Source organism: Anabaena sp. AL93 (genome assembly GCF_001672085.1).
Taxonomy (GTDB): Bacteria; Cyanobacteriota; Cyanobacteriia; order Cyanobacteriales; family Nostocaceae; genus Dolichospermum; species Dolichospermum heterosporum.
Genome location: NZ_LJOU01000004.1, coordinates 1 through 57,671 on the forward strand (window position 1 = coordinate 1; position 57,671 = coordinate 57,671).

55 protein-coding genes, 2 pseudogenes and 1 CRISPR repeat array (1 of these 58 running past the window's edge) are annotated in these 57,671 nt (G+C 37.7%); of the genes and pseudogenes, 35 read left to right on the plus strand and 22 right to left on the minus strand.

Features of this window, described 5'->3' with window-relative positions; genetic code table 11:
* On the plus strand, positions 1-209 hold a 209-nt coding region (locus AN486_RS01770), incomplete at its 5' end, for an HNH endonuclease (RefSeq protein WP_367142413.1).
* A 100-nt stretch (positions 210-309) separates the two neighbouring features.
* Here the strand turns inward: AN486_RS01770 and AN486_RS01775 are convergent.
* The 4 genes from AN486_RS01775 to AN486_RS01790 form a co-directional block, all read right to left on the minus strand.
* Complete coding sequence (locus tag AN486_RS01775; protein WP_290598905.1) at positions 310-1,332, minus strand: hypothetical protein; 1,023 nt, start codon at positions 1,330-1,332, stop codon at positions 310-312.
* Between the two features lie 204 nt (positions 1,333-1,536).
* Positions 1,537-2,031 (minus strand): hypothetical protein, encoded by a 495-nt coding sequence (locus tag AN486_RS01780; protein WP_290598907.1) that lies wholly within the window; start codon positions 2,029-2,031, stop codon positions 1,537-1,539.
* A complete protein-coding gene (locus tag AN486_RS01785; RefSeq protein ID WP_290598909.1) occupies positions 2,024-2,383 on the minus strand; it encodes a hypothetical protein in 360 nt (119 codons plus the stop codon). Before AN486_RS01785 ends, AN486_RS01780 begins: the two co-directional genes overlap by 8 nt.
* Positions 2,384-2,389: 6 nt before the next feature.
* Positions 2,390-2,881: a hypothetical protein gene (locus AN486_RS01790; RefSeq protein ID WP_290598910.1), complete on the minus strand. Its 492-nt coding sequence runs from the start codon at positions 2,879-2,881 to the stop codon at positions 2,390-2,392.
* A gap of 2 nt (positions 2,882-2,883) precedes the next feature.
* Here AN486_RS01790 and AN486_RS01795 point away from each other — a divergent pair, with 2 nt between their 5' ends.
* On the plus strand, positions 2,884-3,084 hold the full coding sequence (locus tag AN486_RS01795) for a hypothetical protein (protein ID WP_290598912.1): 201 nt from the start codon (positions 2,884-2,886) through the stop codon (positions 3,082-3,084).
* 232 nt (positions 3,085-3,316) lie between these two features.
* Here the strand turns inward: AN486_RS01795 and AN486_RS01800 are convergent, their stop codons facing one another.
* Entirely contained in the window at positions 3,317-3,517 is a 201-nt protein-coding gene (locus tag AN486_RS01800; protein ID WP_290598914.1) for a hypothetical protein, read from the minus strand.
* On the opposite strand from AN486_RS01800, the gene AN486_RS01805 reads away from it, so the two are divergent.
* The 8 genes from AN486_RS01805 to AN486_RS01840 all read left to right on the plus strand — a co-directional run bounded on the left by AN486_RS01805 (position 3,504) and on the right by AN486_RS01840 (position 7,054).
* A complete protein-coding gene (locus tag AN486_RS01805; protein WP_290598916.1) occupies positions 3,504-3,860 on the plus strand; it encodes a hypothetical protein in 357 nt (118 codons plus the stop codon). The genes AN486_RS01800 and AN486_RS01805 overlap by 14 nt on opposite strands.
* Positions 3,861-3,947: 87 nt before the next feature.
* Positions 3,948-4,250 (plus strand): hypothetical protein, encoded by a 303-nt coding sequence (locus AN486_RS01810; RefSeq protein WP_053539823.1) that lies wholly within the window; start codon positions 3,948-3,950, stop codon positions 4,248-4,250.
* 101 nt (positions 4,251-4,351) lie between these two features.
* Positions 4,352-4,882: a hypothetical protein gene (locus AN486_RS01815; RefSeq protein ID WP_290598920.1), complete on the plus strand. Its 531-nt coding sequence runs from the start codon at positions 4,352-4,354 to the stop codon at positions 4,880-4,882.
* Between the two features lie 103 nt (positions 4,883-4,985).
* Positions 4,986-5,429, plus strand: coding sequence for a hypothetical protein (locus AN486_RS01820; protein ID WP_168636666.1), 444 nt, complete (start codon positions 4,986-4,988; stop codon positions 5,427-5,429).
* A gap of 82 nt (positions 5,430-5,511) precedes the next feature.
* On the plus strand, positions 5,512-5,799 hold the full coding sequence (locus AN486_RS01825) for a hypothetical protein (protein WP_053539820.1): 288 nt from the start codon (positions 5,512-5,514) through the stop codon (positions 5,797-5,799).
* 105 nt (positions 5,800-5,904) lie between these two features.
* The gene (locus tag AN486_RS01830; RefSeq protein ID WP_053539819.1) at positions 5,905-6,129 is read left to right on the plus strand and encodes a hypothetical protein; all 225 of its coding nucleotides are present in this window, start codon (positions 5,905-5,907) and stop codon (positions 6,127-6,129) included.
* 41 nt (positions 6,130-6,170) lie between these two features.
* The gene (locus AN486_RS01835; RefSeq protein ID WP_053539818.1) at positions 6,171-6,626 is read left to right on the plus strand and encodes a hypothetical protein; all 456 of its coding nucleotides are present in this window, start codon (positions 6,171-6,173) and stop codon (positions 6,624-6,626) included.
* A gap of 107 nt (positions 6,627-6,733) precedes the next feature.
* Complete coding sequence (locus AN486_RS01840; protein WP_053539817.1) at positions 6,734-7,054, plus strand: nucleotidyltransferase family protein; 321 nt, start codon at positions 6,734-6,736, stop codon at positions 7,052-7,054.
* A gap of 104 nt (positions 7,055-7,158) precedes the next feature.
* On the opposite strand, the gene AN486_RS01845 is transcribed toward AN486_RS01840, so the two are convergent.
* Positions 7,159-7,872, minus strand: coding sequence for a hypothetical protein (locus tag AN486_RS01845; protein ID WP_053539816.1), 714 nt, complete (start codon positions 7,870-7,872; stop codon positions 7,159-7,161).
* A 156-nt stretch (positions 7,873-8,028) separates the two neighbouring features.
* On the opposite strand from AN486_RS01845, the pseudogene AN486_RS01850 reads away from it, so the two are divergent.
* The 4 genes and pseudogenes from AN486_RS01850 to AN486_RS01865 all read left to right on the plus strand — a co-directional run.
* Positions 8,029-8,520, plus strand: a pseudogene (locus AN486_RS01850) (RNA-guided endonuclease InsQ/TnpB family protein); the annotation flags it as partial.
* A 599-nt stretch (positions 8,521-9,119) separates the two neighbouring features.
* Positions 9,120-9,869, plus strand: coding sequence for a ParA family protein (locus AN486_RS01855; protein ID WP_015081613.1), 750 nt, complete (start codon positions 9,120-9,122; stop codon positions 9,867-9,869).
* Positions 9,869-10,780 (plus strand): ParB/RepB/Spo0J family partition protein, encoded by a 912-nt coding sequence (locus tag AN486_RS01860; RefSeq protein ID WP_290598929.1) that lies wholly within the window; start codon positions 9,869-9,871, stop codon positions 10,778-10,780. Before AN486_RS01855 ends, AN486_RS01860 begins: the two co-directional genes overlap by 1 nt.
* Before the next feature lie 33 nt (positions 10,781-10,813).
* Positions 10,814-11,314, plus strand: coding sequence for a hypothetical protein (locus AN486_RS01865; RefSeq protein ID WP_290598931.1), 501 nt, complete (start codon positions 10,814-10,816; stop codon positions 11,312-11,314).
* Between the two features lie 86 nt (positions 11,315-11,400).
* Here AN486_RS01865 and AN486_RS01870 read toward each other — a convergent pair whose 3' ends face one another.
* A complete protein-coding gene (locus tag AN486_RS01870) occupies positions 11,401-12,354 on the minus strand; it encodes a nucleotidyl transferase AbiEii/AbiGii toxin family protein (RefSeq protein ID WP_290598933.1) in 954 nt (317 codons plus the stop codon).
* A gap of 259 nt (positions 12,355-12,613) precedes the next feature.
* Between AN486_RS01870 and AN486_RS01875 the strand changes: the two genes are divergently transcribed.
* The 3 genes from AN486_RS01875 (at position 12,614) to AN486_RS01885 (ending at position 14,580) form a co-directional block, all read left to right on the plus strand.
* Positions 12,614-12,820 (plus strand): HNH endonuclease, encoded by a 207-nt coding sequence (locus tag AN486_RS01875; RefSeq protein ID WP_199924269.1) that lies wholly within the window; start codon positions 12,614-12,616, stop codon positions 12,818-12,820.
* Between the two features lie 416 nt (positions 12,821-13,236).
* Complete coding sequence (locus AN486_RS01880) at positions 13,237-14,199, plus strand: site-specific integrase (RefSeq protein ID WP_053539804.1); 963 nt, start codon at positions 13,237-13,239, stop codon at positions 14,197-14,199.
* 39 nt (positions 14,200-14,238) lie between these two features.
* Positions 14,239-14,580 (plus strand): hypothetical protein, encoded by a 342-nt coding sequence (locus AN486_RS01885; protein WP_039204260.1) that lies wholly within the window; start codon positions 14,239-14,241, stop codon positions 14,578-14,580.
* 9 nt (positions 14,581-14,589) lie between these two features.
* Here AN486_RS01885 and AN486_RS01890 read toward each other — a convergent pair whose 3' ends face one another.
* Positions 14,590-15,162 carry a hypothetical protein gene (locus AN486_RS01890; RefSeq protein WP_053539803.1) on the minus strand — a complete coding sequence of 191 codons (573 nt, stop codon included), beginning with the start codon at positions 15,160-15,162 and terminating at the stop codon, positions 14,590-14,592.
* Between the two features lie 500 nt (positions 15,163-15,662).
* Here AN486_RS01890 and AN486_RS01895 point away from each other — a divergent pair, with 500 nt between their 5' ends.
* Positions 15,663-16,505 carry a DNA/RNA non-specific endonuclease gene (locus tag AN486_RS01895; RefSeq protein ID WP_053539802.1) on the plus strand — a complete coding sequence of 281 codons (843 nt, stop codon included), beginning with the start codon at positions 15,663-15,665 and terminating at the stop codon, positions 16,503-16,505.
* On the opposite strand, the gene AN486_RS01900 is transcribed toward AN486_RS01895, so the two are convergent.
* On the minus strand, positions 16,502-16,888 hold the full coding sequence (locus AN486_RS01900) for a nuclease A inhibitor family protein (protein ID WP_053541310.1): 387 nt from the start codon (positions 16,886-16,888) through the stop codon (positions 16,502-16,504). The genes AN486_RS01895 and AN486_RS01900 overlap by 4 nt on opposite strands.
* Before the next feature lie 112 nt (positions 16,889-17,000).
* Positions 17,001-17,954 (minus strand): DUF4351 domain-containing protein, encoded by a 954-nt coding sequence (locus AN486_RS01905; RefSeq protein ID WP_290598939.1) that lies wholly within the window; start codon positions 17,952-17,954, stop codon positions 17,001-17,003.
* A 180-nt stretch (positions 17,955-18,134) separates the two neighbouring features.
* Between AN486_RS01905 and AN486_RS01910 the strand changes: the two genes are divergently transcribed.
* Both AN486_RS01910 and AN486_RS01915 read left to right on the plus strand, forming a co-directional pair.
* Positions 18,135-18,323 carry a hypothetical protein gene (locus AN486_RS01910; RefSeq protein WP_290598941.1) on the plus strand — a complete coding sequence of 63 codons (189 nt, stop codon included), beginning with the start codon at positions 18,135-18,137 and terminating at the stop codon, positions 18,321-18,323.
* Between the two features lie 96 nt (positions 18,324-18,419).
* Positions 18,420-18,878, plus strand: coding sequence for a DUF6636 domain-containing protein (locus tag AN486_RS01915; protein ID WP_290598943.1), 459 nt, complete (start codon positions 18,420-18,422; stop codon positions 18,876-18,878).
* Positions 18,879-18,881: 3 nt separating this feature from the next.
* On the opposite strand, the gene cas6 (AN486_RS01920) is transcribed toward AN486_RS01915, so the two are convergent.
* The 9 genes from cas6 (AN486_RS01920) to cas3 all read right to left on the minus strand — a co-directional run bounded on the left by cas6 (AN486_RS01920) (position 18,882) and on the right by cas3 (position 29,728).
* Positions 18,882-20,021 (minus strand): CRISPR-associated endoribonuclease Cas6, encoded by a 1,140-nt coding sequence (gene cas6, locus AN486_RS01920; RefSeq protein ID WP_290598945.1) that lies wholly within the window; start codon positions 20,019-20,021, stop codon positions 18,882-18,884.
* Positions 20,022-20,064: 43 nt separating this feature from the next.
* A CRISPR array of direct repeats spans positions 20,065-21,347; the repeat unit is 37 nt; unit sequence GTTTCAGTCCCCTTGCGGGGATTAGATATGCGGAAAC.
* A gap of 210 nt (positions 21,348-21,557) precedes the next feature.
* Positions 21,558-21,770 (minus strand): CRISPR-associated endonuclease Cas2, encoded by a 213-nt coding sequence (cas2, locus tag AN486_RS01925; protein WP_290599016.1) that lies wholly within the window; start codon positions 21,768-21,770, stop codon positions 21,558-21,560.
* Positions 21,751-21,873, minus strand: coding sequence for a hypothetical protein (locus tag AN486_RS01930; protein WP_290598947.1), 123 nt, complete (start codon positions 21,871-21,873; stop codon positions 21,751-21,753). The genes cas2 and AN486_RS01930 overlap by 20 nt, the downstream gene beginning before the upstream one ends.
* Positions 21,870-22,034, minus strand: a complete 165-nt coding sequence (locus tag AN486_RS01935; protein ID WP_199924268.1) for an alpha/beta hydrolase — start codon at positions 22,032-22,034, stop codon at positions 21,870-21,872. Before AN486_RS01935 ends, AN486_RS01930 begins: the two co-directional genes overlap by 4 nt.
* 16 nt (positions 22,035-22,050) lie before the next feature.
* A complete protein-coding gene (cas6, locus tag AN486_RS01940) occupies positions 22,051-22,851 on the minus strand; it encodes a CRISPR-associated endoribonuclease Cas6 (protein ID WP_290598949.1) in 801 nt (266 codons plus the stop codon).
* Complete coding sequence (cas5d, locus tag AN486_RS01945) at positions 22,823-23,545, minus strand: type I-D CRISPR-associated protein Cas5/Csc1 (protein ID WP_290598951.1); 723 nt, start codon at positions 23,543-23,545, stop codon at positions 22,823-22,825. The genes cas6 (AN486_RS01940) and cas5d overlap by 29 nt, the downstream gene beginning before the upstream one ends.
* Positions 23,546-23,632: 87 nt before the next feature.
* Complete coding sequence (gene cas7d, locus AN486_RS01950; RefSeq protein ID WP_053539794.1) at positions 23,633-24,652, minus strand: type I-D CRISPR-associated protein Cas7/Csc2; 1,020 nt, start codon at positions 24,650-24,652, stop codon at positions 23,633-23,635.
* Between the two features lie 12 nt (positions 24,653-24,664).
* On the minus strand, positions 24,665-27,604 hold the full coding sequence (gene cas10d, locus AN486_RS01955; protein WP_053539793.1) for a type I-D CRISPR-associated protein Cas10d/Csc3: 2,940 nt from the start codon (positions 27,602-27,604) through the stop codon (positions 24,665-24,667).
* Between the two features lie 3 nt (positions 27,605-27,607).
* Positions 27,608-29,728, minus strand: a complete 2,121-nt coding sequence (cas3, locus tag AN486_RS01960) for a type I-D CRISPR-associated helicase Cas3' (protein ID WP_053539792.1) — start codon at positions 29,726-29,728, stop codon at positions 27,608-27,610.
* A gap of 50 nt (positions 29,729-29,778) precedes the next feature.
* Between cas3 and AN486_RS01965 the strand changes: the two genes are divergently transcribed.
* Positions 29,779-30,726 (plus strand): WYL domain-containing protein, encoded by a 948-nt coding sequence (locus AN486_RS01965; protein ID WP_053539791.1) that lies wholly within the window; start codon positions 29,779-29,781, stop codon positions 30,724-30,726.
* A gap of 133 nt (positions 30,727-30,859) precedes the next feature.
* Here AN486_RS01965 and AN486_RS01970 read toward each other — a convergent pair.
* Positions 30,860-31,204: pseudogene (locus tag AN486_RS01970) on the minus strand (Tn3 family transposase); the annotation flags it as partial.
* A gap of 271 nt (positions 31,205-31,475) precedes the next feature.
* Between AN486_RS01970 and AN486_RS01975 the strand changes: the two are divergent.
* From AN486_RS01975 to AN486_RS02010, 8 genes are all read left to right on the plus strand, one after another.
* Positions 31,476-32,618: a hypothetical protein gene (locus AN486_RS01975; RefSeq protein ID WP_290598955.1), complete on the plus strand. Its 1,143-nt coding sequence runs from the start codon at positions 31,476-31,478 to the stop codon at positions 32,616-32,618.
* 9 nt (positions 32,619-32,627) lie between these two features.
* Positions 32,628-33,986, plus strand: coding sequence for a DUF1822 family protein (locus AN486_RS01980; RefSeq protein WP_290598957.1), 1,359 nt, complete (start codon positions 32,628-32,630; stop codon positions 33,984-33,986).
* A 216-nt stretch (positions 33,987-34,202) separates the two neighbouring features.
* Complete coding sequence (locus AN486_RS01985) at positions 34,203-37,592, plus strand: CHAT domain-containing protein (protein ID WP_290598959.1); 3,390 nt, start codon at positions 34,203-34,205, stop codon at positions 37,590-37,592.
* A 241-nt stretch (positions 37,593-37,833) separates the two neighbouring features.
* Positions 37,834-40,242 carry a CHASE2 domain-containing protein gene (locus tag AN486_RS01990; protein WP_290598961.1) on the plus strand — a complete coding sequence of 803 codons (2,409 nt, stop codon included), beginning with the start codon at positions 37,834-37,836 and terminating at the stop codon, positions 40,240-40,242.
* Positions 40,235-40,951: a hypothetical protein gene (locus tag AN486_RS01995; RefSeq protein ID WP_290598963.1), complete on the plus strand. Its 717-nt coding sequence runs from the start codon at positions 40,235-40,237 to the stop codon at positions 40,949-40,951. Before AN486_RS01990 ends, AN486_RS01995 begins: the two co-directional genes overlap by 8 nt.
* 527 nt (positions 40,952-41,478) lie before the next feature.
* Positions 41,479-41,982 carry a hypothetical protein gene (locus AN486_RS02000; RefSeq protein WP_290598965.1) on the plus strand — a complete coding sequence of 168 codons (504 nt, stop codon included), beginning with the start codon at positions 41,479-41,481 and terminating at the stop codon, positions 41,980-41,982.
* A 164-nt stretch (positions 41,983-42,146) separates the two neighbouring features.
* The gene (locus tag AN486_RS02005) at positions 42,147-43,613 is read left to right on the plus strand and encodes a CHAT domain-containing protein (protein WP_053539786.1); all 1,467 of its coding nucleotides are present in this window, start codon (positions 42,147-42,149) and stop codon (positions 43,611-43,613) included.
* Positions 43,614-43,649: 36 nt separating this feature from the next.
* Positions 43,650-46,577, plus strand: a complete 2,928-nt coding sequence (locus AN486_RS02010; protein WP_053539785.1) for a tetratricopeptide repeat protein — start codon at positions 43,650-43,652, stop codon at positions 46,575-46,577.
* 97 nt (positions 46,578-46,674) lie between these two features.
* On the opposite strand, the gene AN486_RS02015 is transcribed toward AN486_RS02010, so the two are convergent.
* On the minus strand, positions 46,675-47,247 hold the full coding sequence (locus AN486_RS02015; RefSeq protein ID WP_199924267.1) for a PIN domain-containing protein: 573 nt from the start codon (positions 47,245-47,247) through the stop codon (positions 46,675-46,677).
* Between the two features lie 341 nt (positions 47,248-47,588).
* Complete coding sequence (locus AN486_RS02020; RefSeq protein WP_053539783.1) at positions 47,589-48,062, minus strand: helix-turn-helix domain-containing protein; 474 nt, start codon at positions 48,060-48,062, stop codon at positions 47,589-47,591.
* Positions 48,063-48,349: 287 nt separating this feature from the next.
* Here AN486_RS02020 and AN486_RS02025 point away from each other — a divergent pair, with 287 nt between their 5' ends.
* The 6 genes from AN486_RS02025 to AN486_RS02050 all read left to right on the plus strand — a co-directional run.
* Positions 48,350-50,545 (plus strand): S8 family serine peptidase, encoded by a 2,196-nt coding sequence (locus AN486_RS02025; protein ID WP_290598970.1) that lies wholly within the window; start codon positions 48,350-48,352, stop codon positions 50,543-50,545.
* Between the two features lie 14 nt (positions 50,546-50,559).
* Positions 50,560-51,918, plus strand: a complete 1,359-nt coding sequence (locus AN486_RS02030) for a WD40 repeat domain-containing protein (protein WP_290599018.1) — start codon at positions 50,560-50,562, stop codon at positions 51,916-51,918.
* Positions 51,919-51,970: 52 nt separating this feature from the next.
* Complete coding sequence (locus tag AN486_RS02035) at positions 51,971-53,881, plus strand: serine/threonine-protein kinase (protein WP_290598972.1); 1,911 nt, start codon at positions 51,971-51,973, stop codon at positions 53,879-53,881.
* Between the two features lie 356 nt (positions 53,882-54,237).
* Entirely contained in the window at positions 54,238-54,642 is a 405-nt protein-coding gene (locus AN486_RS02040) for a tetratricopeptide repeat protein (protein ID WP_290598974.1), read from the plus strand.
* Positions 54,599-56,128 (plus strand): CHAT domain-containing protein, encoded by a 1,530-nt coding sequence (locus AN486_RS02045; protein WP_290598976.1) that lies wholly within the window; start codon positions 54,599-54,601, stop codon positions 56,126-56,128. Before AN486_RS02040 ends, AN486_RS02045 begins: the two co-directional genes overlap by 44 nt.
* Before the next feature lie 145 nt (positions 56,129-56,273).
* Positions 56,274-57,671 carry the 5' portion of a caspase family protein gene (locus AN486_RS02050; RefSeq protein ID WP_290598978.1) on the plus strand. The gene runs 879 nt beyond the window's last position, so only the first 1,398 of its 2,277 coding nucleotides appear in the window; its start codon is at positions 56,274-56,276; its stop codon lies beyond the right edge, outside the window.

A 57,671-nucleotide genomic window follows, 5' to 3' on the forward strand; every position in this document is an offset into this window, starting at 1 on the left:
GTAACAGTAAGCTCTATGACAGTCATACCTCTAAAGCCCTCAAACGGCAAAACCATAAATGTGGACATTGTGGATTAAAAATGCTTAGTGATGAAAAGGTACATCTGCATCATGTTGATGGAAACCACGAAAACTGGAAAATAAAGAACCTTTTAGCCATTCACGAAAGCTGCCACGATTATATTCACATGAGCAAAAGCGAAAGCTAAGAACATCGGAAGCTGGGTGCGGTGAAAGTCGCACGCCCAGATTTAACAGAGAGGGGCGCGGGATAATACCCGTCCTCGACTCTACCTAGAACCATTATTTTTAAGGTACAAGCTTTGAAGCCATGATAGTCAAGCTTCTAATTTCTGTATAGGTGGGCATTAACGCCACCTGCAACATAGCAAACCCCAGTCCCAAGGGGACTAATACAAAGGCTGACCAACCTGCTAATACAAATGATTGCACCAGCATAACTAGAACAATCACACTAGGGTCTGGCTCAAATTTAGCGCTTGTCCAGAGGTACATTGCGATCGCTGGTCCTAGACCCAGCAGAACTACAAGGAACAAATAGTCCAGACCAGCCCCTGAAACTTGCAAGGTTGGAGTTTGGTACCAGCGGTCTGGTCTGAGCAATAAGTCTGCTAGAGGAGTTTTAGAGGAACTCCCATCCCTAAACAACAGACCCAGATTCCAGCCTTCTATAGCTACAGAAGTTAGGTTAGCAATTATCATGCGATAAGCACCGGGAGCAATAAGCGCAGACGTGGTGGCACTCAGGGATAAACCTGGTGTTACCCAAGTGAGTAGGAATGTCCAGAGAATGTTGTTTATCCCTGGTGGAGAGTTCAACCCTCTTTCCCTCAAGCTTTTGGTAGGTGGTGGGTCAGAGGCAAGCAAGGAAGGAATAGCCAGCCCTGTTAGGATTGGGATTACACTCACTTGAATTGGTAGGAAGGTTTTGACTAGCCATAGAGCCAGCGTTGCTCCACCTACTGCCATTACAACTAAAACGAGATAACCTATCAGGTTGCCGTTGTCGCTACCGCTCCGATCCTTGTTGAGGAATATCAGTAGAGAGATAATTACTACAGGAAACACCCCGGTTACAAACCCTGGAGGGCTGGGGATTGGTAGGAAGCAGAACAACAGCAAGGTCACTACTCTCACTATCTTGATATTGCCCCCTATTTCCTCAGTCAAGGCAGCCGCACTCTCGCGGTCTCTCACCAATAGTTGGTTGGGGTCTACATCCTCATTAAGGAGATAAACAATGAAGTAGGCGAGAACCATAGCCACCAGCCTGACTTCTGTTTTGCATTGGAGAGCAGAACATAAAGTCATAGCTGCTCCCCCTGCTATATATGGAGTTATCAGAGAATGCCTTGCTAGGTGGGAAACAACCCAGCAGAATAGTATAAAGACAAGAATAAAGTGAATGCTCATAGTAGTTTGTGTAGAAATCCTCTCACTATTCTTTTTTTCTTAGAGAAGATAATATTACCAGCAGACACTCAAAAGGTCAGTATAAACTACTGACCTTTCAAATTAGTCCTTATTCTTCTTCTCACAGTTAACTAAATCAACATTCCCGTAACTATTCCCATACAAGTCAGTTACTTGCATACCACCAATCTTCACTATGCCACTTCGCATAATGACAGCACTCTCAAGGCAACCAGTGTCTCTAGACTTTGATAGCTCTTTGCGGGTTACTTTACCCTCAGAGTTAATGGTGACATTCTTCCAGTAGCTACCAGGCACTAGTGTAGCCCTAACATTCTTAACAACTCCTCTATCTGTGTTTAGGTTAAGGAGGTAGGAGCGATCGCCAGAGCCTACTATTTTGATGTACTTGTAGTACCCTATTCTAGGCTGTTCTATGGGCTTCGGCACCCAATCTTTTGCTAGAGAGGGTATAGGGTTGGGAAACACACCATCTATTGCCTGTAACCATACAATTCCCCAGACAACAAATGAAGACAGATAGAAGAAGAACTCTTTTACTTCTGCTCTGCTCAATGATGGTTTTTCCTCACTCATCGCTCCACCCCACTACAGCAGGTCTGTTAAACCCATCAACTGCCAGGGTCGCTTGACCTTTCTGTCCCTGGCGGGACAACAAGTTGCGGGGGTCTTCTACTCTGAGATTTTCATCATCAGACAAGAAGACAAGCACACAGTTCTCCTTACTATATTTGTAGGAGAACGTGATGTACTCTTTAGCCCCGCAGAAACCTAATACTCTGGTCTTGAGAGTATAAGTTCCTGGGGCTGGCCAGGCAGAATGTTTCACAATAGGATAAACACCACTGCCTTGACCGACACTCACCCAAGCAAGGGCTGGAGTGGCTAGGGCTGCTGCTAACAACCCTATTATCTTTATGGGGTGCATTAAGTTCTATTTGCAAAATATTGTGATTAATGAAATAGAACCTAATGCTAACACGGCAAGTGTAAGTAATATGATGGCTGAATTTAAGTATTTACTTTTTGTGTAACCCAGGGTATCTAAAGCTTCTTCCGATTCTACCCAAGAGTTAATAATAAATGCTTTTACTCTTGCATTTTCTTTGTTGTAGTATTCATCTGTCATTAGCTTTCTTGGTTTTACGGCACTTCCAGTAGGTTTTGATAGTAGTCCAATTGCATTTAAGCTAACTGACAATATGGTCAAGCATATAAATAAACTTTTTATCCATTGTTCACAAATTAACTCAGTTGGTGCATCTAAGCCAAATTTCAGTAATACACCTCCAAAGCCTAAAAACATTCCCATTCGAGAATCTAGATTATCCAGACTTTTTGCTTTTGTTTCTAGCATTCCTTTTGTGTATTCGTAAGCTTGGTTTAAGTTTAGGTTACAATTGCTTTCGTTGTTTTGTGTATTCATATATGTCTCAAAGTGATAATGTAGCTAATTCTCAAAGCGAATCTTTAAATGTGCCTAACCCTCCAGTAGCACCTGAAGTTAAGGCTGAGTCTGTTTTGCCCATTAATCAGACTCCACCAGAATCTTCTATTCAGGGTACTACTCTTAGATTTTCTGAACCAGAGTCTAATATTGCTCAATTTTCTAGAAATTCTGATAATTAATTATTTTCGGGAGGCGATCGCGCTTCACCTACCCGCACAGCACAAAACCAAAACCAGGAGCTTGTGACCCCTTGTTATAGTTTTGTTAAAACAGTGCAAGGATGATTATTAATTCAGCAATTCCCTGGTTTTGATAACTGGGGATTTTTTGTATAAAATATACGAATAGTTAATGGTTTTTATTTCCATGAAAATCAAATTATTCATAATTTTATCAATTGTAATATTTCCATTAGGAATAGCAAATCGCTCCGTAGCGAACTGCTTGCAGCAGCGCAGCGATCGCATTAGAAACCCAGTCAAAAGTAGAAAACACGGTTAATATAGTCCCCTCGTTGGTGTTGCAGTCTTGAGTTACCTGGAGGTTATCGGTAGGGGCGCTATCGCGCAGAGGGGGCGTTGTTTTTCCCGGTATCGTTATGGCTATCAACATTCTTTCCAAAGCTGACAAGAAACTTTCTCAACTCAAAGATGGAATTCGAGTTTTGGCTTGGGAGCAGTACAAGATTGATAATCGTGTTAAAGGTGAGGAAGGTTATAAAATCTTTGAAGCAGAATGGTTAACTCATGACATTCATAAAATGGATCAAGCCAAGTTTGATAAGTTTATTGCAGGTTTAGGTTATACCGTAGATGACTTACTTGCTGAAAGGAATAGATATTATCAGAAACGTAATCGAGCTACTGGTATTGGTAATGAACCAGCTAGTTTTAATAACGAACCTGCCAGTGTTGATTATGTTGAAGGTAATCAACCAGATAACATTCCATACTAATTAGTTTACAGTCCTAGTCTCCTTTGGGGATTAGGGCTTTTTTTAATGTTATCACTTGATGTTTTTGATTATCTAACATGAGGAATTATGGCAATTAACATCCCCAGTAAATTTGGTAGCGGTTTACCTCCTGAACCCAATAAGAAAAAGGGTATTGACTTTGATAAACTTACTGAAAAACTTCGCTTTGAACGTGATAATATTCAACCCTATTTAACTAATCATCAACTTCTATTCTATCATCATAATTGTGATTTATTTGTAGGTAATTACTATCACGGTAAAAATCATTTCCTGAATGTGAACTTCACCAGCGATGAAAGTGAAGAATACCCACCACATCGTAATGATGAATATGATGAAGTTGGTAAGATTTTAGCTAATTTGTAGTTCTTTAGTCCTGGTTCTCTCTGTGGGAATCCGGGCTTTTTTTATTCACATTAATCCTTGGGGGCTATCGCTGAGGGGAGTTGAGTAATTTGGAGAATTTCATGAATCCTAACCCCAGTGATTTGAAATTAGTTAGCAAAGTTAAATCCGAAACTTTAGCTGATTTAAAAAGCTTTTGTAGAGAAAGCGTGAATTTAATGACTAGCGATGTTAGTAGTTACGCTCAAGGCAGATATCGCCTTTGGTTATTTCATGAGTGTGATTTGAGAACTCCTGGAACAATTACTAATGCTTATCATAATGATGATAGACTTGGGAATTTCTGTCAGCGAGTTTATCCCGGAACTAATATCGGCTTGTTAACTTTTGGTGGCAAGATTGGTAATATTCAAAGTACCGGATTGATTATACCACATCGGGATCATAGTTATTCTAGACCAATTGCTAGAACCGTGAATCTTGGTAGTTGTATATTTAATTATGATGGCAAAGATTATCAACTTAATGATGGAGATATTATTGAGTTTAATTGTAAGAAACTTCATGGTGTTACTAAAATCTTGAGTGCAGAAAGATTTAGTATCAATCTTTGGCAGTTGAATCAAGAGAAAGGTTATCATCCAGTAGTTTAATTACAAAAATAAATAACTCCAGTTTAGCAATAGATTGGAGTTAAGTAAATTAATTTGTGGGGACGCTATCGCTGACAGGGGGCGTTGTTTTTTTGTATTCATCATGTTTTATCAAGCCCCTGAAATCCAAGGCAGTATCCGCAATCTCCGTCAATATTATCGTGAATCTATGCGTCAAGACGTATGGGCTTATGAAATATATATTGATGACGTTTTGGTGAAGAGTGAAGATTGTCATTGGTGGTCTAACACCCGTGAAGAAGTTATCACAGAAGTTAAAGAAATCGGCGAACAACTCAAGCAAAAGGAGTTAGTTAAACGAGAATTAGCTACTGTTGGCGATCGCATTTACGTAAAGTGGTGTACAGATATCACCAGAGCAGGTAAAGCTCAAGGTATCACCGGCTATTATGGGATATTTGAAAAGCGGCATCTCTATTGTTGTGCTACTTATCAGAGTTTAGATGCTGCATTAGCGAAATTGGGTGAAATTGAAAGTAGAAATGATGCTGAGAAGGCGTTATTTAATTCTTTCAGAGATGATTAATTTATAGTTATCAACCCCAGTCATTAGATTGGGGTTATTTAATGCTATCGCTTGTTGACTATGATGTTTTTGTAATATCATTATGTCAGAATATACTGAATATCATGAAGCTCATGGAATGCCAGTTTCTGTAACAAAATATGAACCGGAAGATTGGGAGTTAGAGGTTCAGGAATACGAACAACGAGATAGTGAAATGAAGACAAATTTAGCAATAGCTCTCAATAATATGTTATCGGCAAAGTTCCAAGTTGAGAACCTGAATAATCCTACTATATCGTATGAAGTAAGGATTGAATTGATTAGTAGATTTATTAACAACACCATTAAATCTATTCAGGAAGTTCAACAATTAACTGACATTGAATAAACCCATGAGTCTCTAGTTTATCTAGGGACTTTTTTTATTGCTATCGCTAAAGAGGATACCAAACTTGCCCGGTTAGACGAGGATATTCAACGCATTACTGGGGAATTGGCTAATAAACATTCTGAACAGATTGCAGATATTGAATCTCAGATTGCTAATCACCGGGATGCTATTGAAGAATTGGAGAAACAACAGGCTAAATTATTGAGCGATAGCGAAGCGCTGCTGCAAGCAGTTCGCCGCATCATCACACTCAAGAAACAGTACCATGAACACCGGGAATCAACATTGTCTTTAGACCCTGGTTTATCGGTGTTTTTGAATGATTGAATACTATCGTTTTCTAGTGTTGTTGAGTTCAATGCTAAACAATGGAATTAAGAAGATATCGGTTTAATCGCAAAGTAGGTAAAATTTACTTAGAAGTTGGTAATCAACTGAGTGAAATTGGGTCTATTTTGAAGATGATTATATTATGGGCATCTACACCAATATTTGGTAAGCCATTTGCCCATTTACCTGCACAGAATTGGGTGCAAATAACGTTTCTTGATATGCAAGGAAATTGGTGTTATGCACTGTTGAATAGTGGAACTACTGATGCTTTAAATCCTTGGTTACAATACAGAAAACAAGTGGAATCAGAACTGGAATTATGTGGAGTAATCACCACCATTAGTTTTAATTTAGTTGAAGGTGAACATGAATGTTTTGATTATTCATTTTCGGGAGTTCGGGGAAAACCAGGACTCGAAGAACGGATGAAAACACTGATTGATAATAGTGGTCATGTTTTGGTGGATACATCGGTAAATTTATTGACGTGATAGTTGGGAGATAGGGGAAACCTAAACAAACATAAATTGCTTTATTATTTAAATCGAAGGATTAAGAAACAGTTAGTAAAGATTGGTTTTTTTTTAGAGGAATAGACATGATACAGGATAGTGATCGAAAAATTGTTTCAGAGTTTCGCTCTCGACTAGAAGCGATAATTCCCATTTTGGATTTACGGGTATTTGGTTCAAGAGCGAGAGGTGATGCTACAGAAGAATCAGATTTAGATGTGTTTATTAAAATTACTGAATTAGATAGATCATGTCGAGAAAAAATTAGCGATTTGGCGTGGGAAGTAGGTTTTAAATATGATCTAGTTATTTCCACCTTTGTAGTTACAGAAGCACAGGTAGAAAGGGGAGCTATGGGAGCTAGTCCCTTACTGTCTAAGGTGTTACAAGAGGGTATTGCTATATGATAAATCAGCAACTAAAGTTATTAATTGAGTACCGTTTATCCGAAAGGGAAGAAATGTTAAGAGAGGCGAGTATTTTATTAAAAAGGTCAAGAGACAGGTGTGAGTTATTGATTTTTTCTTTCAATTGGTATTAAGGTTTCCAAATTAAACAATCTAACACCTATATCTATGACGAAAATTCCTAGCATTTGGAATATTATAAACATAATAAACCAAGATTTCAAACCACCGGGAATGTTGGTTATCATGGTAGATATTCTCGATAAATCCTCTATTTTATCTTTGTTATTCTCAAATTCTTGCCAGTTTTCATCATCGTTTCGTTGATAAACTTCTAATGCCTTGATTCTGCTCATCAATGAAGAATCATCCCAGAACAGCATTTTTTCTATTTGTTGCATTTTGCTAGAGTTTTCCATGACATGAACTTCTAATCTAATTAATGCCTCAGTTGATTGTCTGTCAATAATGGGATTTTCAGTTAAGGATTTCACAAGAAATTCTAACTCATCAGTAGAGCGTCTTCCAGTTCCTAATTTGATTGTTTCGGGAATGGCCTTGAGTAAAATTCTATTTCTTTCATTTGAAGCTTTAAGTTTTTCTTCTAGCTGTTTTCTATTACTAATATCAATCGCTTGATTGATGATAAAATTATTTTCTCGCTTAGACGAAACTAACAAACAAGTATCATGATCATAATACTCCCAGTTTATCTCTGTACCCACTGGAGCATTTACCAACTTCTGGATTTCTTGTCTTTGTTCATGACATCTACTGCCTACAGACATTCCCTTAAAAGATTCTTTATCTAAGTTCATCAACTCAGCTAGTATGCTCCGGTCTACTTACAATTGGAGTTTGGCTGACAGAATAGCTCAATACAACCAGCAATTTATCCAAGGTGACTATTGTGATATTAGGACTAAAGTAGAAGCTTGTCCATTAACTTGTTTTGTCAGTAAAAATGGAGCAAGTTTCACAAAAAGATTACAGATAAAAGGACTGCTTATCAATGGAGTGTTGCTAATACAATAGTTTCTAGAAAGGTTGATGCTATTGCTTTAGAAGATTTAAATGTCTCCGGTATGTTGAGGCGTTGCAAAGTTAAAACCGATAAAAAAACTGGAAGATTTTTAAAGAATGGGCAATCTAGAAAAAAAGGATTAAACCGTTCTATTTCTGATGCAAGTTGGAGTGATTTGATTTTAAAAATTGAGTATCTCGCTGTAAAGCAAGGAAAAGTTGTAATTAAGATTAATCCTAAATACTCCAGTCAAGAATGCAGAAATTGTGGGCATACTGATAAGTCAAACCGTGATGGTGAGAAATTCATTTGTACTGAATGTGGGTATCACGAACACGCCGATATTGGTGCTGCAAAGACTATTAGAGATAGAGGTTTGGAAACTTGTATTGAGCGAAGTCGAAATATAGTACGTGGGGACTCCGCGAAACTTGCTGTTTAACAGCTAAACGCCCAGAAGATGAGCCAGTGCGGTCTTGGGGTTTCCCCAAGTAGAGCAACTGGCGGTATCAGCACGCACTTTTGTGCAAACGTACTGAGTCTGGGAACCTGTGTGAGCAGGATATTAGGATTGTAAAATCTGGTTCTTCGGTTATTTTTATGGAAAACCTGGTTCAAAATCATTGAAAGCCCTATTGTGTAGGCATTTCATTGAAAATATGGAAATAATTGTTTATAACCCTTGTCCCGTAAGGGTTTTGTTATCATCAATCCTCAATCACCATAAAAGAGACGCAAGAGCCTAAAATCTTAAGAATCCCCGTGTCTTTAGAGCGGGGAGTGTCAAGACAAAAAAATGCAATAATAAAGTAAGGATTTTGCTGATGAATTACCCCTGATTTTCCCTGACTCTCAAGTATAGTCCTTTCAAGGTGACTAACGGAAATACGTCATTTCATTACTATCATCTTGAATCTTCCGCTCATATTTTGGTTTTTTTGAAGGTTGAAACAACCAATCTTCCTTCAAAATTTCACCACCTTGAAAGGGCTACTCTCAAGTATTACCATAAACTGTAGAACCAAGAATTTAAAGAAAATTGTGACTAAAATTATTGCTATTTTCAATCAAGCCGGTGGGGTGATGAAAACCAGTCTGACGATGAATTTGGGTTATCATCTCTCCCTCAAACATAAAGTTTTACTGGTGGATACTGACCCCCAGGCATCCCTGACAACTTTTATGGGACTTGAACCCCATGAACTTGAAGAAATCGTTGCTGACTCACTACTCACACCAGAGACTAAATTACCAATTCACCACAATTTACACGGTATGGATTTAGCCCCGGCTAATATTACCCTCAGTGCGGTAGAATTACAACTCTCTGCGGTTATGGCCAGGGAACTACGACTCAAACAAGCTTTAGAACCCATTTTAAATAACTACGATTTCATTTTGATTGACTGTCCTCCCTCTTTAGGTATCCTCAGTATTCTCGGACTCTGTGCTGCTACTCATGTTTTAGTGCCAGTTCAGACTCATTACAAAGCATTCAAGGGAACGGAGTTATTATTGGATAGCATCAAACAGGTGAAGAAACATATCAATCCGAAATTAGCGATCGCCGGATTTGTGCCAACCTTGTATGTGAATGCCAACCAAGACAAAGTGATTTTGGAGGCTTTGGAACAGCAGTTATCACCACTAGCCAAAGTTTATCCGAAGATACCCCGTGCCACAGCCTTTGCGGATGCAGTAATGAATAGTCAACCATTGGCTGTGTATGACCCCAAACATCCAGCGATCGCAGTTCTGAAAAAGATAGCATTGGGGATGGAGAAACTGTAATGGTCAAGAAACCTTTAGAACTCCCAAAAATGCGTGGTGTGGAAGATTTGTTGAGTATGGATGTGGAATCAGAATCACCAACTGCCACCGTTAATATTGATAAAATTCGTTTACCTGCTCAACAACCCCGACGGTATTTTGACCCTGAGAAACTCAATCAACTGGTGCAGTCAGTTAAAGAACACGGGATTTTACAACCTTTGTTGGTGCGTGCTGTTAATGGTGAATTTGAGTTAGTCGCTGGTGAACGCCGACTCCGGGCGGCCAAAGCAGCGGGGTTAACAGAAGTACCGATTATCACCAAGGAATTATCTGACCTCCAAACCCTGCAAATCGCTTTACTGGAAAACCTGCAACGGGAAGATTTAAACCCAGTTGAAGAAACCGAGGGGATTCTAGAACTACTCAGTATTGAACTTGATGTAAATTCTGGTGAGGTGATATCAATTCTCAATCAAGTTGCCAACGCCAAAAAACGAGGATTAGAACTGACGGAAAACGTTTCCCGTCAACTGGAAATTATGGAATCTGTGTTGTCAGGTGTGGGGAGATTCACTGCTGAAAGTTTTCGGACCAGTCGTTTACCATTATTGAATTTACCCGATGATGTCTTGGAAATCTTGCGGCAGGGTCAACTAGAATACACCAAAGCCAGGGCGATCGCTAAACTCAAAGATGACGGTGAACGTAGGGAACTACTGGATAAAGTTCTTAATGAAAATCTATCTTTAAGTGAGATTAAGCAGTTAGTAAAGGAATTAACCCCAGGGAAAATCACAGCCAAAGAAACATTGAATGCTAAATATTCTGAGATTGGGAAACGGTTGAAGAATGCCCAGGTGTGGGAAGATGCTAAAAAAACCAAAAAGCTAGAGAAATTGTTGAGTGATTTAGAACAATTGTTGGAATAGAAACCCAGAAATAATCAAAACAGGAGATGCACTATGGCGAGAAAGTCTAAGGATTTTAAAGATTTGATGAAACAAAAACAGAGTTCCCAAGATAAGCAGAAAAACCTGGAAGCACTTAGAAAGAAGATGGTAGAGGGGGGATTTGGGGAATTGGCTGCAAATATACCGATAGAACCCAAGGGCGTTCCAAAAATGTCAGAAATTCTCCAACAGTTCGTTGCTCCGTACTTAGATAATGTACACACATCAAAACGACGTAAATCATTATTTAGTTTGGCTGTGATAGCCTGGAATGCGGCGGTGATGCCTGAATCTCAACAAAAAACAACACTTGATACTTTCTTGGAACAACAGTTATCAAATCAGGATGCAGAAACTCAACAGGGGGTTACACAAATGATTGCTGAACTAATTGCTAGAAAACATCAGCATTTTTCTGATAATAAATATTTTATTCTGGACTTTCAAATTACAGAAACAGGACAAAGATATGATATCTCTGTGGCTTCAACTTTGTGGGAAAATCCTCAATGAATTATGACTGTAGCACCTATGTCACACAATTTTCTTAGAAAAGAGTAGATTTGTTTGTGTTTGCCGCGAAGAAAAGCGATTAATTGTCATTCCCAGTCTTGTTGAGATTCGCTAAATGTTCTAGTTGTCTTGTTTAAATTAAAATCAGCCGCCATTAAATCAATACCATCAATAATTTTACTAGGTTCGGCAATTCTCAAAGCCGTAAAACATTTGTCTCGATAATTAGGGTGATTTTGGAAAAAGGATATCGCTTTTTTTAAAGGTTCAATTACAGGATAAGCTGATTCTGCCTTCTCAATAGCTGCTTGAGGAATGGGAGAATTGAGCCTTTGCATCGCCAAATCAATTAAATCTCTCGACTCTACCGAGGAATCATTCCATCTGTCAGAATTAGCTAAAAGTTTTTCTGCAAAACTGTCAATTTGATTTAAGCATGGGACAGGCGACCAACTGAGATAATCTGCCTCTCCCAATTCAATCCGTCCTTCCATAATTATCTCAAATTTAATCAGAGTTTCATCAACTACAATGGCAAATCTTACTCCGTACTGATCAGCTTTAATTTCTCCGGGTAGGTTGAGATTATTTTGAGTATTAAAAAGGGCATTATATTGATTTTCAGCTATTTTTTGTCGTAGTAATCGGTAGCCAGTACCAGTGGAACAGAGAAAATCTATATCTTTGCTTAATCTATATTCCCCATGATTTAAACTAACCAGAGTCCCACCGCCAAAATACGCGCCACACTCTAATAAAAAATTAGCATTTAATTGATTAAGAACAATTAAAATTTTTTGATGAAATTCCCTTTCAAACATTTTTGCTCCTAACCATGAATGATAATATTGAGCTAATTGTTGCACAAATAAGGCTTCCGTATGGATCAAGTTGCCTAAAACTCCCCGGTAGTGCCACCCTCGTTCATATATTCTCAGCATTTCTAAAGGAGTAAGATTTTCTATATCTTCTCTTTGCCAACATAATTTTTCTAGAAACGGTAATTTCTCTGGAGTTTTAATTTGAAGTCTAATTAACATTGGGGTTATACTGGAGTTTAGTATTTTGAATCAGGGAATAGGAAGAAAATTGAAGCAGGAGTCAGGTTTCGCATTGATAAATAATTATTATAATTGTCAATTAAAGCAATATTGTAATTATATCCCATATATCTATTTATCAGAAACATTAATAAAATCCTAATAATAGGAAAGGATAGTAATTTATTGGTACATTTATCAACAAAAATGTTATTATTTAATAATAGTAAAGTGCTGATATTAAGATTCAACAGTTATCATGGGATACCCAAAATACTGGAAAGAACTAGCCAAAACCATCAAGGAAAAAACTAATTGGTGTTGTCAGAAATGTAATCGCCTTTTACCTCCAGATCAACCAAAGGAATCCCGTACATATCTACAAGTACACCACTGGAATCGTGATCCATCAGACAATAGACCCGAAAATCTAGTAGCTTTAGGTAGCAAACCGAGATACCTGTAAAAACCTGCAAGATGGTCTGGAAACTCTTGCTGTGTCTAGGTTTCAGCCTTAGCGTACTATTCTCCCGTTTTGGCAGGGTAGCAACTGAAAACCTTTATTCGTAATACTTTCAGGCTATCTTGCCCCTGGTGACAGCAACGCTAGACCCGGTGAATTTATGGGAAAACCACTGCTAAATTTTCTTGGGAAAAAATCAGGCTGTGGAAAACCGGAATTGAGAACACCGTGCAGAATTTTCTTGGGGGAAATCTTGATAAAGAGCGAACTGCTTGCAGCAGCGCTTCGCTATCGCCTCACCGCAGCCCCCCACAGAAATTACCCCATCAACACCAAATAAATTTTCTTGAGGGAAAAGGGTAAACTACACTATTACTTATCAGAATATAACTAGCTAGAAGGAATCTTCGGATAAGTAAATGAATGAATCCCCGGAAATTGGTGAAATAACTGTTGTCAATTCCCTAGCTTTGACTGCACCCACTCCCCTAACTGAACACCCTGCTGCTGTCTATCTCTCCAATTTGTCCGCCGGTTCTCGTCCGGCCATGGAGCAATCTTTGAATGCGATCGCCAAAATCCTTACCAGCAATGAATGTGATGCGCTGACATTAAATTGGGCTGAACTGCGTTATAAACATACAGCCTTATTACGGTGTATACTGATGGAAAGATATGCACCAGCCACAGCTAATAAAATGCTGAGTGCATTAAGGAGAGTCTTGAAAGAAGCATTACGACTTGAATTAATGGATGCTAGAGATTTCGCTAGGGCGGTAGATATCGCTAATATCAAGCTGTCTAAGGAATTGAAGGGGCGTTTTTTATCTGAAACTGAAATTAATGCCCTGATGCAAACTTGTTTTGATGACCCCACTCCCATTGGTTATAGGGATGCGGCACTGATAGCAATTTTGCGGGGTGCAGGATTGCGGCGGGGGGAATCGGTAAAATTAATGTTGAGTGACTTCCATTCTGGCAGTGTTAAAGTTCGCAGTGGTAAGGGTGGTAAAGACCGCACTGTTTATTTACCAGATGGGGTGTTGCCAATTATCGAAGACTGGTTAGAAATCAGAGGAAGAGAAGCGGGGGCTTTAATCTGTCACATTAATAAAGCCGGGGCAGTGACTTTACGACAACTGACACCTCAAGCGGTATTATTCATTTTAGAAAAACGGGGTGCAGAAGCTGGGGTAACAAACTTTTCTGCCCATGATTTTCGCAGGACTTTTATTTCTGAGTTGTTAGATTCCACTGATATTGTTACCGTCCAGAAATTAGCCGGTCATGCTTCACCGGAGTTAACATCAAGATATGACCGCCGAGGTGAGGAAGTTCAACAACGGGCTGTACAGGCAATTAATGTTCCCAAACGGAAGTGATAATATTTTATTAGTAGTTAGTTTTTAGAAGTAAAAAAAATGGCTAAAGGGTTTGGTGTAAAGCCAGAAAAGCAATTAGGATACATCTTACAGTTAATACCAGAAGTCAAAGCTTATGCTGTGAGATTCAATTATAATGACTTTCATGAAAAAACTGGAGAGGAATTTATTGGCGTAACAAGTATGCTTCATGAGGCTCAAGTCTGGAAGAAAAAGGAGCAAGCTAAACAGTCAATTGAAAAATATTCTGACTTTCTACTGGAAAAGGTAGAAGCTGGTTCACAGGTGCGCGTAGATATTAAACAACTTAAACGTTCCAGTGACGGTAAACTCACTGATGAATTAGTTGAGTCATTATTATTTCTACCAGAGAAAAATTAATATTATCCCTTACTGTTTGACTGGATAATACAACCCATCACTAACCTGAAATTTCCAGCCTAAACTGCTAGGGTCACGATTCCTGGACCAACTGATAAATTCTTGCTCACTCTTGCTTTCCCGTTCCGTAATCAAACTTTGTGGAGTCACCCCCAATCGTTGCGCTAAATTTTCATTAGCAAAAGAAGTTATTTCTACTGGTTGCTGTTGATACTGATATCCTGAATATCTTTGTCTGGAGTTACCACCGCTATATCTACCAGAAGCGATGCCTCCGGCGAGCGAAGCTATCGCTTTTTCAATTTTCTCCAACTGTTTACCAAGGACTTCTAATTTAGTGGCCACCTGTTGATCTTGCTGACAAAGGTGCGTTTCCAGTTCCCCCAGCTTCTCCTCCACCTGCTGTAATTCGCTGGTTGCTTCCAGTTTTACACTGCTATCGAACTGCGCTATCAGTTCCTGTAATCCTTGCAATAACGCCGTTGTGTGACCGTCGCGGTGGATTTTTGCTAGTTGCCGTACTACCGGAATTAGTACAGTCGGCACGCGAATCATTTCACTGGGTAGGGTCTTGTTATTCATGGCGATATCAGTTTTGATATCAATTGTAAACCAAATTTTCCTCTAAGAATTTCCGACTCCCCGGTGTCGGTTCGCAGACAAAGTGAAAATTGTCGCGGACTATGTAAAAATTTGTCGCAGACTAATTGAGAATGACCTTATGTTACCCTTATCCTCTCGTTCTACACGGCGATGCTCCAAAGGAGCCGCCGTAGGCATCGCTACTTACAGAATTATTGCTCCAAAACCTATACTGTAATGAGTTGCGAACTTTTATCCTCATTTGGCGGAAAATTTCAATTAGTCCGCGATTTTGGTAGGAATTTTTCATCTACTCCGCGACAGATTTTCACTTTGTCTGCGACAAGGTAAGTTAGAACCCTGATTATTCCGTTGAAATTTTTTCAATTAGTCTGCGAACCGACACCGGCAGATACCAAAAGATTGCACAAGCAGATTGCCATTGTTGACCTAATTGCTTTACAGTTTGTTTAAGTGTTTCAATAATAACCGAGTAATTTATGATCAAGTTTATAAAAGTCCTAAAAGTCCGATTTTTAATTAGTTTTGCAATTGGGCTACTGATTTGTTCACCGGCACAAGCACAAACTTTAGAATTAGAACCAGAATTACTTGCTAGAAATATACCATCGGTTCATTTACTGTTGGGTAATCCCAGTCAAGCCACAACCAACATCAATAACCCTGATAATGACTTGATGATAAAACCCCAGTATGTACTGTCTTACAATCGCAGTAATGGTACTCCTAATTGGGTAAGTTGGCAGTTAAATAAATCATGGTTTGGGGATGCCCCACGTCAAGATAACTTTAGACCAGATAACACATTACCTGAAGGTTGGGAACGCATCAAACCCACTGCTTATAATGGTTCAGGGTATGATAGAGGTCACATTACCCCATCGGCTGATAGAACCCGTAGCATTGAAGATAATACAGCAACCTTCTTAATGAGTAATATGATGCCCCAAACACCCGATAATAATAGGAATACTTGGGGGAATCTGGAGGATTATTCTAGGGAATTAGTATCACAAGGTAAGGAACTTTATATTATTGCTGGTCCGGTTGGCAGTAAAGGTAAATTGAAAAACCTAGTCACAATTCCCCAATCCACTTGGAAAATTGTTGTAGTCCTAGATCCTGATGCTGGACTCAAGGGTATTACTGCTAATACCCGTGTTATTGCTGTCAATATCCCCAATGATGAACAACTTGATAATAATTGGAAGGTCTTTAGAACCAGTGTGGATACCCTAGAAAAACTAACAGGGTATGATTTTCTCTCTAATGTTTCTCCCAATATTCAACGGGTGATTGAAAGCAAAGTTGATGATCTTTAGGTTTCGATAACTTTTGTGGAAACCCCTGCTATACCATCAGGGGTATTACCGGTAATGTAAACATCAATTTCTCTATTACCTATTTTGTAAACTTGTAAATCTATTAAATTAGTTTTTAAGAGATTCACAAGATTCTGAAACTTTTTCACAGTGGCTTTTTCCTCGTCTTCGTGCCAATCTTCTGCGGTTACAGAGTTTCTAAAGAAATCATCAATTTCCACAAGTTTAACGGGTGTCTCCTGAGAATGACCCGTTTTTTTTAATACTGTAGCTTCATTCAATACTGCGGATTCCCATGCGAAAACCTCAAATGGGTACTCTGATTCACTGGTCATCAGTAACCCGTCGGTGGCTTGTTTTAATATGTTTGTGATGTTGGTCATTTTAGCGTTCACGAAGTGTAGTGTAACTATCCCTAATAATTTAATTTTCTCTAATCCCAGTTTCTCAGTTTTTAGTGTTCCCCACAATTAATGAAAAGTGGGGTTGTTACTTCTAGGACTCTGGTTTATTTTCTAACCACTGTTCTAAATCAGTGATAGAGGAGAAATCCAAGAGCGCTTCACCGAGTAATTCTAATTGGTCAATTGTCAATGTCCGAATTGTGTCAATGAATGATGATTCAATTTCACCAAATCGCCGATTTAATAGTCGGAGAATTAGTTGTTGTTCTCCTTTTAATTCACCGCGTTCCATTGCTAATTCTTCTGTTGGACTAATGAAAGGCATTTGATTTTCCTCCTCTAAATGTTTGATTTTAGCTACTAATCCTCGTTGCAATTCTTTGGGCAATGACATCATCTTATCAATGATTTTAAAGAGTTTAACTATTTTTTCTTTTGTTAAGCCTCGCTCGTAAAGTCCCCTAATTAATGTCCATTTCCACTGTTCCCGTTCTGCTAAATTACCTGTGGTGGCTTTGGTTTTCAAGTGCGCCATTACTATGATAGCAAAGGGATTATCACTTGATTCTAGTTCATTCCACCGTGATTCGTAGTCCAGGAGTTTAGCAATAGGGAACTTCAGACTTAATTCACAATCTAACATGGCTTGATGATAACTGTTAGGTCGCCAAGTGGAACTTGTGTCTCCTAAAATTGCCAAACTCACAACAAATTGGTGATAAAGGTCAAAGGCACGGTAATTATAAGTGTACATCCGTTCTTCAAAGTCAACATCATATTGACTCTGAATCTCAATATGAATTAAAATCCATACTTGTGTTTTATCCAATAACCAAACTTTGTACAGTTTATCTGCAATCCGTTTTTCAGTTGATGATGAAGCTGTAATTTGTTGTAGTTCTTTATCAAGTGATTCCGGTGGTTTTGTCCAATCAATTGCTTTATAAGCTACAGGAAAAAAGAAGGATAAGAAACTATCAAAATATTCGTTTAATGCTTCTTTCCACGATTCATCGTAATTCGCAGTGATTTCTTTTTTGGTCATAAAATGCTATGCTAATAATTGTTATTACAACTTCGGTTTCTTTACTTTGATGTGTTGATATATATCTAATATTTTAACCTAAAATAGTTACTTTTTTATCCATATTTTATATTTTAACTAAAGTGAAAACCTATTTTGAAATACGGATAAGTTTTGATTGATTTAGATACTAAAACGGCAATGTTTACTAAAATTGATTCAGTTACCATTATTAATCATGTTACTTTATTGGTATTCTACACAGAAGCCCATTGTTGGCAGTTCCGGTTAATTACTGCTGGTGGTGAGGTGTTTGGTGAACGCAAGCTTTACTACAGTCCAGAAGCAGCAGAAAAAGCGGGGCGGGAATGGATTGATCTGGATAGTTGATTTTTGGAGTTCATTCTTAGAGGATAAGGTATTAATTGATTTTTGAATGATGATAAACTTTACCCAGTAAGATATAAATAACAAGTAAGTTAAATTATGTATAAACAAATCAAGAAAATAGTTTTTCTGGCGGCTTCAACTTCAATAATGAGTTTATCATTATCGCAGGTAAGTATTGCTGCACCGAAAGGGTTTAAGACCCCCAGCGGTAATATGTTCTGTGAGCTACTTGAAGGTGGTGATACCAGTACAAATAGTTTACGCTGTGAAATTGCTAGTTCACTGAAACCTCAACCTCCTCAACCCTATCCTGGATATTGTTCATTTGACTGGGGACGTGGTTTAATGTTACCTGCAACAAGTAAACCGGAAATTCTTTGTATCAGTGATACCATTGCTGACCCGAATAAATCTGTCCTTAGTTATGGTAAAACTTGGAATAATGGCGGGTTTAAGTGTGTTTCCCAAAAAACCGGACTGACTTGCACTAACTCTAATAATATTGGGTTCTTCCTGAGTCGGGAAAAATGGCGAGTGTTGGGTATCTCAAAATAAATGCTAAACATTGGATTGTGTATCTTTAAGCATCCGACGAGCTAATTTAACGTAGGTTTTCGCTGTGGTGTAAGGTATTTCTAAATCCTCAGCTATTATCTGTAATGATTCCCCCATTTCCCGGCGTGCTAAAATCGTTGCCCAAGTTGTAGCAATTTTTTCGGTGCGTTCTCCTCCTATCCGTTTACGTTGTGCTGTGAATATTGTTGTCAATTCCTCAATGCGTTCTGGTAGCAAATTTGTTATCGCTGTGGAAGATATATTTGATTCTGGGTTTACCCAGTCCAAGCAGGTTTGTCCGAGTCCAAAGGTAGTTTTGTGTCCTGTTCCACAGTAGGGAGCAAGTTGGACTAAAGCATCAAATAATTGGGTAAATTCAATGTTATCTAAGGCAGTTTTAGTTAATCCCAGAGAAATTGCCCCTGTAAAACCAGTGACAGAACCCCGTTTACCTGCTGCAACTTTGACTGATTCTAAGCGATGTTTGTGAATGATGACGTTTTCGTCTATCCATTCTAGAAAAGCATCTTGTTCTATGGGCATTCCTGAAAAATCATTCCAGCGTCTGAGGTAACTATGGAAAAGATTGAAGGGAACAGGAAGGGGAAAATGATGCCCTTTACGGCGAAAACTGGTAGGGGAAATAAAACTCAGATTAATGTTTTTATGGTTGATAGATGATTGTAGTAGTTTGTTGTAAGTAGTTGGTGGATTAACAATACTTATCTGTTTTACTTGTAAGCAAGCATCCCTTAATTTCAAAGTAGTTGGCGGTTGTATTAACCACTGACTCAAGAACTGAACTACTGGTTGAGAAATAGCGTTTATCTGCCAACGATATATCTGATTTGCTTGCAGTTGTAGTTGTTTTCCGGTGGGCAGTAATTGACCTTCTAGTGCAGAAATGCTGAAGGGTTTTTCTGATTCACTATCATGTAAGTATGCTGAAAGCGTTGGGTTAATTTGCCGCACTTGATCCAGAAACCAAGCATGAAGTCCAATGGTATATTGCGAATATAGAGCGGTGGAATCAGTTACTTCTAGGTCAAAAACTAAGCTAACTAATTCGGTATCATCTGCCCATATTAAATGGGTGTTTTTTGATGGGTTTTTACGTTTGCTAGATGTAGCTGATTCCGGCATTTTTTTTGATGCTATATGGTTTTTATGATCCGCATTTTACAACCTTTTAGTCCCCTTGCGGGGATTAATTATGTGGAAACCATATGATGCTTTTCTTCAACGGTTTATAATTGGTTTCAGTCCCCTTGCGGGGATTAATTATGTGGAAACCTAGAGTATGGCAAAGCCGTATTCCAGCTAGAGTGGGAGTTTCAGTCCCCTTGCGGGGATTAGATATGCGGAAACCAGTCCCATAATGCGGTTCTAGGGTGAAGAATTACAGTTTCAGTCCCCTTGCGGGGATTAGATATGCGGAAACCTTTGCTTGTGATATCGGACATTTCTGATGTGAAGTTTCAGTCCCCTTGCGGGGATTAGATATGCGGAAACTGGAGTAATAGATAAGCCTAAAGTAAACTCCCCTTCATGTTTCAGTCCCCTTGCGGGGATTAGATATGCGGAAACATAATGATGTGATTTGGGAATCTTTGTTAAACGTAACGTTTCAGTCCCCTTGCGGGGATTAGATATGCGGAAACTTTTTGATTCACTCCAGTGCAAGTAATACCGATCAGTTTCAGTCCCCTTGCGGGGATTAGATATGCGGAAACTCGGCTTTTCACCCAAACTGCAACGCTTCTACTTTCTCCGGTTTCAGTCCCCTTGCGGGGATTAGATATGCGGAAACCGTTCACGCTTGTTGGACGAGAGCTTTTTGCCGGTTTCAGTCCCCTTGCGGGGATTAGATATGCGGAAACATAAGAATAATCAGTCGAAACCCAGTATTTTGACTGGTTTCAGTCCCCTTGCGGGGATTAGATATGCGGAAACGTATAAACAGTTCTTATGTTGAATGCACAATCATGTTTCAGTCCCCTTGCGGGGATTAGATATGCGGAAACTTAAGACGATGACAACTACAATTACGGACACAGAAGGTTTCAGTCCCCTTGCGGGGATTAGATATGCGGAAACGTGACAACCTGTCGTGACAACCTGTAACCTTTGCTGGTTTCAGTCCCCTTGCGGGGATTAGATATGCGGAAACTATCCCCAACGTCAATTAGTCCAGGCAACAAACTTAAACAAGGGTTTCAGTCCCCTTGCGGGGATTAGATATGCGGAAACTTCTATCAACTATGTTAAACATTGTTTATCTCACGAGTTTCAGTCCCCTTGCGGGGATTAGATATGCGGAAACTTATCAACTATTCCCCAAAATCAGGAATTAGCACCGTTTCAGTCCCCTTGCGGGGATTAGATATGCGGAAACTGCATCCTGTAATTTTTGGTAAACATTGCCACTAAGGGTTTCAGTCCCCTTGCGGGGATTAGATATGCGGAAACCCCGCCGTCTGAAACATAATCTGGGGGCGGAGTCCAGGAGTGATTTTGGCGGACCTCTCAAAAAACCTTATTTCAGGCTTTGGGTCAACTGCCAACTGAAACTAATGAAACGCTGAAAGTATTTAGTTGTCAAGGTTCTGGATGTTTGGCGAATCTCCAGGGTTTTTGACCCCGCTCTAGGTCTGCCAAAAATTTAAGCTGATGTATCAATTATATAATGATAGCCTGTTCTTGTCTAGGAATTTCCGAACCATAAGTAATAGTTCTTTTCACACTCCCAGCATCCAGTACATAAATCCTAATAGAATCCTCATCAGGCTTAATCAACTTCTCCATTTTAGTTTGCAACTGAGCAAATTGTACAGCAGTCAAAAAACACTCAAACACACTGTATTGAGTCCATTTACCATAACCACCCAGCATTTTGTGTAAACGCCATTTCACCTAATACATATTCGAGGTAAAATCGTCGAGGACAATATTCCCAGGCATTCAAGTAAGCTAATGGTAAATAATCTTCATTCATTTTATTTGGTAATTGGTAATTGGTAATTGGTAATTGGTGATTGGTGATTGGTGATTGGTGATTGGTGATTGGTAATTGGTAATTGGTGATTGGTGATTGGTAATTGGTGCGTCAGATTTTGGGTTTAAGTATTTAAGCAACAATCTTTGATTCTGACGCATTCTACAGTGTTCATTTTTAATTCTTAATTTTGACCTGTCCCATACCCATAGCTGTTTTACGTCCAACTCCAGAAAAGACAGCGAAGTTAGCTAAAATAGTGGCAATTCTGGCTTCTTCGGGGTTTGGAAACCGATATTTTATCCAGCCGACAGTACCAATTTCTGCTCCTGCTTCCATCTTCAAAGCATGGGTTTTCAGTTCAAAAGCAGAAACTAAACCTTGCCATTCAACTTGAGGAAACTGTAATTCTGCGGGTGCAAATCTATTCCAACGACGTAGTAAACTGTTAAATACTAAATCAGGTAATGGGAATGGTTGGATATTTTGATTCTGTTTAAAACTGGTGGGAGAGAGAAATTGCAAAGTGATATCACTAGAGACTGATGTATTTGCCAATATGGTGTAATCAGAGGAATCTACTAGAGGATGAGTCCCTGGTAGTGAATAAATACTACGAATTACAAAGGGGCATTTTCCTAAATAAATAGATTTATTGTGGGAAGATTCTATACCCTGTAGCAAAGGTTGAATTAAATTACTATCTAAAAGAGAGATCCGAACAACAAAATCATCACCTAGTTGTATACCTTGTTTGCGACGATAACCAATTAATCCTGATAAACTCAAAGGTGATTCTTGACTATCATGAACTGCCGTTGCTATTTGTGCATCTCCTAAACTTAACCATTGCATAACTTGAGCATGAATCGCTCTACCTAATGTAGTGGGAATAGTGCTTTCACTAGCAGCACCTAATTGAATTACTAAACTTTGTAAAGTCATAATTTTAGCAAGATACAACTGTACTTGCGCCATAAGCTACTCCCACAGGTAAACAAGTTTTATCGGGTAATTCATAATAATCTCCAGTTAGTTGAGCTTGACTAACTAAACTTGCTGGGGGCATAACAATTCGGTTGTAAAGCAATAATTTGGTTGATGAGGACAAATCCAAAGGATTTAAAGGATGCTTGGTAATATATTGTCCTGATTTTTCTTTGATATCTGTAATTTCCCTCTTTTCAATTCTTATTTTAGATGACCATTTACCTAATCTAATCCACCTGGGAATTTTGATAGTTTCATGAGCTATAATATAAGTCTTATAGTGACTACCTACAGCCAATTCTTTAGCCCTTCCATAGTTAACAGGGTAATTGCGTTTTGCTCCTTCACCACCAAATTGTGCAGATTTACCATAATAGGAAACTTGGGCGGCTTTAAAAGTGTTTACTTGATATGACCAAGTAATCGGTAAAGCCGGAAAAACATAAATCCCAGCTTCATTTAGATGTAAAAGATTTTGTTCTTGACTAGAATCTAAATAACTGGGTTTTTGGGCATTTATACCTTTTAGGCGATAAGGTCTAGGAATATACGCAGTTTCAAAAAAGGCAAAACTCAACGCCCAATTGTGCAGATATTTCTCAGTTTCGTAGAGAATACCCATTTCCCGACTTGCAAAAAAAACATTATCATGCAAAGTTAAATCACATTGGTAGAAAATCATATTATTCAAAAGTTGTTAATTTAAAAATTGTAGGTTGGGTTAAGCAAAGCGAAACCCAACATTACCGACAAGCTTGATTTTTTAACTCTATTTACCTTTGCCTTTTTTAGCTACAGCACCGTAAGTTTCAGCATAGGTTTTGGTTTGTTGATATAGCGTTGTTAGGGTATTTTGCAAAGCGGTTTCATTTTGATAAATAGCTAAAGTTTCACCTAATAAATCAGTTAATTGAGAACCCATAATTACTTGAGTTTTCCGTACTGGTTCTTGATTGAGTAAATTAGTTGTCACTTCTGCTGCTTTGGCAATAATATCTACAATTGGTGCATTGATATCTGGTTTCAACGCATCATACAATGCCTGAGTTAAATGTAAATTACTAAAGATTTCACCATCACATAAAACAATACCAATAATATGATTTGACATTGTTCCTGTCCGTGATTCCTGTGCGCCATAACGACGGGTTCGCATTAGATTTCCTAACACATACAAAAAGCCTTCAAATGTAGGATCACGCAGGGTTTCTACAGTAGGGAATGTGACTTCTGGGAGAACATGATCTAATTCATTAATTGATGATCTTACTTTGTTATTGTCGGTTCTTTTAGGATCATCATAATCTAACATCATTGTTCCTGTTTCACTTAAAGCATTAAAAGTCAAACTCTTATGGGAATCTTCATAAGGAGTTAAAGAAAAAGCTGAATCAGAATAAAGTTTAGAACGTTCTGAACCGCTATCACCAACAGCAAAACCATAAATGATACAATCTGGACATTTACCACAAAATTGTTCTGAACCGTATCTACAAAAATTTTCAGCTTTCTTATCTTCTGAGTTGATAAAATTTAATGAACGTAAAAGTTCTCTCCCCACTAATCGCTCAGGACTAACTTGTTTACGTTTAAACATAACTAAACGACTCATGGATTGTTGATTTTTAGGATCTAAACCAGCTTGAGTTCGCGCAGTATTGAGAACACCATCGGTTTGAAATACGGAAAAAGATTGACTATGGCGTAACATGATAAAGTGGATATATTTGCCAGATGCTAACCGGGGAAAAGCAGGATGAAATTCGGATTTTAGGGTGGTTAAGTTCATGTTTTTTATTCCTTATGATTCAGGTTTTTCAGTATTTTTTGATTGCAAAGCTAACCAACGATAGGCAAATTCAACCCCGGATTTAATGCGGTTGCGGTTTTCTTGGAGCAGTGCGCGATCGCCTTTATAAAGTCCCAGAAATAAATCATTAACACAGGTACTTGTAAACTGATGAATTGCCGTTAATTCCTGCTCTTTACGAGTTTTGTAATCCGTAGATTTATCTACCAAATAAGGTTTATAAACCCTCTGTCTTTCCAAAGCATCATATAATTGTCCTGCTACTTCTAAAATCAAATCTTCCTTAGTAATATCTTCAGGAACTTTTAGAATTATCTCTAATGCTTTAGAAATTGGTAACAGAATGGCATGACTTGATTCACTCACATTCACTTGATAAAATTGGCGATATTCTGTCACCAAACGTTTAATTAAATCCATTTTATCCTCCATATTTGGATCTCCTTTTACCCAGGTTTGGGCATAATTCCAAATTCGTTTAACATCTTCTGTTCCTGGTTCTTTTTTAGTGTTACGAAATCCCTCATTAGCAATTGCAAAGATATTTAAAACATCAGTTACTAAATCCCTGACTGTGCCATTCAATGCTTGCCAACGAGCATCGGGTTTTTTACTACGGTTATCCAAATGCAAACTGTAGGCTATTAACAGTCGGTTTAATGCAGGTGATAAATCTTGTATTCTGAGATTTTGAGGTGTACCAAACAACTGCCAAAATCCTGCTGCACCATCTAAAATTGCAGATTCAGAAAACTCTTGATCACTGGCATAAAGTGGATCAGGACTGCTAGTAGCAACAACTTTTACACCTAATAGTAGAGGTAAAGCTAAGGTCAAATAAATAGGCTCTACCCAAGCATCGGTAACTGTTTTTCCTCTGGTGGTAGTGTAAGTCATAGCCATAAACGGCAAATCTTTGGTCGAATAATTCCTTGAAAATCTCCCTGCTTCTGATTCTTCTCGCCAAGGTAAATTTTGCAGTCCGTCGTGGTGCATCCCAGCATCTAACCAATGTTTGCGGACTTCCCAAAGATTAACTCGTTTAAATTCTTGGACTAATGCTTTTACAGCCCTAGCAACTTGGGGAGAGTAAACATAAGCTGGGAATATATAAAGAAATACTGGTTGTTGTTCTTCTAGTTTCCCTGGTGGTGCAGCCCAAATAGCTTGACGTAAGAGCATTTCCAATGCCCAAATTTTAGATATACCTCGTTTAATGCGTCCTCCACCCAAAGCATTTTTGTTACTATATTGTTGAGGTTTAAACAACACTACAGTATCTAATTGTTCTTCGGCTTGTGATTCACCACTACTCAAAGAACAAATAGGTTGATTGGTGACTTTAGCATTTGAATAGGCAGCTAATTCATTCTCAAACTCACTGGCCTGATGGTTAGGGCAAATTTCTAGGTATTGACCTAAATATTTAATAAAAGCCTCATGGGTGGGATTCGCTGTTTCTTTGAGTAATGCGTTTTCAGTTGCCCAAGTTGCTAGTTTATTACTTAATTCTTGCAGATACTCTCTTATTTGTTGTTCATCTAAAGTTGCATGATCCGCAATATAATGAGCCGCAACTTGATACCAACCATAGTTTACCCCTCCAAATTGTACCTGTGTTTGTTCTAGGGTGATCTGATTTTGTAATTCTAGGGTTGTTAAAATCCAAGTTATATAATCCTGAGAACCTTCAAAAAACTTTCGTTGTGTCAGGATAATTAACTCTGCTAATCGGTCAGCCCGAATATCTGCACCTTTTAATAAAAAAGTTCGTTCTGTATCATTGAGGGTTAATTTGTCTAATCGTTTGGGTGTGGCAGGAACTTTAGCATTGGCAACTTTAACTTGCACGACTTCAGGAAGCAATCGAATCAAATCACCAGAACTGAATAATTCTAAAGTTTGTGGGGCAATTTTTACACCCTTACCATCACGAACAAAACCAACATCACCACTTTGAAAATATGCGGCTAATCCTTTTTGATTATTTTCTTCATCTCCATAAATTAAGTTTTCCCAAACGGCTGTTTGAATCTCCGTTAAGTCTGGTATATCTGAATCAGATGGTGCTAAATAAATGACACCTTGGGCAAAACATAGAATTTCTTCCCAACCTAATTGACGCGCAAAATTAACAACTGCATTATGAATTTGGTTGGTAATTAATCCCCGACAATCTCGCAGACGATGATAAACTAACTTTTTGGGGATATTTAACCAATATAAATGATCTCGTAAGCGATCGCCTTTGGTACTGGTAACAATTTCTGCTGGGTCTGATATGTGTACCGCAACATCGCCAAAAGCGAGTAAATGGCGCAAAACATCATTTAAACGACGGTCATCTATAGTAAATTCTCGTTGATCATTTTCCCAATTAGAAATTACAGGATTGCTGTCAACACTGAATTGTGTATTTTGCGCTAAAAACGCTATCTCTAATAAATATTTTGACCATTCTTCCCAAAACTCTTGAAAGTTTAATTTAGTCCCTAAGTCTCGACATAAGTTAATAATGTCATCAATTTCGTGAGCTTTTGGTGGTGGTTGTTCTTCTCCCTGACCCCGTACATATTTATTATAATCATGTAAGGTCAATCCCAAACATAATAACTTTTTTTCAACAGGATTTAATTGTAAATTTTGAGGTAAATGAACACTTAAATTCCATGCTGTTAATAGTCCATTTAAAACATGAACTAATAAACTTTGGTCAGGTTTATTTGCCCAGCGTTTAGCATTCTCTTGAGCGTATTTATCTCCCTGTTTAACTAAATTCTGATAATGTACGATTTCTGAACCACCCATAGCCGGAATGAGTCCAAATTCCCTTTCCATTGCTGGTAATATTGTATCAATAAATAGCCGTAAAATTGGATCTGTATCTTCTGATAATGTTTCAATCAGTAATGTTTGCAATAGAGTAGGCATAGTTTAAAAAATGTAAGGTTTACTTCTTTCACAAGGTTTGATTTTCCATTTAATTGCTTCTAATAACAAAGCATCTTGATTAAAAGCACAAGCATGAAATTGTCCGTCTGCATCTTTGAGTCGGTATAATCCAAAGGTATGACTTAAATAAAGATTCCGAGTAATTTCCCAATGACTATTAGCTTGAGAGCGATTTACCTGTACTAAAAATGCCAATAGCTTTCTATTTCTTAAACAACGACTAACTTCTGTTTGTGGGTGTCCGGTAATACTCAGTTTATCAATGAAAGAAAGAGTACATTGTTTGAGTTCGTCGTTCAGGCGATCGCATTCCAACCCAACGGGAAATCTGGTATCTGACCAGCGTTGGATTTTGAGGTAAACTTGAATATATTTATCAGGAAATTCTGTGTGGGGATGATTAGCCTGTTTTGCAGCTTTTAAGAAATCATCTCTATCAACTATTTCAACTTCAGCCCAGGGTAATAACTTCAATAAATCATAGGTGTAAAACCGTCCTTGATCCCACACTGCGGCTTGTAAATCAGAACCACCCCTAAATCGTAATAGTTCCTCTTGTACTGCTTTACCAACTCCGGTTTTATCGTTACTAAGAGCATACCAATGTCCGCGTTTTTTATCTAGTTGTTCACCGTAAACAAGACGTAAATCTTCAGCTATTTTATCTTGTAATGGTTGCATTACTCCTTGTTTTTTATTACTCATGCTGAATAACATTCCCTGTGCTTGTAATGCCCCCCAATAATTGCGGTATTGTTCAAAATCTTTGGTAGGATTAAAAACTTCTTCAATGATTTCTCGGAACTGAAGACGGTCATATTCTGAATTAGTTAATTCTTTCTCTAACCTAGATTTAATCCAAGGAGTACGACTAGATAAAAGCACAAAAGCTTGATAATCAGAAAATCCTGCATGACGACCAAGACGACCTAATCTTTGAATAATGGTGGCTGAATCACTGGCTTCAAAAATTAGTAAATGAATTCTAAAATCAACACCTACATCAACTGCTGAAGTTCCCACAACTAATACAGGTTTATCAGCATCTTTCAAGGCTGTGTGAGTTACAGACCTTTCTTGTCTATCAATACGTCCACTGACTTCACAAACGATAATATCAGGTATTAATTTTTGTAATTCTCTAACTGTTCTACTTACCAAAGCCACAGAGTTAAGAATAATTAAACCCCGTCCTCTACCTTCTATTTGTAGAATATTACGAATATTTGGAGCTTGTTGAGTCAGCCAAGTTAGAGAATCACTATCTTGTTCTAATGGAATAAACTCTAAATTTACTGCTTGACATATTTGACGATAACCAGAAGTAGGTTGACTAACATAATCCCCAGCTATTTCTTTAACTTTAAATCCAGATTGTTTGAGCTTTTTAATAAAATCTGGTTTGGGAGTTGCAGAAGTAAATAGAAATTTCATCGGTCGTCTTTTAGGACGATTATGACGAATTAATAACAAACTGTTGAGAATAGCTGCTTCCTGATGTACGCCAAAAATATGAAACTCATCAGCTATATATAAATCAAGATTCCTAGCTAAAATAATTGGTAATTCTGCTCGATTATAAGCTGGGTTATGATAACGAAAATGCGTAACTAAATGAAAAATATCAGGGTTGGTAAGAATCACATATTTTTGTTTAAAGATAAATAGTAATTCTTTAAACTTGTTACTCTTTTCTCCCTGTTCAACCAATTGAGCTAACTTTGCACCATAGAGGCTATCCACTCCATCAATTCCCTGTGGATTAAACTGCTCAAAATAACCATAAATCTGTCTTTCTTGGTCTGTTACTAACTCAATGGTTGGGTATAGTCCAATTACCCTCAACCAATTATTGAGCAATGATGCTAAATAAGCAGCTAATGATTTACCGTCTCCTGTAGCAGATTTATTAAAGATAATGTCAGCGTCACTGTTGGTAATTGCAGCATAAGTTTCTGCTTGATGGGAAGATAAAGGACAATGATCACCTTCTCCAAAGTTGGGTGCTTGTTGTTTAACCTTGCAGGTTTGGATACATTGCAAAGGACAAGTACCGACCCCCGGATTCAATTTTGAGTATTGGGGAAGTAAAGAAACTTTCACGGTAGGGTAATATGTAACTTGGTATTAGTTTATTACTCGCGCAAATAGAGATGTCATCAAAAAATGATAATAACTCTAATCAATTGGGTTTTATGTTGGAGTTATTGAAGCTGCTGGCGGAAAAACCCTGTAAAAAAGCCGAGTTGGAAATCTTGTTGAGCGATCGCGGTTTTGAAGCTGGTGATTTATCACAGAAAATTGCTCGTGCCATTGGTAAACTCCGAGACTGCGGTTTTGAAATTAAGGCTGCACCCAACCGTCCTTATGAGTTAGTGACATCAGTGTTTCCCGTTATCTTATCTGAAGAACAAAGACAAGCATTAGCAATGGCCTCTGAGTTATTGGCGAGTTTGGGTTTTTCTGCGGAAGCTGGGCATATTCACCGCATTGGTAACTTTCAAAAACCTAAGTCCCCTGGACTAAGAACAGACTTTCATCCACCTACAGATTACAGTGAAGATAAAATCAATGAAGTTGTGCGTCAGTTACAGCAAAGATTTCAGCAGAAACGCCGCTTTGTGGTTTGGTATCGCAGCAGAAAAGGTAAAGAAACATTCTGGGATTTAGATAAGTCCGAACTGAGATTACATAACGGTGTTCTCTATTTATTTGCTTTAGTTCCCGACTTTCGTAGTTCTCATCTTGAAACCAGACCCAATGCTGAACAGAACATCACTTTGAGAGTAGACCGCATTACTAGAGTTGGTGGAGTTTCCCAGACTCCCTGGACTTATAGTAAATTTCCTACTCTAGATATTACCTACCGTCTGACAGGAGATTTAGCGAGTTATAGACCCCGCAGACCCCACGAAACAGTTATTTCCTCACTAGAAACTACAGAATATGTTGATATTTTAACTCAGGAAGACTGTATATTTTGGTTTCGTCAAAGAATGCTACAGTACGGTGCTAGTGCTAGGGTTTTAAATCCTGATTGGGTGGCGAAAGGGGTTAAAGATGCTTTAAAAAAAGCCTATGATAATTACTGTGTTGAATAAAAACAAGAGGTTTTCCCTGACCCTGTGGGGGCGCGGAGAAGGATGTCTTGACAGTGAAGGAGTTTAGCGATCGCTTCTGGTATCACCGTGCCAAACCGGGAAAATTGTACGCTAAGGCTGAAAGCCTTATCCATCAAGGATTTGAGCGATACTTGTTTTCCTTAACTCGCAAAGGGCGCAACTTGTCAAAACTGGTTGCCTGCTTCAAATTCCAGACATAATCACCAGTAAGATTGATATGCTCCCAACCCAAAGGTGATAAATGTTGCAAATATTCTTCAGGAATATCCATACCCTGTTGTTTCAAATGCTCAACAGCCTTTTCTATGTACACCGTATTCCACACAACAATCGCCGCCACCACCAAATTCAACCCACTAGCCCGATAAAATTGATCCTCATAAGAGTGATCGCGGACTTCACCCAAACGATTAAAAAACACCGCCCTTTTCAGAGTATGTTTCGCCTCACCCTTGTTGGGGTCAAGCCGGGATAAGGGTAAAATGGGACACGTTGTAAATAAATGTTGCAGAAACCAATTTAGTGATTTACTAACTTGCCTGAAAATGGTAAAGAAACATTCAACTTTTGCACACTAAAATCAACTTTTTACGCGGTTCAGCTTCTCAAACTTGCTCATAAATAACCCTTTTTTGGGATGTTTTCATTTTGAACAATCAAGTTCAGATGGAAGCTGAAACAACGGTAAATTAAGAGTTTTGAGAATTAAGCACACAAAACTTTACAATGTGTCCCATTTTGCAGATATCCCGTCTGAACCCCATGATGGTAAATTAAAACCCGTTGGTGATTATCAGTCCTTCTCTCGCCAAATTTTACAGAGTTTTGATCCAGAAAAAAGCAATTTGACAACCTGGACAAATACACGAGTTAAACAAAATCATAGACTCAATCAATTTCTCCTAGAATGTGGAGTTTATTTAGTCAGTGATTGGGCAATTCTCAATGATACAAAACCTAAACAGTTACAACGAATTTTTACGGAATTTTACTCTTTTACTGCTGGTGAAATTCTCCAAGCTCAACAACTTTTAGAAAGTTATCATGATATTTATAGAACTGCTCGTTTAGAACAACGTGGGAAGAAAAGAGAAGATAGTTTAGAACAACCTCCCAAGAGAAGAGGAGGAAAATGTACTATACCTACAATTCAGCAATTACAAGCTATCGCTACTCTTTTGCAAAGTAAAATAGGTCAAAATCTCAGCAGTGAAATTGTAATGGCACAATTACAAAAACTGGCTGAACAATTACGACAGTATCGAATTCATGTTCGGGGTGGTTCTTTACTAGCCGAATCTTTAGATGTTGTTGTTGGAGATGGTTATGGTGAGGGAATTGCAGGTTATACTAATACTACAGAAGTAGTAAATGATGGAGATGAACAAACAGAATTTTTGCAATTATATCGCCCACAATTTATAGCTAGTTTAGAGCAAGCCTTAGCAATAGTTACTCAAAAACGAGTAGAACAATTACAACGAAAAAAGGGTGATAAAGCTAAAAAGTTTTTGTTTGCACTCCAGTTATTTCACTGTCAAAATTTATCAATGACAGAAATTGCTGCAAAGGTGGGATTACGCGCTCAAGATGCTGTTACCCGTTTTTTAAAGTTAAAAGAATTTCGCGCTGATGTCCGACAAGAGCTTTTAATAATGTTGTGTAATTCTGTCATGGAATTAGCAAAAAATTATTCCCACCCAGATAGTCTACAAACCCTAGAAGGAAAAATTCAAATTGCTCTTAATGAACAAATTAATCATGTTATCGAAGCTGCTGAAATTCAGGCACAAACAGCAAAAAGTCTCCCTACAAAAACCAGTATTTTTAATCAGTGTCTTTGCCGCTATCTCGACGATATAATTAATTAATGAGGAAGTATGAATAACTTGTCAAACAATCTCACAAATAATCGTTATCTGATGCCGCTAGAATTTGAAGTTTTACCAACAACCGCTATTAATCTTGATACTGAACAAATTAATCAAGCGGTAGAAAACAGCCTGAAAATAAAAAATCAATCTCAACAATGGCAAACTTATATTAATACTTTGGCGTTATTGGCTTTTAAAGAATGGTTGACAGAAAGAGCAGATTCTCTCACTGTTAATGAGGATAAATGTACAGTATTTCAACCAGCTATAGCTAATGTCATTCCTGCTGTTGCTAATTTGCAAGTAGGTAAATTTAAAGTTTGTTTATTGACTAATGATAGTCTTAGTGATGATGAAATAGTTGTACCGAGAGCCGTTGTAGATTTACCAGAATATATTGCCCATTTTTATGTATTAATAGAAGTCTTAGAAGAACAAGAAACAGCCATAGTTTTTGGATTTTTATCCTATCAACAATTGATAAAAAAACAAACAGTAGCGAATTTACAACCAGAAGCAGACTGGACCTATCAAATTCCGGTAAGTTGGTTTGAACAAAAACCCGATGATTTATTATTATATTTACGTTGTTTAGAAGCAAATGCCATTATTTTACCAGCCATAAACAACCAAAGAACGCAAATTTTAGCGTCAATGCAGAATGAATTAATGGCATTATTACCACAATTGCAATTACCTAATATTGAACTTTGGCAAGTATTGACTTGGGAACAAGGAAGCGCAGTAATTACTAATATAGAATTACTCAATTGGCTGGATAATTTGCAGCAGCAAGGACATAATTATTCACTGCAAAATAGTTTAAAAGATTTATTCAAATTGTTAACCCAACCAGCGATAAATGTAGGACGTTGGTTATGGGATGAATTAGATGAATTAGCACAGGAACTTTCTTGGCAACTATTACCTATTATAGCACCAGCACCTGTGATGCGGAGTCCTGTAGAGGAATTTCAAGTAATTACTAACCAACTCCAAAGCAGGGGTTTAGAAATTTCCTCTCAAGCGCGGGGTGCTTATCATGATTTGCTATTGGCAGGAATTCCCCTGCGATTGTATGCTGTAACTTGGACAATATTATCTGAATCAGACCCCTTGTGGACATTATTATTAGTTTTGGGTACATCTGCACAAAACACTTTACCTGGTCATTTAAAACTGCGAGTCAGTGACCAAACTAGCATTTTAGTAGAACAAGGAATAAATCAAGAACAGGGTGATTCTTATTTGTTTACTCGTGTTGTTGGTAATTGGGATGAGAAGTTTTTGGTAAGTGTAAGTTTAGTAGATGGTGTTGAATTGACCTTACCTCCGTTTACATTTTATCCTGGGCGATCGCATTAGACAATAGGAGTGACAACTAAATATATTTGTAACCCTTACAGAGACGTTCCATGGAACGTCTTTAAGAGAATTGGCTTTTAGATATTGATTGTGTAGTAACCGCAGAACCCCTTGAGGAGGTGAAAAAGCTAAAATTTTTGCATAACGTCCCTAAGTGTGAGAGATATAGAGAATTAACCAGAAATCTTTCTCACCCTGCTTAGAGGAGTGTTTACCGTGCATTACCGTCTCAAATCCCTCTCTCTTGTTACTTTGGTGCTTTCCCTGTCTTTCCCTATTGGTGTTGCTGAATCAAAGACAAAGGGAATTATACCAGCTACCCTGACTGCAAATACAGAAACTACAGAACAAAGTAGAGCGGAAGCATTGCGGCTGAATAACTCCAGTTTTCCAGACCATAACTTAAGAATTAACCAGGTATTGGCACAAAACCCAAATAATCAAAAAACTCAAGCAGAAAGACTGCTGCAAAAAGGTGAAGAACTACTGATTAATGAGCAACCCCAAGCTGCTTTACAAATTTTTCAGCAAGCATTGACGATTTATCGCCAAATTAAGAATTCCCAGGGAGAAGGTGAGTCAATCAGATTAATTGCTAAAGCTTACTATGATTTGAAAGATGAAAACAAAGCAATGACCTACTATGAACAGGCATTGCAAATCGCTGAAACTATCAAAAATCTTGCATTAAAAGGAAGAACATTAAATAATTTAGGAAGTCTTTATTCTAAGCGGGATTTATCTGAACGCGCAATTTCCTACTATCAAGAAGCTTTGAAAATTGCCCAAGCTATCAATAATTTTGACTTACAAGCAAAAGTAAATTTCAGTTTGGGAGTAGAGTATCAACTAGCTTTAGGAAATTCTGATCGCGCAGCTAAATACTATGAAGAAAGTCTAATAAATGCCCAAAAAAGCAAAAACCATGATACAGAAGTATGGGTACTATACAATCTAGCTGCTATTTACAGTAGCAGCGATCAAGTCAAAGCAATAAATTTATTAGAACAAGCCTTGGTAATTGTAAGACAGGGTAATAATTCTACAGCAGAAAAACAGATCCTTCGCAAATACGAACCCTCTCTTCTCATTAAGCAGGGTCTAAATTATTGGCTATTTGGTTTGGTTAATGGACTAAATAAAGATCCAGAAGCAGCTATTCAAATCAACAAAGCACTCCAGTATTTTCAAGAAGCTGTCACAGTTGCCAAAGAGACAGGGGCAATTATTAAACAAGGACAAGCCTTATTGCAGATTGTCCAGATATACAACTTTCAGAATCAGTCCTCAAAAGCATTAGCAACACTTGAGCAAGCTGTAAAAATATTCCAACAGGAGAATAATACTCAGATTCAACTTCGAGATACCTTGTCTAATTTAGCTCAGGCTTATCAAAGCAGGGGACAATTAGAAAAATCTCTGACATACTATCAGCAAGCTTTGGTTGTTGGGGAGAAAGTAATTACTAAATCTCCTGTAGATATTGTGGAAAAAAATTTGGCGCAAGAAAATATTATTACTAGTATTGCCGGTATATACGATAGTCTTAGTAAGTATGAACAATCAATTAAATTTTATCAGCAATCAGTAGATATTTTGACCTCAACTCTTAAATATATTGAAGGTCTTAAACAAGATAAAAAAATCACCTCTGAGCGTCAAAAAAAGTTTTTTGTTGATAGTATGATACAAGTCAAACGTTCAATTAGTGTGAGCTATACTTTAATGAAAAAAAATTACGCCTTTTTAGGGCAACCTGATGAAATCAAAAAAGTTGATCAGGATTATGAGAAATTAAGAAAAGCGCATCCAGATGCTTTCGTATCTTCTAATTCTAGTGACAGTAAATCATCCTCATCTGAGAATAACTTGGAACAAAATTTAAAATCTGCACTAGATAATTTACAAAGATGGGAAGCACTTGGAGTCATTACGGGAAAAGCATCTGCTTTAGCAGAAGTTGGTATTGCTTATGGTAAACTTGGACAAAATGATCGTGTATCCGAATATTTTCAACAAGCAATTGAATTATCTAAAGACGCTCCTCAAATTCAAGCAAATATATTTTTGCTTATTGGGTTGTTCTATGCAGAACAAGGCAAACATGATTTAGCCATAAGTTTTCATGAAAAAGCAGTAGCATCTGCCCAAAAAGCTAACCTAAAACTAGAACAAGCAATAAATTTACATGAGATTGGCATAAATAATTTCGATATAGGTAATCTACCTCAAGCAGTCGTTGCTTTATATGAAGCTATTAAAATTTATGAATCTGTGCGGATTGACCTAACAGATAAAAGCCAAATTTCTATCTTTGAACAGCAGTCTAAGACCTACACCATATTGCAAAAAATTTTAATTGCTCAAAACAAGTTCCAAGAAGCATTAGAAGTAGCTGAACGCGGTAGGGCTAGAGCATTTGTGAACCTATTAACATCACGCATTTCAGAGAAGCAGAGTAATCAGTTAAATGTTCAGCCACTAACCATTGAAAAAATCCAGAAAATTGCCAGAGAGCAAAATGCGACAATTGTAGAATATACAATTGCTCAACCAGAAAATAATCAAGATTATCCAAAAACTTGGAATCCATCTGAGATATATATTTGGGTCATTAAACCAACTGGCGAAATAACCTTTAAACAAGTAGACCTGAAATCGTTAAACACACCACTTGCACAACTTGTAAACAATAGCCGTTTTTCTATGGGTGCTGGAGGTCGGAGTATTAAAGTAACACCTACAGGTGCGCCAATTCAAAAAGAGAATTTACAAACACTGCATAAAATATTAATTGCTCCTATTGCTTCTCTTCTCCCCACTAACCCAGAAGAAAAAGTTATTTTCATTCCCCATGATTCACTGTTTTTAGTTCCTTTTGTGGCACTGCAAGATAAAGACGGTAAATACTTAATTGAAAAGCACACAATCTTAACTGCACCAGCAATTCAAGTTTTAGAATTAACACATCAACAACGGCAAAAAGTGCGGGGTAAAGATGTGTTAGTTATGGGTAATCCTATCATGCCAAAAGTGGGTAAGGGCAAGAATTCCGTACAACTTAACCCCCTTGAAGGTGCAGAAAAGGAAACTTTGGCAATTGCTAACTTCTTCAAAACTAAAGCTATCACTGGGAAAGATGCCACAAAAGCAGCTCTCAAACAAAAATTATCATCTGCCAGAATTATTCATTTAGCAACACATGGACTTTTAGCCGATACTGATAAAAGTATCCCTACCGCCATAGCCCTTGCACCTACTAAAAACGATGATGGTTTACTCACTCCTGCGGAAATTGTTGATTTATCTATTAACGCTGAATTAGTGGTTTTGAGCGCTTGCGATACTGGTAGAGGCGCAATTACTGGTGATGGTGTTATTGGTTTATCTCGTTCCTTAATTACTGCTGGTGCGCCGAGTGTAATTGTCTCTTTATGGTCTGTACCAGATGCACCTACAGCAGAATTAATGACGGAGTTTTATCAACAATGGCAACAAAATCCTGATAAAGCCGTGGCTTTAAGAAATGCTATGCTCAAAACTATGAAAAAAAGTCCTGCTCCAGTAAATTGGGCGGCTTTTACTTTAATTGGTGAGTCTAAGTAGCCATCATGAACTGTGTACACCAGGACATATTAAAAAACTTCTTATTCCCCTCCTTGCTTGCGGGGAGGGTTTAGGAGTAGGGTCTTATTTTCAAGTTAGTTGGGGTTAAGAAAGCCGAACATTTGTTAGGAAATCTTTGTTGGGTTTCCTTGCGTCAACCCAACCTACGTAATGTTTTTTATTTTCAAAATATGATGAATTTCACAGCTTTTTATCTCACAATTCAACAGGTTGAACAAGTATGTTTATTTCAATTATCTTGGGGCAAGGACAAAATTTGAGTGTCAATGTTGCCTATCCAGAAAAACTAACTACACTATACCAAGAATGGCAAAATATTTATCTGAGTTTTTATAAAAAAGCACTGCGGGGAAAAGTTGCAAATATGGGTAGTCTCGCTGCTCCTCCCATTGATTGGCACGCTCGATTAGTACAGGCTGAAGCACAATTTTTATCTGCATTTCATTACTGGTTACGCAGTGCAGAATTATTTGAAATTCGTAAGCAAATCGCTCAAGCTAGTCAAAAAAATCAAACCCCCTATCTTGATGTTTTTATCACTTGTAGCACTCTAACTTTAGCCAAGTTGCCTTGGGAAGTATGGGAAATTGGTACAGAATTTGCTTTAGAGTCTAGTCAGATTCGCATTGTCCGCACTGCTAAAAATCGTCAAGGAACAGCTACAGCTACTCAGGGTAAATATCCACATAAAGCTAGAATTCTAGTAATTTTAGGAGATGACACAGGTTTAAATTTTGAATCTGAAAAACAAGCTATTGCATCTTTAAAAGATTATGCAGATGTTAAATTTATCGGTTGGCAATCTAACAAGAATATTGATGACTTAAAAACTGAAATCGTCCAAACTATTTCTTCCCAAAATGGCTGGGATATTTTATTTTTTGCAGGACACAGTAATCAAACTAATTTGACTGGTGGTGAATTAGGTATTGCTCCTGGTGTAGCTTTATCAATTTCTGAACTTGAACCGGCTTTAATTACTGCTAAAGATAGAGGATTACAATGTGCTATTTTCAATTCTTGTAATGGTTTGAGTATTGCTGATAAATTAATTGATTTGGGTATCAGTCAAGTTGCGGTAATGCGTGAACCCATTCATAATAAAGTATCAGCAGAATTTTTACCCCGTTTTCTGCAAGCTTTATCTGAATATAAAGATGTTCATGAATCGTTGATTTTTGCAGCGCATTATCTAAAAGTAGAAAAGAATTTTACTTATCCCAGTGCATATTTGATTCCTTCTTTATTTCGGCATCCAGGATCAGAGTTATTTCGTCTTAAACCTGCTTTTATGGATGAAGGAATTAAAAAGTTAATTCCTAATCGTCGAGAAATAATTGTACTTTCAGTTTTATTGATTATTAGCTTGCTGTTACCAGTCCAACAATTTTTATTACAGCGTCGAGTATTATTACAAGCTATCTATCGTCAACTCACAGGACAGTTTGCAACTGTAGCAACTCCCCCAGTTTTATTGGTAGAAATTGATGAAGATTCCATTAGAAAGGCTAAAATTTCTAACCCTAAACCGATTGAGCGTAAGTATTTAGCAAGTTTAATTGATAGGTTAACGGCTAATCAAGCCAAAATAATTGGTATTGATTATTTATTAGATAGACATCAAGAAGCAAGCGATTCCATTCTCGCTAAATCTATCAAAACTGCTGTAGAATCAGAAAAACCGACATGGTTTGTCTTTGCTGGAACTTTGAATAAGAAAAGTCAATGGTTACGGGTACTACCTAATATTGCTAATCTTAATTGGAGTTTAGAAGGTGAAATAGAGCTTTTCCCTGGATATATGCAACTATTACCTGATCATAATTCTCCATCCTCACCTTGGAGTTTTTCCAGTTTATTAACTCTTGGACATGAATTACAACAAATTCCTAATGCACCACAACCAAAATTAGATAGTCAGTCAGATTTTTCTCTACAGATGAGAAATTTTCTGTATCGTCAAGAGGAAGATAAAAAAGATATTTCACCGATTTTAACATCTTTGATCTCAAAAAGATCCCATTCACAACTAATCACAGTTTTAAGTTATCAACTCAATCAAGTGTGGATGCACCCAATTATTGATTTTTCGATTCCCCCTAAACAAGCATATAAAACTATTCCGGCTTGGCAACTACTAGAAAATAAAGTTATTCCTAAAAATTTACCAGAGCAAATTGTGATTATTGCCCCTGGGGGATATGAAGAAGCTGGGATTTCTCAAGATGGTGAAGATAATTTTTCAGTGTCAGATTTTCCAGCTATTAAATATTGGCGTGATCAAGAAAATCCCATCAATCAAAGCCAAGTATTAACAGGTGGTGAATATCATGCCTATATGGTACATCATTTACTCACTGAAAGATTAGTTATACCCATTCCTGATTTTTGGATGATTGGGGTAGCTATATTAATAGGCAAAAGTTTAAGTTTATATTTATTACCCAGTAAAAAATCTAATCAACTGCAATCTTTAATCATAGTCACCATCATTACAGGTGTTTATGGTTTAATAAGTTTACAATTATACATTTCCGCAACTGCAATTTTATTACCTTGGTTGTTACCTTCTGTAACATTGTGGTTTTACATTCTATCTGCGATTTTGGACAAAAAATCTGATGAATAAATCTTTTTTATCTAGGGTAATTTTATCATCTCTAGCTTTCAGCACTTTGGCTATCTTACCTAATCAAGCGGTTATGTCCCAGAAAAATCCTCAGAAACCTGCTTCATTTTGGAGTAATATTTCTCAACTGCTATTTTCTAATAAACCACCTGTAAAACCACGTAAAGGAGGTAGTCGTCCTATAAACTCTATCTGCATGGTTTCCCCAGATGCTTCTTCTGATACTAGAATTATTTGGAGCGATCGCCCTTTATTTCTTTGGCATGGTAAAATCAAAAAAATAAAGGTCACTGACATAAGTAATAATACTGTTATTTTCAGTGAAAATGTGGAAAATACTCAACAATATACTTATACGGGACAACCACTGCAACCAGGCCAAACCTACCAGTTAGATATATTTCTTGGTGAAAGTCGAGCAACATTTGTGAAATTTCAGATTATGGAGAGTGAAGAACGCGATCGCATTACCGCAGCACTGAAGACGCTAGAGAATAAACTACAAGCAAAAAAAAGTCATCATGAGGCGATACCTGCGGTGAGCGAAGCGATCGCTCTTGCTAAAGCTAACTACTTTGCTAAGTTGGGTCTGTGGTCAGATGTGTTACAGCAAGCATACTCAGTACAAAACCCCACTCCTGAGTTAGATAGGATGCTCAAAGAAATTCCTAAGCAGTTATGTACACAGCCAAAATCAGATAGATTGTAGGGTGCGTCAGACTGCATAAATCCTGTAAATAAACAGATTGTTGATATCTGACGCACCCTACCTAACCAGATTGTAGGGTGCGTCAGACTGCGTAAGTCCTGTAAATAAACAGATTGTTGATATCTGACGCACCCTACCAATGTGCCAGTTACGTAAGTCCTGTGAAAAAACCTAATATCCAGATCCTCGACTTCTCAAAGAAATCGGGGATTTATTTTTTGAAAAAATTTTCTTTTTTGCATAACCTCTAAAACCTCAGAAATACATATAGTTGTGAACCAACAGTCAAGTTCTAAATTCACATTCATGATCATGAATTTGACTGTCTATGTATTTATTGTCAATCAGCGAGGATTTGATGGAATCAAAAAATTATCTGGGGGGAATTGCAGATTTTAATAATGAAGGAGGGGATGATGATGATCCAATAGTTCCACCTAATTAATCAGGTTTCGTGCTTTTAAACACCTGATAAATCTTATGTCAATAAAATGAGTCAACTTAATTATTTTTGAGGAAATACAACTATGAAACTTTGGAAATTAGCAGCAAGCATTCTGGTATTTAGCACAATCATTATTAGCCCCAAAGCCAACGCTCAAAATTTGTTAAAACCTCAGCAATTAGCACCATTACAGAATTCAGTAACTCCCAATTCTAAAGAGGTGGACACATACTTTACACAGGGGTTTAAAAAAGTAGAATTGAAAGATTTTCGAGGAGCGATCGCTGATTTTAACAAAATTCTCGAAATTGATCCTAATAATGCTTATGCCTATGTTGGGAGAGGATTTAGTAGATTTGGTTTAGCAAGCTATCAAGGCGCAAAAAAAGATTTTGATAAAGCCTTGGAAATTACTCCCAATATTGCTTATGCTCACTTTTTTAGAGGTTTTACCCTAGTGATGTTAGAAGATAAACAAGGAGCGATCGCTGATTTACAAAAAGCATCTACATTGTTTAAAGAAGAAGGAAAAGACGAATTTGCCCAAAAAGCAGATAGCGCAGTTAAACAAATAGAAGCTAGTTAGAAATTATCCCATAAATTATTCAAAAATCGTAGGTTGGGTTGACGCAAGGAAACCCAACATTTCTACATTTTGACATAAATCATGTTTCTGTTGAGTGAATATTGCATAAGCTCCAAAAGGCCAGAGATATATAAACTTTGATACAATAAATCCCCTATTCAACCATGAAAAACTTCAAAATCAGTTCCATTAGCTTAATTCCCCAACTAGCATCTAGTTGGATCATGCTTTTGACGACTGTTTCCATACCTGTTAACACCGTTCAAGCAAATGATCTATACCTAAAACCATCAACAGCAAATATAGATACAATATCTAATTCTGCTAACCAAACATCAATATATAAGCAATTACAAAAAAACCTCATTAATCAGAATAAACCAGAAGCTGCATTAGAAATTTCTGAACGTAGTCATAATGGTGAATTTTGGGAATTATTAACCTCACATAAATCAAATAAAATAGCCATTTCTCTATCTTCAGAGCAAATTAAACAAGTTGCTAAACAACAAAATGCCACAATTGTTCAATATTCAATTATTAATGATGAATTTGTAATTGCAGGTAAAAAGCAAATTCAAGAATCAGAACTGCTAATTTGGGTAATTCAACCTACAGGTGAAATAGCTTTTCGTCAAGTTAATCTAAAACCTTTATGGCAAAAAGAAAATACATCTTTAAATGATTTAGTCGCGGGAAGTCGCAGTAGAATGGGAGCGCGAAATAGAAATAATAAGGGAATGATTAAAGTAGAACTGACAAAGGAGTTTAGCTCAAACAAAGAATTACTAAAACTGCATGAGATTTTAATTCAACCCATTGCCGATTTATTGCCAAATCAGCCCGATAAACACATTATTTTCATTCCTCAAGGGGACTTATTTTTTGTTCCCTTTGCAGCATTACAAGATAAAAAAGGTCAATACTTAATTGAAAAACATACCATTGCCACTGCTCCCTCAATTCAAGTTTTAGATTTACTTTATCAACGAAAACAGCAAAATCAAGGATTAGTTAAAGATGTGTTAATTGTAGGTAATCCTATCACGCCTACTAAACCATTTCCAGGATGGGAAAAGCCCCAAGAACAACATCCACTTCCAGGTGCAGAACAAGAAGCAAAACAAATAGCTGAGATTTTTAACACCAAAGCACTGATAGGGAATGCAGCCACAGAAACCACAATTGTCCAAAAAATGCCACAAGCGAAAATTATTCACTTAGCGACAATTGCATTACCAAATAATGAGCAAGGATTGGACAGTGCATTAGCTTTAGCGCCCTCTGGTAAAGATGATGGTTGGCTGACATCTGGAGAAATTATCAACTTGAACCTAAAAGCGGAATTAGTGGTATTAAGTGGTAATGATACAGCTATAGGCAAAGTTACCAATGATGGTGTAATTGGTTTATCTCGGTCTTTTTTTACCGCAGGTGCTACCAGCGTGATTGGTTCTTTGTGGTGTGTCTCGGATATGGAAACAGCATTTTTGATGACTGAGTTTTATCAAGAATTAAGTAAAAATCCAGATAAAGCTGCTGCTTTGCGTCAGGCAATGCTAATAACTATGAAGAAATACCCAAATCCGATGAGTTGGGCTGGTTTTACTTTAATTGGCAATTCTCAATAAACTGTTAATTTTCTCGCAACAATTGGTATAAAATCCATGTCTCATCGCCAAATTCGGTTAATTGCATTTATCACTTTCATCCTAACGGTTTTACAACCTGTGGTTAATTTGCCGATGTTATTCCAGGTATCACAGGTATTAGCACAAACGCCTGCAACGCGAAAGGCAGAAGCAGAGAGACTCTTTCAGCAAGGTATTAAGCAGTTTCAAACAAGTCAATTTACAGCAGCATTACAGTCTTGGCAACAAGCGCTAATTATTTATCGAGAAATCAAAGACCGTCAAGGTGAGGGTCAATCTCTAGGTAATCTGGGAATTGCTTACAATGCGCTGGGAGATTACACCAAAGCTATTGAATACCAATCCTCCCGTTTAGCTATTGCCCGTGAAATCAAAGACCGTTTAGGTGAGGGTAATGCTCTAGGTAATCTGGGAAATGCTTATTTCTTGCTGGGAGATTACACCAAAGCCATTGAATACCACACCTCCCATTTAGCTATTGCCCGTGAAATCAAAGACCGTTTAGGTGAGGGTAATGCTCTAGGTAATCTGGGACTTGCTTATTCCTCGCTGGGAGATTACACCAAAGCCATTGAATACCACACCTCCAGTTTAGCCATTGCCCGTGAAATCAAAGACCGTTTAGGTGAGGGTCAATCTCTAGGTAATCTGGGAAATGCTTATTCCTCGCTGGGAGATTACACCAAAGCCATTGAATACCACACCTCCCGTTTAGCTATTGCCCGTGAAATCAAAGACCGTTTAGGTGAGGGTAATGCTCTAGGTAATCTGGGAAATGCTTATTTCTTGCTGGGAGATTACACCAAAGCCATTGAATACCACACCTCCCGTTTAGCCATTGCCCGTGAAATCAAAGACCGTAGAGGTGAGGGTGCTGCTCTAAATAATCTGGGAGGTGCTTACGATGCACTGGGAGAATACACCAAAGCCATTGAATACTACACCTTCAGTTTAGTTATTGCCCGTGAAATCAAAGACCGTAGAGGTGAGGGTCAATCTCTAGGTAATCTGGGAAATGCTTACTTTTCACTAGGAGATTACACCAAAGCCATTGAATACCACACCTCCCGTTTAGCCATTGCCCGTGAAATCAAAGACCGTAGAGGTGAGGGCAATGCTCTAAATAATCTGGGAAATGCTTACTATGCACTAGGAGATTACACCAAAGCCATTGAATACTATTCCTCCAGTTTAGCCATTGCCCGTGAAATCAAAGACCGTAAAGGTGAGGGCAATGCTCTAGGTAATCTGGGAAGTGCTTACGATGCACTAGGAGATTACACCAAAGCCATTGAATACTATTCCTCCAGTTTAGCTATTCTCCGTGAAATCAAAGACCGTAGAGGTGAGAGTCAATCTCTGAATAATCTGGGAAATGCTTACGATGCACTAGGAGATTACACCAAAGCCATTGAATACCACACCTCCAGTTTAGCCATTGCCCGTGAAATCAAAGACATTCAAGGAGAAGGAGCTAGTTTAAATAATCTAGGTGCAACTTTCTATAAATCTGGCAACCTCCCACAAGCAGAAACAACTCTCTTTACTGGCATTGAAGTATGGGAATCTATCAGAGGAAAATTAGGGAACAATGATAGCTACAAAGTCTCTATTTTTGAAGAACAAGCTCGCACTTACCGCATATTACAAAAAGTTCTCATTGCTCAAAATAAAACCAATGCAGCTTTAGAAATTTCTGAACGAGGACGTGCTAGGGCTTTTGTGGAATTATTGTCTTCACGTTTATCTAACACAAATACCAGTCAAACCTCACAACCTGCTGTTGATAAACCCACTATTTCCTTATTACAAAAAATTGCCAAACAACAAAATGCTACCTTGGTTCAATATTCTATTATTACTGATGATTTGAAAATTGATGGTAAACAACAAACCAAAGAATCAGAACTCTATATCTGGGTGATTAAACCCACAGGTGAAATTGCCTTTCGTAAATCTGATTTAAAACCTCTGTGGCAAAAGGAAAATACCACTCTGAGAGAACTCGTTGATGATAGTCGTGAATCTATTGGTGTGAAAAGGAGAGGGGGTATTGTAGCTAGTCTAGATCCTAATGCTGCCCCAGTCAAAGGAAGATTTCAAAGACTCCATGAATTACTAATTACACCTATTGCGGATCTTTTACCCAAAAAGGAAACTGAAAGAGTTGTTTTCATCCCTCAAAATGAATTATTTCTTGTTCCTTTCCCTGCACTGCAAGATGAAAAAGGCAAATACTTAATCGAAAAACATACTATCCTCACAGCACCATCAATTCAGATATTGGATTTAACCCACAAGCAAAAACTCAGACAAACCACAAAATCACAACCAAGTTTAATTGTCGGTAATCCTACCATGCCCAAGGTAATACTAGAACCAGGGCAACCAGCCCAACAATTAAAAGCCTTAATCTGGGCAGAAAAGGAAGCTAAAGATATTGCTTCTCTGATGAACATTTCAGCCTTAACGGGTAATAAAGCCACGAAAACAGCAATTTTAGAGAAAATGTCCCAAGCCGGGATTATTCACTTTGCTACCCACGGTTTACTTGATGAGTATCGGGGTATAGGAAGTGCGATCGCACTTGCACCATCTGGTAAAGACGATGGTTTACTCACTGCTGACGAAATTCTTAACCTCAAACTGAATGCAGATTTAGTGGTATTAAGTGCCTGTGACACCGGACGCGGACGCATTACGGGTGATGGTGTCGTCGGTTTATCACGTTCTTTGATTAGTGCCGGTACTGCCAGTATTATCGTTTCTTTGTGGGCAGTTGATGATGATTCTACATCCTTTCTGATGACGGAGTTTTATAAAAATAGAGAACAAAAACTTGACAAAGCCACCGCATTAAGAAAAGCCATGCTGACAACAAAAGCAAAATATTCTTCCCCTCTCAATTGGGCTGCTTTTACCTTAATTGGGGAATCTGAATAGGTTGGTGATTGGTAATGGGTAATGGGTAATTGGTGATTGGTGATGGGGTGAAATTATCCTTAATCTCCTGACTCTTGACTTCTTGATATGCAGATTTTTATTCAATGTCATAGCATAAACTTTGTAAAGCGATTACTGATTGTTTTAGTCCCTGATTTGAAAGCGTGTTTAGATATTGTTCAAGTGTTTTAGGAGGATTCTTGAGACTATTTATATGTATTTTAACTACTTTGTAAATTTCTGTTGGGTTAAGGTCAATCAAATGCAGAATGAAATCATCTGGATGTTGGGACTCAATACCGTATGGTGAAAGAGCTTGAGCCGGAAAATCTTTCAAGTTAAAAGTGACTATCACACTAGCATTGCAACGAATTGCTGCTGCCAGCACATGACGGTCATTTGAATCTGGAAGTTGTAACCCTTCAATAAGTGCTTCATAACCTGTAACCAAACAATCTCGAACATGACTGTTCATCAAATTTTTAGTTCTGTTCAGTTGTTCAATCGTCAGATCAGAACGATTGTTTAAAACATTTTTAATCCATTCTGAGTGAATTGCATCTGTCCACCGTGCTTTAAATAGGTCAGTAACCGCAAGTCGCATAAGGAAATCTCTTAATGGTGCTGGATATAAGACACAAGCATCATATATAACTGTAAAATTAGACACTATTATTGCTCTGTTATTTTTTAAATATTAACCTTGGTACTGTACGTTCGCTCATTTTAAATCTGCAAGATTTAATTAGGCCTTACAGGGCTTGTAATCTAGGCAATTCAACTGGTTCAGCCGTTTTCATCTTGCATAGAACTTTTGCCATTTTATGATTTATGCTATCCCTGTGCCTTAAATAATCACCTCTGGAAGCCTTCTGTAATGGTCATAAATTTTACTAGTAATTAACAGGTTACTTAAAAATAGCCGTTTTCCTTTTGCATTAAGGCTCTAATTCCCCTTCCGATTTCAAAATGAGCGAACCGACAGTTGGTACTCATAACAAATTTACTTGACTATTCATAACCCATATCTAGTTCTTGAGCTTGAGCAGTAAGCTCATCAAGAGCTTCCATCCGTAAAGCATCAATTTGATTTTTGTAATTGAGTAGATCCAGATAACGCACCCGTCTCCGTGTTCCTACCTTACGGAATGGGATCTCTCCTCCTTCCAATAGTCCTACCAAATAGGGACGAGAAACATTTAAAATATCAGCAGCTTCTTGTGTTGTGAGTTCTGCGTGTACAGGTATGAAAGTAACAGCATTACCTTTAGCCATTTGTCCCAGTATGTCAACAAGCATCTGAAAAGCCAGTGATGGGATCTTAACCGTTTGACTTACACCGTCATCTAGCTCAACTTTAATACTATGAAAGGCATCCTTATTCCCTATATAAGCAGCCAAAGTTTGACTACTTTTTTTTGCTAAAGTAGCATCTTCTTCCGTAGGTACTCCAATCCTGCTAGTTTGATATGTACTGAGTGTCATAGATATCAGCCTCGTCTAATATCGAATTGCATTCCATTTACCCATTCCTTATGAAAAATATGGATTGCAATTACCATTCACTATATACTAACTCTAATTCAAAATAAACGCAATGAGCGAAATGAGTGAAATAAAAGTCCGGTTAATGTCCTGACTCCTGTACGGGTTTAGCACTGCTAAACCCCTACTGACTCCTAACTCCATAATTTTGCATATCCTTCCCTTGGTGAGAGATAGATGTTTATGTGCAATTCTAGGACAAAAACTCAAAATTAAAGTAAACACTTATGAAACGCATTACATCTAGCATTTTCCTCACCACCTTGATTTTATCCAACGTGGGTATATTTCCCATCCCACCACAAGCAATTGCACAAACTCAAGAAAATGGTGATTTATTTTACCTTTATAAAGGACAACGCATACCATTAAACCAAAGACAGGATGCGATCGCTGTTTCTTTTAAACAACTCGGTAGAACCCGTAGTCTGTCCGCTCCTCCTTTATACCTGCAACTTCAACAAGACTTACAAAGCGGAATTCGCAGCACCACACCACCAAAAGTCACTCCTTTAGGTGAAAATTACGCTCTGGTAAATTTGCCTAAAGACATCCAAAATGCTGAAGTTGTTTTACAGCAACGCATTCAACAACAGCCTTATGTACAAACTACTTTACCAGTTCTTACCCGCAACGAACATCAAGAAATCATTGTTGTACCTAACGAAATTATCCTCAGCTTTCAATCGCAACTTTCCCAAAGTCAGAGACAAGCAATTTTACAACAAAACAATCTGGAAATTGTCCGTCCCCTACGCTTTAACCGCGATCGCTATCTCGTAAAATCCACAAGTGCCTCTGGTACAAAAATTCTCAGTGTATCTAATCAACTTAATAGCGTCAAAGGAGTAACATCTGCTACACCTAATTTTATCCAATCTTTGACTAACCACAATCTAGAAACTGCTACCAAACAAATCACAAATATGCAGAGAACTGGAGATTGGTTACAGACAACAAAACCAGAAAATACCAATCGAAGCAACCCATCTCAAAACAGTTCTCAATCTAGAAGTATTGCTGCAAGAAGTACACCAAAAAGTAATTTATTAGGATTAGCTTGGCATTTAGATAGTAGACCTTTACAACAATGTTTACAAGAAAAAATATCAAGTTGGAAGTCCCTACAAACTTGTTTACAGAAACCCATAAATGTCCGTAAAAAATCAGCCGTAACTCGTACAGATGTCCGGGTGACAGATGCTTGGAAACGCAGTAACGGTGGACGTGGTGTAGTTGTGGCAGTTTTAGATAGTTTAATTCAGTGGGATCATCCTGATTTGATCAATAATATTTACACCGTTAAAGCTGCTGATAAATGTCCAGGAGAAGTTCACGGTTGGGATTTTTCCTCTAGCAGTAACAGTTTAGATCCTTGTAAAAACGGTGATGCTGATACTCGGATTAGTCCGACAGAATTGGCAATTTTGGGGTCAACATTTCAGGACACATTTCAATTATCTGATGCTAAATTAGTGCAGCAATATTCTACAGAAGCATTAGAAATAAAACGCAAAAATCCCGATTATTCTTTGGAACAAATTGCTAAGGTTCTGCGTTATATTTTTCGGACTTATAAAGTCGGTGGAGAATTTCATGGTACTTATGTCAGTGGTGCGATCGCTGCCAAACCCCAAAATGGCGAAGGAGTGTTAGGAGTAGCACCCAACGCGCAGATTTTACCAGTCCGGTTATTTGGGTTAAATGGTAGTTATAGTCCTGCTGCTTACATTGAAGCTATTGGTTATGCAGCAGACAGGGGTGCTGATATCATTAATCTCAGTTTAGGTAGTCTTTTACCAAGTCCGGGAGAAGAAGAGGCGATCGCAGATGTTCTCAAAGCGAACCCGAAATTAGTCATTGTCGCTGCTGCTGGTAATGAAAACAGGAACAGAGTCACATTTCCTGCTGCTTATCCAGGAGTTATATCCGTTGGTGCAACCAATATTACAGGTAATCGTGCATCCTACAGTAATTATGGTGGAGGATTAGATTTAGTAGCACCAGGAGGGGACTTAAATACACCGGGATTATTAGGTGGCATTCCCACCACAGGAGGAACTTCTTTAAATGCTTTTTGGCAAGGTATACCTAATCCTAGCAGTCGTTGGTCTGCTGTAGTTGATGGCAAAGGTAAATATTGGTGGGTAGAAGGAACATCTTTTGCTTCACCAACTGTAGCGGGAGTTGTGGCTTTAATGAAGGGGGAAAATAAAGGAATTAGTAGGGAAAGATTGGTGAGTATTTTGAAATCTACAGCTAGTTATCAAGGACTGACTATTTCTCGACAAGATGCCGAACTTTATCGTTTACAACGCAGTGAGGGAGAAATTCCCGCATCTGTGAAAGAACAGCAATATTTCTTTGGTAAAGGACTTGTTAATGCTGATGCAGCAGTGCAAGCGGTGAAAAAGAGACGTTAAATAATTGGTAATTGGTGATTATTGATTTTTCCCCATTACCCATTACTCATTACCTTTCTCAAGGTAATTCAGAAATCAAATCTACTCTATCTCAGTTAAAACGGATTTTTATGAAACTTAATTTGGTCGCATTTATGATATTACTAGGAGTACAATTCCTCCTAATAAAAGGAATTTCAATCATATCTCCCACAGACAAAAAATCTGAAACTCAAGCAACTTCAATAGTATCTGATACATTACAAATATCTAACTCATTACAAACTACTCTCAAAGGTCATGCTTTAACAGTAACTTCTGCGGCAATAACGGCTGACAATAATACTATCATTAGTGGTAGTAAAGATAATACTATCAAACTTTGGAATCTAGTAACCGGTCAATTAAAACGCACACTTATTGGTCACACAGGAGTTGTAAATTATCTCAATGTTACGACTGATGGCAAGTATATTGTGAGTGCTGATTATAAAAATGTCAGAATTTGGAATCTACTAACTGGTGCATTAATACGCGAAATCAAAAATTTAGAAACAGTTAGTTTTATCAAAACAACTCAAGATGGAAAAACTTTAGTAGTTGATGGTGGTACTCAAATCATTAAAAACACTAAAACAGAAGTAGATACCTACGGTTATAAATCTTCTTCTGAAGTAGAAGTCAAAAAATATATAATTAGTGTTTTCAATTTAAACACAGGTGTACTTAAAAACAAACTTGTCCATAACGAATCCTTTACTTCGGTGGAAATAAGCCGTAGTGGCAACATTTTAGTAAGTGGCAATGAAACCGGAAAATTAAATATTTGGAACTTACAAAATGGGAGATTACAAAAAACCCTAACAGGACATAATAGCACCATAAATTCTATAGCTATCAGTCCAGATGAACAAACTATTGTTAGCACTGAGCAAGATGGACAAATCAAAATTTGGGATTTGAGTTCTGGAAAACTTAAAAGTACCTTTACTGGACATGATAAGTCATCTATAGATGGTTCTGTTATTGTCCTCATTAGTAATGATACTCTTGTCAGTTGGCTAAAAAAATATAACAATAAAACTGATGTTAAAATTTGGAATCTACAAACTGGTGAATTCAAATATACACTAAAGCTTCCAAAAATAGAAAATAGCGATGGTTTAAATAATATCAATCTTATCAACTTTAGTTCAGATAGTAAGAATCTAATTACTTATGGTAATGATGGTATCCAGACTTGGGAATTAACAACAGGTAAGTTGAAAAATACTGTGAAAATTCAAGGAGATATCCTGGCTGTTAGTCCAAAGAATAAAATTGTAGCAACTTCTGAAGGAGCTAGTGATATCAATATTTATAAAATTCCATCTGATAATGATGAAAACAAGTAGATAAAAATTCAAAATCTACCGACAGAAATACATTTCACTAACCTCTAATATTATGAACAACAAACCTAATTTTTCAGAACAAGGCTATAAGGTTATTAACGAATTAGGACATAACCAACAAGGAGGAAGAATTACTTGGTTATCCTTATCTATTGCCACAAACAAACAAGTAGTTATCAAGCAATATTCTTTTGCTCAAATAGATTCCAATTGGTCAGGATTTAAAGCTCACCAGCGAGAAATAGACATACTCAAAGGACTCAATCACCCCAAGATTCCTAAATATTTAGGAGCTTTCCCTACAGTCAATGGTTTTTGCTTAGTTCAGGAATATATTCCTGCTGATTCTTTAGCTGTTTCTCGCAGTTTTGAACCAGAAAACATCAAACAAATTGCCATTCAATTATTAGAGATTCTGGCATATCTACAAAGTCTTATTCCAGGTATCATTCATCGGGATATTAAACCAGAAAATATTTTAGTAGACACAGAATTAAATGTTTACCTAATTGATTTTGGTTTTGCTCGCATTGGCAGTCAAGAAGTATCAAGTAGTAGTGTTTTTGTAGGTACACCTGGTTTTATTGCCCCAGAACAATTATTAAAGCCTACAACAGCCACAGATTTGTATGCTTTGGGAGTAACATTAATTTGCTTACTTACAGGAACTAAATCAACAGAAATTCAAAATTTAATAGATGAGGATGACCCCTCCCAAATTCGATTTCGACATTTATTACCTAATGTTAGTCTGCGATTTTTAGACTGGTTGGAAATGATGGTACAACCCCGACTCAAAGAGCGTTTTACAGATGCAAAACAAGCCCTTAACGCTTTGATACCTCTTGATGTTACCCGCAGTCCACAAATTGAGATTAGCCAGCAGATTCAGGATTTTGTAGCCACACGCTTAGGTGAAAAGATTCGCCAATCTATTACTATTAAAAATGTGATGCCAGACACTTTATTAGAAGGTCGTTGGGAAGTTGCTCCCCATCCCCATGACCCATCCCATACACGAAAATATCACCCTTGGATTAGCATCACACCAACTAAATTTAATGGTAATTATACAAGGTGTGAGATTCAAGTTGATACTAGCCTTTTGATGGCGGATAAATTGTATAAACGCCAGTTATTTCTACATACAAATGCCTACCCTGCAACTCATGTTGTAAATGTAAAAGTCCAGACATCTCCTATGCCAATTGAAAGAAGAAAATCAAAATCTTCTGCGAGTTTAATTTGGGCGTTTTTAACTGGAGAGATAGCTACATTTACATTTTTAGCAGTTATACCTTGGATTATTGCACTTTTAGCAGATAACAAAATCGTCTTCTGGAATATGCCTACTAGGATAGACAGTTATACTGGTGCTTTAATTTTTGGTACAGTAGGCGCAATATTGGGTGCTGTAGGAGGTGTTTTCATTCAAGCAATTGGTCTAATTTACAACTCTTTTAAGGAAAACAAGCAAAGGTCAGAAGCCTTTTCTTCACAATTATATGATTATTGGCTAAATACATTCGGATCTATATTTGCTGGACTAATAATTGTTGGTGTATTGGGAATTATTATTGGCAGTGTGTTTGGAACAATTTTTGATTTATCTAGGCCTAGTGATTTAGTGGGTATTATCTTCAATGTGATGGGTGGAATTATGATGGGAGGCTTTGGTGCTTGTTTCCTGGGAGGAATTGCTGGAGGAATAATTGGGTATATAACCAGTTTTTTGATGTGGGTTGTTTTGAGTATTGTCAATGATTTTTTATCATTACTCGCAGCAGTATTAGGAGTTAGTGTAGGTCTTGGTTTTGTGTGGGGCTTTTTCAATATATCTACTATCTTGGCATTGGGAATTACAGGCATACCATTTTTGTATATGCTGCTTTATGCACCTATTCAGCATCAAAAATTAATTACCAAATACCGTCATTCTGAGAAAAATCTGATCAAGCCGTAGCTGATTAATAAATCTCTTTTAACCATCGTTCCCATTTTGTCCAAGGCTTTTTAGCCGTGGTGAACTCAAACAGAAGCTTGGAAGCTGAAAGGCGAAGATCCAAGTTTAAAACTCAATATTATTGTACTGATGGTCTAATCTTGCATATCCTCCAATAGATGAGAGATATATGTTTTACACCCACCCTGATTAATTCTCTTTCTCTCTCAGGAATTATACTCAAAACGGCTAGAACTTGGACTTTTTTATAATACAACGAACAGGCTCAAAGCCTCTCCCCGTTGCGGGGAGAGGTTTACAAGAGGGGTTCCATATTTGGTTAAACTATAAACCGTTTGCAGTATAGTATAAAATCCATGCCCTATCGCAAAATCAGTTTAATTGCATCTATCTCACTTATTCTCACGGTTTTACAACCTGTTGTTAATTTGCCGATATTATTCCAGATATCACAGGTATTCGCACAAACAGCAACAGACAGGATAGCAGAAGCAGAACGCCTTTATCAGCAAGGTGATCAGCAAATTCAGACTAGTCAGTATAAAGAAGCATTACAGTCATTTCAACAGGCATTAACTATCTATCGAAAAATCAAAGACCGCAAAGGACAAGCTTTTAGCCTCAATTACATCGCCATAGTTAAACGCACATTAGGAGATAATATCGAGTCTTTAGAGTTTTATAAACAAGCCTTATATATTTTCAGAGAAATAGGCGATGTTCTTTGGAGAAGCTTTGGCAATTTTCAAACAAATTGGTGACAAGGCGAGCGAAGCACGAACTATTAGATATATAGGTAGTGCGTTTTATCAATCTGGCAAATTTGCAGAAGCGGAAAAAACGCTACGCGATGGTATGGAGGTTTTAGAAACCCTGCGAACAAAATTAAGTGACGCTAACAAAATCTCAATTTTTGAAACACAAACTGCAACTTACCGCTTACTCCAACAAGTTCTAATTGCTCAAAATAAAACCAATGAAGCCTTAGAAATTTCTGAACGGGGACGTTCTCGGGCATTTGTGGAGTTATTGACTTCACGCTTATCTAACACAAATACCAGTCAAACCTCACAACCTGCTGTTGATAAACCCACAATAGCCTTATTACAAAAAATCGCCAAACAACAAAATGCTACCCTTGTTCAATATTCAATTATTACTGATGACTTCAAAATTGATGGTAAACAACAAACCAAAGAATCAGAAATCTATATTTGGGTCATCAAACCCACAGGTGAAATTACATTTCGCAAATCTGACCTCAAACCTCTATGGCAAAAAGAAAATACAACTCTTGCAGAACTCGTTACTATCAGTCGTAAATCTATTGGTGTCACGGAACGTGGCGGAATTATACCTGAACCTGTTAAGGGTGTTAATCAAACCAAACGCTTACAACAACTTCACCAATTATTAATTACACCAATTGCTGACCTTCTCCCTACAAAAGAAACTGAAAGAGTCGTTTTCATTCCTCAAAGTCAATTATTCCTTGTTCCTTTCTCCGCACTGCAAGATGAAAAAGGCAAATACTTAATCGAAAAACATACTATCCTCACCGCACCATCAATTCAAGTATTAGATTTAACCCACAAGCAAAGAATCGCCAGTAAAAAATCAGGAATTGGCAAAGGGGAAATATTAGTAGTTGGTAATCCCACCATGCCAAAAATTCCCATCACCGATGAACAGTTAACATCTCTACCCGGTGCAGAACGAGAAGCAGTAAAAATTGCAGACTTGTTGAAAACCCAAGCAATTACAGGTAATAAAGCCACTAAAACAGCCATTGTCCAAAAAATGCTCAAAGCCAGAATTATTCATTTTGCGACTCATGGCTTAGTTGATGATTTTAAAGGATTTGGTGTACCTGGTGCGATCGCTTTTGCTCCCAGTGGAGAAGATAACGGTTTTCTAACATCGGGGGAAATTCTTGATTTAAAACTCAATGCCGAACTCATAGTTCTCAGTGCTTGCGATACAGGAAGAGGACGCATTACTGGTGATGGTGTCGTCGGTTTATCGCGTTCTCTAATTACTGCCGGTATACCCAGTATTGTAGTTTCTTTATGGTCAGTTGGTGATGATTCCACATCTTTACTAATGACTGAATTTTATAAAAATATGCAACAGAAGCAAGATAAAGCCACAGCATTAAGACAAGCAATGTTGACAACAATGAAACATAAAAATTATCAAAGTCCCTACCATTGGGCAGCTTTTACTTTAATAGGTGAAGTTGAATAAATGGGGACTGGGGACTGGGTAAGAAGATTTTAGATTGGAGTTAATTTAAGAATAATCCAAAATTGAATCACCAATCACCAATTACCAATCACCAATTACCAATTACCAATTACCAATTACCAATCACAAAAAGGAGGAATAAATCATGTCAAATATCAAACGTCGTCATTTTCTGCAATTAGCTGGTTCTACCTTAGCAACAGTCGGTATAAGCCAATTAGATATAATGCACCAGGGACATCGCTATGCTCAAGTTCTGGCTCAAAATACACCCCGCAAATTAGCATTACTGGTGGGAATTAATCAATATTCTGCTCCCATTACACCTTTAGAAGGTTGTGTAACTGATGTCAAATTACAACAAGAGTTATTAATTCACCGCTTTGGTTTTAACCCTAAAGATATCCTCACATTGACAGATCAAAAAGCTACCCGTCAAGGTATCCTTACAGCTTTTGAAGAACATTTGATCAACCAAGCAAAACCCGGAGATGTAGTAGTATTTCACTTTTCTGGACATGGTTCAAGAGTCATAGATCCAAATCGAGATCAACCAGATGGATTCAATAGCACTCTAGTTCCTGTAGATAGAAAACTACCAGAAGGATATCCAATTACTGGTGGTGTGGTATCAGACATTATGGGACACACCTTATTTTTACTTATGTCTGCTTTGAAAACAGAAAATGTCACCGTGGTACTAGATTGTTGTTATTCTGGTGGTGGGACAAGGGGAAATTTGCGGGTGCGATCGCTTTCTGGTGGTGAAGACCTTAAACCTAGTTCAGTAGAACTTAATTATCAAAAACAATGGTTAGGACGCTTGGATCTGTCACCAGAAAAGTTTATTGAACTTCGCAGAAAAGGGGTGGCCAAGGGAGTTGTTATTGCTAGTGCCAGACGGGATGAACTGGCTGCTGATATGAGTTTTAGTGATTTCCATGCAGGTGCTTTTACTTATGCTTTAACCCAGTATTTATGGCAACAAACCAATAATCAATCTATCAATAATGCCATCGTCAATGTTGGTCGAAGTACAGCAGCTTTGGCTTATCAGCAAGGAAACTATCAAAATCCACAAGTAGAATCGAATCTGACCCAAGAAAACACCAACACACCCATTTATTTTACACCTCAACAAGCAATTTCAGCCGAAGCTGTCATCACTAAAGTCGAAAACAACCAAGTAGAATTATGGTTAGGTGGGTTAGATTCACAAACTCTAGAAGCCTTTAAAAAAGGTGCTATTTTTACGGCTTTAGATAGTCAAGGTAGGCAACGAGGATTAGTGAAACTAGAGTCACGACAAGGATTAATCGGCCAAGGGAAACTACTTTCCACAAAGCAAAATTTACAACTACAACCAGGAACATTATTACAAGAACGTATCCGTAGTATTCCCAACAATCTAACTTTGAAAATTGGTATTGATCAATCTTTTGATAATAATATTACCCAGCAAGCAATAAAATCTCTGCAAGCACTTGTGCGTATTGAACCCAAACAATTAGGTACTTCAGAAGTACAGTACATTTTTGGACGC

Excerpts from the sequence above, each read along its gene's own strand:
- AN486_RS01775 (WP_290598905.1), bottom strand. The coding sequence starts at position 1,332 with ATGACTTTATGTTCTGCTCTCCAATGCAAAACAGAAGTCAGGCTGGTG.
- AN486_RS01780 (WP_290598907.1), bottom strand. The coding sequence starts at position 2,031 with ATGAGTGAGGAAAAACCATCATTGAGCAGAGCAGAAGTAAAAGAGTTC.
- AN486_RS01785 (WP_290598909.1), bottom strand. The coding sequence starts at position 2,383 with ATGCACCCCATAAAGATAATAGGGTTGTTAGCAGCAGCCCTAGCCACT.
- AN486_RS01790 (WP_290598910.1), bottom strand. The coding sequence starts at position 2,881 with ATGAATACACAAAACAACGAAAGCAATTGTAACCTAAACTTAAACCAA.
- AN486_RS01795 (WP_290598912.1), top strand. The coding sequence starts at position 2,884 with ATGTCTCAAAGTGATAATGTAGCTAATTCTCAAAGCGAATCTTTAAAT.
- AN486_RS01805 (WP_290598916.1), top strand. The coding sequence starts at position 3,504 with ATGGCTATCAACATTCTTTCCAAAGCTGACAAGAAACTTTCTCAACTC.
- AN486_RS01800 (WP_290598914.1), bottom strand. The coding sequence starts at position 3,517 with ATGTTGATAGCCATAACGATACCGGGAAAAACAACGCCCCCTCTGCGC.
- AN486_RS01810 (WP_053539823.1), top strand. The coding sequence starts at position 3,948 with ATGGCAATTAACATCCCCAGTAAATTTGGTAGCGGTTTACCTCCTGAA.
- AN486_RS01815 (WP_290598920.1), top strand. The coding sequence starts at position 4,352 with ATGAATCCTAACCCCAGTGATTTGAAATTAGTTAGCAAAGTTAAATCC.
- AN486_RS01820 (WP_168636666.1), top strand. The coding sequence starts at position 4,986 with ATGTTTTATCAAGCCCCTGAAATCCAAGGCAGTATCCGCAATCTCCGT.
- AN486_RS01825 (WP_053539820.1), top strand. The coding sequence starts at position 5,512 with ATGTCAGAATATACTGAATATCATGAAGCTCATGGAATGCCAGTTTCT.
- AN486_RS01835 (WP_053539818.1), top strand. The coding sequence starts at position 6,171 with ATGGAATTAAGAAGATATCGGTTTAATCGCAAAGTAGGTAAAATTTAC.
- AN486_RS01840 (WP_053539817.1), top strand. The coding sequence starts at position 6,734 with ATGATACAGGATAGTGATCGAAAAATTGTTTCAGAGTTTCGCTCTCGA.
- AN486_RS01845 (WP_053539816.1), bottom strand. The coding sequence starts at position 7,872 with ATGAACTTAGATAAAGAATCTTTTAAGGGAATGTCTGTAGGCAGTAGA.
- AN486_RS01860 (WP_290598929.1), top strand. The coding sequence starts at position 9,869 with ATGGTCAAGAAACCTTTAGAACTCCCAAAAATGCGTGGTGTGGAAGAT.
- AN486_RS01865 (WP_290598931.1), top strand. The coding sequence starts at position 10,814 with ATGGCGAGAAAGTCTAAGGATTTTAAAGATTTGATGAAACAAAAACAG.
- AN486_RS01870 (WP_290598933.1), bottom strand. The coding sequence starts at position 12,354 with ATGTTAATTAGACTTCAAATTAAAACTCCAGAGAAATTACCGTTTCTA.
- AN486_RS01875 (WP_199924269.1), top strand. The coding sequence starts at position 12,614 with ATGGGATACCCAAAATACTGGAAAGAACTAGCCAAAACCATCAAGGAA.
- AN486_RS01880 (WP_053539804.1), top strand. The coding sequence starts at position 13,237 with ATGAATGAATCCCCGGAAATTGGTGAAATAACTGTTGTCAATTCCCTA.
- AN486_RS01885 (WP_039204260.1), top strand. The coding sequence starts at position 14,239 with ATGGCTAAAGGGTTTGGTGTAAAGCCAGAAAAGCAATTAGGATACATC.
- AN486_RS01890 (WP_053539803.1), bottom strand. The coding sequence starts at position 15,162 with ATGAATAACAAGACCCTACCCAGTGAAATGATTCGCGTGCCGACTGTA.
- AN486_RS01895 (WP_053539802.1), top strand. The coding sequence starts at position 15,663 with ATGATCAAGTTTATAAAAGTCCTAAAAGTCCGATTTTTAATTAGTTTT.
- AN486_RS01900 (WP_053541310.1), bottom strand. The coding sequence starts at position 16,888 with ATGACCAACATCACAAACATATTAAAACAAGCCACCGACGGGTTACTG.
- AN486_RS01905 (WP_290598939.1), bottom strand. The coding sequence starts at position 17,954 with ATGACCAAAAAAGAAATCACTGCGAATTACGATGAATCGTGGAAAGAA.
- AN486_RS01910 (WP_290598941.1), top strand. The coding sequence starts at position 18,135 with ATGTTTACTAAAATTGATTCAGTTACCATTATTAATCATGTTACTTTA.
- AN486_RS01915 (WP_290598943.1), top strand. The coding sequence starts at position 18,420 with ATGTATAAACAAATCAAGAAAATAGTTTTTCTGGCGGCTTCAACTTCA.
- cas6 (WP_290598945.1), bottom strand. The coding sequence starts at position 20,021 with ATGCCGGAATCAGCTACATCTAGCAAACGTAAAAACCCATCAAAAAAC.
- cas2 (WP_290599016.1), bottom strand. The coding sequence starts at position 21,770 with ATGCTGGGTGGTTATGGTAAATGGACTCAATACAGTGTGTTTGAGTGT.
- AN486_RS01930 (WP_290598947.1), bottom strand. The coding sequence starts at position 21,873 with ATGAATGAAGATTATTTACCATTAGCTTACTTGAATGCCTGGGAATAT.
- AN486_RS01935 (WP_199924268.1), bottom strand. The coding sequence starts at position 22,034 with ATGCGTCAGAATCAAAGATTGTTGCTTAAATACTTAAACCCAAAATCT.
- cas6 (WP_290598949.1), bottom strand. The coding sequence starts at position 22,851 with ATGGCGCAAGTACAGTTGTATCTTGCTAAAATTATGACTTTACAAAGT.
- cas5d (WP_290598951.1), bottom strand. The coding sequence starts at position 23,545 with ATGATTTTCTACCAATGTGATTTAACTTTGCATGATAATGTTTTTTTT.
- cas7d (WP_053539794.1), bottom strand. The coding sequence starts at position 24,652 with ATGAACTTAACCACCCTAAAATCCGAATTTCATCCTGCTTTTCCCCGG.
- cas10d (WP_053539793.1), bottom strand. The coding sequence starts at position 27,604 with ATGCCTACTCTATTGCAAACATTACTGATTGAAACATTATCAGAAGAT.
- AN486_RS01965 (WP_053539791.1), top strand. The coding sequence starts at position 29,779 with ATGTCATCAAAAAATGATAATAACTCTAATCAATTGGGTTTTATGTTG.
- AN486_RS01980 (WP_290598957.1), top strand. The coding sequence starts at position 32,628 with ATGAATAACTTGTCAAACAATCTCACAAATAATCGTTATCTGATGCCG.
- AN486_RS01990 (WP_290598961.1), top strand. The coding sequence starts at position 37,834 with ATGTTTATTTCAATTATCTTGGGGCAAGGACAAAATTTGAGTGTCAAT.
- AN486_RS01995 (WP_290598963.1), top strand. The coding sequence starts at position 40,235 with ATGAATAAATCTTTTTTATCTAGGGTAATTTTATCATCTCTAGCTTTC.
- AN486_RS02000 (WP_290598965.1), top strand. The coding sequence starts at position 41,479 with ATGAAACTTTGGAAATTAGCAGCAAGCATTCTGGTATTTAGCACAATC.
- AN486_RS02005 (WP_053539786.1), top strand. The coding sequence starts at position 42,147 with ATGAAAAACTTCAAAATCAGTTCCATTAGCTTAATTCCCCAACTAGCA.
- AN486_RS02010 (WP_053539785.1), top strand. The coding sequence starts at position 43,650 with ATGTCTCATCGCCAAATTCGGTTAATTGCATTTATCACTTTCATCCTA.
- AN486_RS02020 (WP_053539783.1), bottom strand. The coding sequence starts at position 48,062 with ATGACACTCAGTACATATCAAACTAGCAGGATTGGAGTACCTACGGAA.
- AN486_RS02025 (WP_290598970.1), top strand. The coding sequence starts at position 48,350 with ATGAAACGCATTACATCTAGCATTTTCCTCACCACCTTGATTTTATCC.
- AN486_RS02035 (WP_290598972.1), top strand. The coding sequence starts at position 51,971 with ATGAACAACAAACCTAATTTTTCAGAACAAGGCTATAAGGTTATTAAC.
- AN486_RS02040 (WP_290598974.1), top strand. The coding sequence starts at position 54,238 with ATGCCCTATCGCAAAATCAGTTTAATTGCATCTATCTCACTTATTCTC.
- AN486_RS02045 (WP_290598976.1), top strand. The coding sequence starts at position 54,599 with ATGTTCTTTGGAGAAGCTTTGGCAATTTTCAAACAAATTGGTGACAAG.